Genomic DNA, 53,303 nt, shown 5'->3' on the forward strand with positions numbered 1-53,303 from the left:
GAGGACCATATCTGGCTGACCAGCTTCATGGACTATGATTTGGGATACTTCGATGATGAGACATGCAGGCTCGAACCACTCCAAAACCCCTTCGGGCCAAAAGTGTTACCCATGTCTCCGGTATAAACCGTAACCCATGTGTCCGGAACGGACCCAAGATAATTTGGCGCACCCGACAGGATTCGAACCTGTGACCTCTGCCTTCGGAGGGCAGCGCTCTATCCAGCTGAGCTACGGGTGCTTCCCGGGGAACCGGAAAACGAACCAGCCGGTAAGCCGGCCAGCCACGGGCTTCTTAGCGGAAGCCGCACCTAGCTTCAACGGCCAATTGGCGATTGTGCGGCGGCCTGTGATGGGTCGATTGTCCGACTGATAAGCCATCGGAGATGGCGCCCCCTCTCCGTCTCGGTTTCGTCGAGCCTCCGTTCCGGGGCGAACCGCGGGCCTCGCCCTTCCCACGGACCACTTTTTGGGGCGAGCAACCCTAGCTCCTCATCCCTCCGCCGGCACCTTCGCCGTCTTCCTCCGCACCGCCCTTGTCGCCCGCTTCTGCTTCTTCGCGCCGGCCAGCTCGTGCATGGCGTCGAGCTGCATCTGCTGCATTTCGGCCAGGCGCTGCCATTGGCGCGAGATCAGGTAGTCGAGCTTTTCGTGCAGGTGCCGCACTTCGAGCTCGGCCTTGAGGTTCACCCGGTAGTCGTTGAAGGAGCGCAGCCGGTCCTTGGCCTCCTGCCGCTTCTGGCTCATCATGATCACCGGCGCCTGGATGGCGGCGATACAGGAGAGCATCAGGTTGAGCAAGATGAACGGGTAGGGGTCGAAGGCGTGGGCCAGGCCGGCGATCAGGTTGATGCCGATCCAGATCAGCAGCACGCCGCCGAACGAGATCAGGAACCACCAGCTGCCGCCGAACTCGGCCATGGTGTCGGAGACGCGGTCGGCGAAGGAGCGGTGCTCCTCGAACTCCTCTTCCGAGTTTTCCGAGATCGTGTCTTGCCTGGCGATCGATTCCACCACTTGGCGGTCGAGCTCGGAGAATTCGCCGTGCTCCTGCTGCAGCAATTCCTCCATGTAGCGCATGCGGTAGCGGCCGAGCTCCTCGCGGCTGATGCGGGCGCCGCGCGGCAGGTCTGGATGGTCGGAGCGGATGCGGTCGGCGAGGCTGGGCCTCAGATCATCGACGCGCACCAGGTCGCGCTTGCGGAACTTTCTGCCGCTGATCGCCGAGGGTTTTTTCTTCGGCTTGATCCGGCCGGGCACATGCGGCTCGGAATCCGGCACCTCCGGCGCTTCGAGGATCTCGTCGGCGGCGGCTTGCGCATCCTCCGGCACGGTCTCCGCCTCGAGATATTCGCCGGCGATGTCGTTCTCGTTGTCGGCCTGGACTTGCGCGGACGCCTTCGGGTCGCCTGCCATGGTCGGTGCTCCTGTTCGCGGGCTTTGCGGCTACGATACGCCAAGCCGGCGCAGCATATCCATTGCCAGTGTGAATCCCGTGTGACCGAACAAGTTCTTGTGATTGGGTGGGAAGGTGAGAGGCGTCGCCAGCCGCCACGCGCAATTGCATAGGTCGGCGCCGCCCCCACTCCGCCTCGGCTCGGCGAAGTCGAGATGAGAGGGAGGGCGCCGTTCGCGATTATCCAATCTCCCCTGGAGCAATCGTCTCCGCCGGCTGGCCATGATCCAGATCAAGCTGGCCCCTGTGGCTGGCCTGATAGGCTGACTATATCCAAATCAGGCCTGATCGTTCAGGCTCCCGCCAATTGGGGCGCGCATCGCCCCGCAAATGAGGGGTAGCCACCATGTACAAGAAAATCCTGATCGCCACCGACGGCTCGGAACTGGCCCAGAAGGGCGTCGCACACGGGCTGGAGCTGGCCAAGGGCCTCGGCGCCACCGTGGCTTTCGTCACCGTCTCCGAGCAGTTCCCCGCGCTGGCCTGGGGCGGCGCCATGGCCGGCTACGTCGCCGCCGACGAACTGGTCAATTACGAGGAAAGCGCGCGCAAATATGCAAGCGAGCTGCTCGACAAATGCAAGGCCGAGGCCGATGCGAAGGGCGTGGCCTCCAAGGGCATCCATATCGAGAACCGCACGCCCGCCGAAGCGATCCTCGAGGTTGCGGCCAGTGAAGGCAGCGACCTCATCGTCATGGCCTCGCACGGCCGCCGCGGCATCGGCCGCCTGGTTCTGGGCAGCCAGACGGCGGAAGTGGTGTCGCTGACGGAGATCCCCGTGCTGGTGGTTCGGTAGGGTCTACGGGCGGCGAGCCACTTTCGGTTCGTCATTCTAGGGCGGAGCGACGCGAAGCGTCGCGCAGACCCTAGAATCCATGCCGTTACGCCTGCCGAGGAATGCAGCGGTGCGGAAAGAGGCTGCCTAGGCTGGCGCTCCGGTGCCATTGTCTGCGCCGCCGTGACGTTCACAGGTCACGGCATGGATTCTAGGGTCTGCGCGCGTCGCTTCGCTCCTTGCTCCGCCCTAGAATGACGAGCCGACAAGTGCCCCGCCCTTCTGTGCCGGCGTCGGCAGCAGCGGCGCACTGGGCGAGGCCAGATCCGCCGACGGCAGATCGGATGCCGGCGAACCCGGCAGCGTCGACGCAGGCGTCGCCGAACCCGGCAGCGGCAGCCCTGGCAAAGCCGAGTCCGGCGGCGGCAATTGGGGAAGTGGCGAAGCCGGCTGCCGCCCGGAATACATCAGCCGGGGCTGGGTTGCATCGGCGGTCGTCGGCCCCAGGCTGCGCTGGATCAGCGCCTCGACATGATCGTTGCGCTGGCGCGCGGTATCGGCACCCATCACCACCACGATCAGATGCCGCCCGTCGGCATTGTAGGAGGTGACGATGTTGTAGCCGGAAGCTCTTATGTAACCGGTCTTGATGCCGTCGACGCCGCGCACCCGTCCCAGCATGTCGTTGTGGCCGCGCACCAGCCGGCCGCGGAACATGAAGTCGCTTTCGGAGAAATAGTGGAAATGCTGCGGGAAGCGGCGCTCCAGCGCCATGCCCAGCACCGCCATGTCGCGCGCCGTGGTCACCTGGCCGTCGTCGGGCAGGCCGCATGCATTGCGGAAACTGGTGCCGGTCATGCCGAGCGAGCGCGCCTTGGTGGTCATCATGGCGGCGAACTGGTCCTCTGAGCCGCCGCCCAGATATTCGCCCACGGCCACCGCCACGTCGTTGGCAGACTTCACCACCATGGCGCGGATGGCGGAATCGACGTCGATCGTTTCGCCGCGCCGGAAACGCAGTTTCGTCGGCGGCTGCGAGGCGGCGTGATCGGAAACCGGGATCCGCGTTTCCTTGGTGACGCGGCCGGACTCCAGCGCCTCGAACAGCATGTAGAGCGTCATCATCTTGGTCAGCGACGCGGGATAGCGCTGCGACCTCGAATTGACCTCGAACAGGGTCTTGCCGGACGAAGCGTCGACCACGATCGCCGCATATTTCTGCGGTTGCGCCGGCACGGCCAGCACGCTTTCCGGCGGCGTGGTGGTGCAGCCGGCAAGCGACGCGAGCAATGCCAATATGGCGATGAGTTTCTGGAGGAAGGGACGGGGCAAGACTTGTTCTAAAGCTGTTGCTGAGACGCGGCGAAGCTAGCGTAACCCATCCGCCGCGTCCAACTGGTTAACGCGCACAGCAAAGCATTTGCCCAGGTTTTGCAGTCTTTCAGACACACCGGCGCGTCCCCGCTTTGCCATCCCCGCCCCCCCTTGCCGCTATGGGATTTCATAGGGCGCAAACGCGCTGATGCAAAATGCTGGTCGCTCCGCTTGCGCGCGCTCCATCGAACAGGCTTTTCTTGCGCAAAGATTCGCGGGAGACATTCATGGACACGCTCACCATCGGCGCAAACGGCATCTCGGTCTCGCTCGATCTCGCGGTCGGCCATATCGCCGCCATGGACATCGAAGCCGACGGCCGCGTTCTGAAACCCCTGCATCGCGCGCCCTGGGTCGGTTCGCCGCGCGAGAGCCTGCCGGAAACCCTGCCGGAAGGCACGGTGCGCCTGTCCGGCGATTTCCTTTGCGCGCCATTCTCGACCAGCGATGTCGAGGCCGCACCCCTGCATGGCTGGCCGGCCAACAGTCAGTGGGACATCGTCGAGAACGGCGCCATTGCCGGCGGCTGGCGCGCCGTGTTCCGGCTGCGCCGCAAGGTGATGGGCGCCACCATCGACAAGGTCTTCACGCTGCGCGACGGTCATCCCTTCCTCTACCAGGAGCACATCTTTTCCGGCGGCTCCGGCGCGATCTCCGTCGCCCACCATCCGATGACGGTGATGAAGGGCGGCGGCCGGTTGGCCTTCTCGCCGAAGCGCATGGCCGTCACGCCCCCGACGCCGCCGGAGCCCGATCCGGCGCGCGGGCGTTTTCGGCTGGCCTATCCGGCCCGCGCCCGCGACCTCACAAAGGTCCCTCTGGCCGCCGGCGGCACAACCGACCTCACCGACTATCGCATGGAAGACAGGCGCGAGGATTTCATAACCCTGGTCGAGGCGGATCACGGCGGCCCGGGCTGGACGGCGATAGCCCGCCACGCCGAGCAGGACCTGGTGCTGGTGCTGAAGAACCCGGCCGAACTGCCGGTGACCATGCTGTGGTTCAGCAATGGCGGCCGCGACTACGCGCCCTGGAGCGGCCGTCACGTCGGCGTGCTCGGCGTCGAGGACGGCCGCACGGCCGTCGGCCACGCCGCCTCGCTCGGCGACAACTGGTTGAAGCATGAAGGCGTGGCAACGGCCTTCGCGCTCGCCGAGGGACGGTCGATCTCCTTCCGCCATGTCATCGGCGCGGTTCCGCTCGCGGGTGCGGAGCCGCCGGGCGGCCTGGAATCGGCGCCTGACCGCTTGCGCGTCGTCACCGCCGGCGGCGCGGCGCGGGAGCTGCCGTTCGACGGCGGGTTCCTGCGCATCGGCCGCTCGGTTCCTGCGTGAGAGGTCCGGGGACAGCGCGTCTAGAAATTCGTCATTCCAGGGCGGAACAAGGAGCGAAGCTCTGTCGCGGAGCCCCTGGAATCCTTGCCGTTACCTCGATAGAAAGGCGTGAGCCGAGCAGAATTCTGCGCCGTTGCAACCCTCAAGGGCACGGAATGGATCCGCAGGTCTGCGCCGCGTCGCAACGCTCCTTGCTCCGCCCGTGGATGACGATGGGATGGACGTCTCGGCTAATCTCGAAGGCGTGCAGGCCGCCGAAACTTCGGAACGAGGTTTGAAATTTCCATCCACACCCGCCAAGATGCCGGCCGAACCGCAGCCGGAAAGCCGCCGATGTCCGAGATCGCCCATATCACAGCCGCCATCTTCAAGCGCGCCGGCAAGGCCAAGCGCTTCGTCGTCGCCATCGCTGGTCCGCCCGGCTCCGGCAAGTCGACATTGTCCGCTTCGCTGCATGAGCTGCTGCCGGAAGGCAGCTCGGAAGTCGTGCCGATGGACGGCTTCCATTATGACGACATCATTCTCGACCGTCGCGGCCTTCGCCCCCGCAAGGGCGCGCCGGAAACCTTCGATTTCGCCGGCTTCGAGACGCTGCTGAAGCGCATCCGCTCCGGCGAACCCGACATCGCCATCCCGGTGTTCGACCGCAGCATCGAACTGTCACGCGCGGCGGCCGAGATCGTCGGCGCCGACACCAAGTTCATCCTGGTAGAGGGCAATTACCTGCTGCTCGACGAGGAGCCGTGGTCGCGGCTCGCGCCTTTGTTCGATTTCACCATCTTCGTCGACGTGCCGCGCAATGAACTCGAGCGCCGCCTGATGGAGCGCTGGCGCGAGCACGGCAAGTCCGACGAGGACGCCCGCGCCTGGATCGCCTCCAACGACATGCCAAACATCGAGCGGGTGCTGGCGCGGCGCCGGCCGGCCGATATGGTCGTTGGTTCCTTGGTTATTGGTTAACCTGCTCAATTTTCAATATTTTCCGGCGGGAACTTTAAGGTTTTCACGCCGTTATGATCCTGTCCCGAATTGTCCGGCGCCGGAACAGTTCCAGGAAGGCGCAGTGCTTTGCCTCCGGAATTGCAAAAAAGAAAATGACAGGAGCCGTCAGATGGCAACCAACAGCAGAAAACCCGCGCCCAAGAAAAGCAGGGCCAACCAGTCCAGGGCGACGCAGGCCAAGGCTGGCGCCGGCCCCACAATCGCTGAGCGGCCGAAAGACGCCAAGCCGGCTTTCGGCAAGGCGGCGCCAAAGAAAGTGACGCCTGGCGCGGCCCACAAGATCGCGGCCAAGAGCGCGAAACATGCCAAGTCGCCGGCTGGCAAATCGGGGCCGATCCGCACCGTGGCCAGCGTCGCGACAGGAGCGGTCGTCGCCACCGCGCGGCTCGCGGCCTCCGTGTTCGGCCGCGGCGGCGCGAAGGCCAAGGCGAAATAGCTCTTAGCCTTTCGCCGGGATGGTAAGGCCCCGCTTCACCGCCGGCCGTGCCAGGCCGCGCTCCAGCCATTCGGCAACGGTCGGGAAATCATCGAAACCGACCAGGTCGCGCGCCTCGTAGAAGCCGATCAGGTTGCGCACCCAGCCCAGCATCGACACGTCCGCAATGGTGTAGTCGTCGTCCATGATCCACTTGCGGCCCTTCAGCCGCGTTTCGAGCACGCCGATCAGCCGCCGCGACTCGTCGCGGTAACGCTCCAGCGGCCGCTTGTCGGCGATCTCGCGTCCGGCGAATTTGTGGAAGAAGCCGACCTGCCCGAAGATCGGGCCGATCGCCGCCATCTGGAAGAACACCCATTGGATCGTCTCGTAGCGCCGCGCCGGATCGGCGGGAATGAGCTTGCCGGTCTTGTCGGCCAGATAGAGCAGGATAGCGCCGGACTCGAACAGCCCGATCGGCTTGCCGCCCGGACCGTCCGGATCGATGATCGCCGGTATCTTGCCGTTCGGATTGAGCGACAGGAATTCCGGCGTCCAGCTCTCGTTCTTGCCGATGTCGACGTAGTGCGGTTCGTAGGGCAGGCCGATCTCCTCCAGCGCGATCGACGCCTTCACGCCATTGGGCGTCGTGGCGGAATAAAGCTGCAAGCGATCGGGGTGCTCGGCCGGCCAGCGCTTGGCGATCGGAAAGGCGGACAGGTCGGTCATCGGAAACTCCGGATGCGGATTGGCGCCGGGGCGGCGCTCATGGCGGGTGAACAAAGAATTAGGACCCTGGCCGGCCGGATCAATACACCGGCAAGCGGCTTGCCGTGCACAGTCAACGGAATCGCTAGATCAGACCGCCTTGAAGGCCAGCACCGCATTGGTCCCGCCGAAGGCGAAACTGTTGCTGAGCGCGGCGCGCACCTTGCGCTCGCGCGCCGTGTTCGGCGTCACGTCGAGGTCGCATTCCGGGTCCGGCTCGCGGTAATTGGCGGTCGGCGGCACGATGCCGTCGCGGATCGCCATCACGCAGGCGATCATCTCCAGCCCGCCGGAAGCGCCGAGGCAATGCGCATGCATCGACTTGGTCGACGATACCGAAAGCGAACGCGCGTGCTCGCCGAAGACGCGCTTGATCGCCGCGGTTTCGATCTGGTCGTTGGCCTTGGTGCCGGTCCCGTGCGCGTTGAGGTAGTCGACATCTTCCGGATTGAGCCCGGCATCCGCCAGGCAGAAACGCATGGCCGCTTCCGGCCCTTCCACGGTCGGCGCGACGATGTCGGAGGCGTCGGCCGAAAGCCCGACGCCGGCGATCTCGGCCAAAATGGTGGCGCCGCGCGCCATCGCGTGATCGTAGCTTTCCAGCACCGCCATGCCGGCGCCTTCGCCGAGCACCAGGCCTGCTCGATCGGCCGAGAACGGCCGGCACGTGTCGGGCGAAAGCACCCTGAGCGCCTCCCAGCCCTTCAGCACGCCCCACACCAGCGGCGCTTCGGTGCCGCCGGCGACCATCACGTCGGCGCGGCCGAGCCTGATCTGGTCGACGGCCGAGGAAATCGCGTGGTTGGCGGACGAGCAGGCCGAAGTGGCGCCGAAGACAGGGCCGCGCAGCCCGAGATTCATGCTGACCTGGCCGGCGGCCGCGCCCGGCATCACTTTCGGCACGGTGAAGATCGCGGCGCGGTTGCGCCCCTCGAGCAGAATGGCGCGGTAATTCTCTTCGATGGTCTCGAAGCCAGCGACGCCGATGCCGACGATTGCCCCCATCCGGTAGGTGTTGTCGGCGTGCGCCGTCAATCCGGACTGCCTCATGGCCTCGCGCGCGGCGATCACCGCCAGCAGGCTGAAGCGGTCCATCGACACGACCTGCTTGCGGTCGATGCCATGGTCCGGCAATTCCTTGATCTCGCAGCCGGTCTTGACCTTGAGATCATGCAGCGACGGGTTGTCGATAGGGCCGATGGCCGAGCGGCCGGCGCGCATGGCCTCCCACATCGCCGGCGCATCGTTGCCAAGCCCGCAAATCCCGCCAATGCCGGTGATGACGACGCGTTTTTGCATGAAGTCAGGCTTTTTTCGCGATCAGTTCGCGAACCGCCTCGACCATGTCGCCGACGTTCTTGAGATTGCTCCAGGCGTCGACCGTATTCATCTCGATCTCGATGCCGTATTTTTCCTCGAGATCGAAGATGATCTCGGTCAGCTCCAGCGAATGGATGCCGAGCGTGCCGAGATCGGTGCTGGCGGTGATTTCCTCGCCGCCGGTATCGGCATGGGCCTTGATCTTTTCGATGATCTCGGTCGTCAGTTGGTCAGCCATTCGGTTCCTTCCCTGTCGTTGCCCGACGCCAACTGATCAGCGCCCCTTTTTGATCCCCGGACCCAACAAACGCCGTCGCCCTTACCTCGCCAGGCACCGCGCGACCGCTCCAAGGTGGCTTCCCTCTATAGAAACCGAAACGATGTCAAGCAACAAGCGATATCGACAAAGCCGGCGGAGTGCTTAACCTGGGATCGTGGACATGATCGACGACACCTTGACATCCCAACCTGCCTCGCCCCTGGCGGCCCCTTCCTTGCCTGCCGCGCAACGTGTTGCCGGCCTAGGCAGGCTTTTCTGCGGCAAAAGCGGCGGCCGGACGCGTCTGCGGCGGCTTTACCAGGACGGATCGGCCAAGATCCGTCTGCCGGCGGTGCAAGGCGATCCGCTCGAGGCGGTGCTGATCAACACCGCCGGCGGCCTGACCGGCGGCGACCGCCTCGGCTGGACGGTCGAGGTCGGCGCCGACGCCTTCGCCGCCATCACCACCCAGGCCTGCGAGAAGGTCTATCGCGCCGCCGCCGACAGGGCCGAGACAAGCGTCCGCCTGCGGGTCGATCCGGGCGGCCGCGTGGCCTGGCTGCCGCAGGAAACCATCGTTTTCGACCGCGCCGCCTTCGCTCGCACGCTGGATGTCGAGCTTGGCGACGATGCCGAGGCATTGGTGCTCGAAGCCACGCTGTTCGGCCGGCTGGCGATGGGCGAGCGCGCAACCAACGGCAGTTTCCATGACCGCTGGCGGGTCCGCCAGGGCGGCGCGCTGATCCATGCGGAGGATTTTCGCGTTGGGCCGGATATCGCGGCAACGTTGCGGCGGCCGGCGGCGGCCGGCGGCGCGCTTGCCGTCGCCACATTGCTGCTCGTTTCGCCGCAGGCCGAAAGCCTGCTGGAACCGGCCCGCGCCATCATCGGCGATTCCCTTATGGGAGGCGGCGCCAGTTTCTGGCGCGTCGGCCGATCTGGCAAGCTTCTTGCGAGGCTTTGTGCCGGCGACGGCTACCAGCTCCGCAAGCGGCTGGTTCCGCTGGTCGAATTGCTCAATGGGCGGGCGGGCCTGCCCAAATTGTGGTCACTCTGATTTCGATTGCCGGGACATTGCATGAACCTGACGCCGCGTGAAAAAGACAAGCTGCTCATCGCCATGGCGGCGATGGTGGCGCGCAAGCGGCTGGAGCGAGGCGTCAAGCTGAACCATCCCGAAGCCATCGCCCTGATCACCGACTTCGTCGTCGAAGGCGCGCGCGACGGCCGCACGGTCGCGGAACTGATGGAGGCGGGCGCCCATGTCGTCACCCGCGCCCAAGTCATGGACGGCATCGCCGAGATGATCCACGACGTCCAGGTCGAGGCGACGTTTCCCGACGGCACCAAGCTGGTGACCGTGCACGAACCCATAAGGTGAGACCGATGCTGGAGCTCAGGCCGAATTGCGAATGCTGCGACAAGGATCTGCCGCCGGACGCGACCGATGCGCTGATCTGCACCTTCGAATGCACCTTCTGCGCCGACTGCGTGGATAATGTGCTGGGTGGCGTCTGCCCCAATTGCGGCGGCAATTTCTCGCCGCGGCCGATCCGGCCGGCGGCCAAGCTGACGAAATATCCGCCATCGACCAAACGCGTGCTCAAGGCCGAAGGCTGCGGTCCGCGCAAGGCCGCTTGACCAGGTCAATTGGAAAGGCAGAAAGATGATCCCCGCTTCGACGAAACGTACCACGCTTGCCGCGATCCTGTTCCTGGCAGCCGCCATGCCGGCCTACGCCCATGTCGGCGTCGGCGCGACCTCGTCCTTTTCCGCCGGCTTCGCGCACCCTCTGTCCGGCCTCGACCATATGACCGTGATGATCGCGGTCGGCCTGTGGGCGGCGCTGAAGGGCGGCAAGGCTATCTGGGCCTGGCCGCTCGCCTTTGTCGGCGTGATGCTGGTCGGCGGCGCGCTCGGCATGCTGTATGTGCCGGTGCCTTTCGTCGAGCCGGGCATCCTCGCTTCCGTCGTGGCGCTCGGTCTGCTGGTGGCGCTGGCGATCGACCTGCCGGTCTCGGCCGGGGTCGCCATCATCGGCCTGTTCGCGCTGTTCCACGGGCACGCGCATGGCACGGAAGTGCCGGAAAACGCCACTGGCCTCGAATATATGGCGGGCTTTGCCGCCGCCACGGCGCTGCTCCACGGCGTCGGCATTGCGGCCGGTCTTGGGCTAGGCTCGCGTTTCCGCCGCCTGGCGCGCGCCGCCGGCGCTGCCTGTGCGGCGGTTGGCGTCGGCCTTGCCTTCGGCGTGCTGTGAGGCCGCAATGATCCCCGGCGAAGTCATCACGGCCAAAGGCGACATCGAGCTGAACAAAGGCCTGCCCATGGTGACGCTCAAGGTCGCCAACAGCGGCGACCGGCCGATCCAGGTCGGCAGCCATTATCATTTCTTCGAGACCAATGAGGGCCTGAAATTCGACCGCGAACGCGCGCGCGGCATGCGGCTCGACATCGCCGCCGGCACCGCCATGCGCTTCGAACCGGGACAGGAGCGCGATGTCACGCTGGTGCCGCTGGGCGGCAAGCGCGAAGTCTATGGCTTCCAGCAGAAGGTGATGGGCAAGTTGTGAGGTCCGCCGCCGCGCTGATATCACTTCGGAGGCTTGGCTGCGGCGTAGATGACAATCCTGCCGGGATTGTCGAACTCCACCGCAAGCACGTCCTCGGCCAGAACGCGGCGCGAATCGATCGCGTTGAAGAGCAGGGCGTTCGCCTCGATCTCCTGGCGAAGTTCGGCGACATCGTCCTTATGCTGCTTCACCTTGTTCTCGATGACGGGCGGCGGCCCGCCTTCGCTGCGCGCCGCGTCGGTCAGGAAGACGATGTCGACCGTGTCGAGCTTGGTGGTCTTGCGCACCGCGCCGATGTTGTCGCGGGTGCGGTCGATGGCCGTGATGACCTTTCCGGCTTCCGTCCTGGAGAGCGCTTCCTCCTGGCGGATGTTGGAATCGACGATTGCCGCGGCAGGCCTGTCGCTGTCCAGCGGCTGCGCCGCGAGTGCAACATGTGGCGCGGCCACGAAAGCGGCCGCCAAAAGCGTGGCAACCACGGAACTCCATTTTGCAAGGTGCGGGGCGTTCGCCATCGCTCGCTCCTGACTGAACTCGTGGCGGGGCGAAAACAGCGAAACGGTCCTGCCTGGCCGCAGGTTCCCTTCAAAAGCTGGCCGGCGGACCGCGAAGCGGCCCGCCTGGTCGTGCAATCAGCTTGCCTTCTTGGTGATCAGCGTCAGCGCGCCATTGGGCTGCAAGCTGGCGGCGATCACTTGCGCCGAACTCACCCCCTTGGCTTCGAGGGCGGATTTCACCTTCGGCGTCGCGTCGATCGATTTGCGCAATGTCTGCAGGCCGGCATCGCCGCGTTGCGCCACGATCTGATTGACCTGCGTCTGCGTGTCCTTGGGCAATTCGGTGATGTCGACCACGTTGACGCTTTGGATCGACGGCGCCGCGGGCTGAGCCTTCGGCGCGGCGGGCGCGGCGGGCGCGGCGGGCGCGGGGCTGGGCTGCGGCGTCGGCTGCTGCTGGGCATTCGCGGCGCCCGCCATCAACGTGGCGGCGGTTGCGGCGAGAACAATCGCTTTGAGCATGGATATTCCTTCCATCGATTTGGCAAACGGCCGTTTTGGGCTGACCGGGCCACCTCAACCGCCAAATGGGAGCGCAAGGTGTCGCCGAGCGGGTCATTGCGTGACCATTGGATGGCGACAATGTGCAGTCCGCGCCCAAACAACCTTACTTTTGGCAACCTGAATTTCGGGAGCAATCGCTGATGGCCAGGATAACCCGCGCCGCCTATGCGCAGATGTATGGGCCGACCATCGGTGACAAGGTGAGGCTCGCCGATACCGAACTGTTCATCGAGGTCGAGAAAGACCTCACCGTTTACGGCGAGGAAGTGAAATTCGGCGGCGGCAAGGTCATCCGCGACGGCATGGGCCAAAGCCAGGTGACGCGGGCCGGCGGCGCGGTCGATACCGTTATCACCAATGCGCTGGTCGTCGACGCGCTCATCGGCATCGTCAAGGCCGATATCGGCCTCAAGGACGGCCGCATCGCCGCGATCGGCAAGGCCGGCAATCCGGACACGCAAGCCGGCGTCACCATCATCATCGGGCCGGGCACGGAAATCATCGCCGGCGAGGGCAGGATCCTGACGGCCGGCGGCTTCGACGCGCATATCCACTTCATCTGCCCGCAGCAGATCGAGGAAGCGCTGATGAGCGGCGTCACCACCATGCTTGGCGGCGGCACCGGCCCGGCGCACGGCACGCTGGCCACCACCTGCACGCCGGGACCGTGGCACATGGCGCGCATGATCCAGTCCTTCGACGCCTTCCCGATGAATATCGGCCTGTCGGGCAAGGGCAATGCCTCAAAGCCGGCGGCGCTCGAGGAAATGGTCTTGGCCGGCGCCTGTTCGCTGAAGCTGCACGAGGACTGGGGCACGACACCCGCCGCCATCGACTGCTGCCTGTCGGTCGCCGACGACTATGACGTGCAGGTGATGATCCATACCGACACGCTGAACGAATCGGGCTTCGTCGAAAACACCGTGGCGGCCATCAAGGGCCGCACCATCCATGCCTTCCACACCGAGGGCGCCGGCGGCGGCCACGCGCCCGACATCATCAAGGTCTGCGGCCTGCCCAACGTCATCCCGTCCTCGACCAATCCGACCAGGCCCTACACGGTCAACACGCTGGCCGAGCATCTCGATATGCTGATGGTCTGCCACCATCTGTCGCCCTCGATCCCCGAGGACATCGCCTTCGCCGAGAGCCGCATCCGCAAGGAGACGATCGCCGCCGAGGACATTCTGCACGACATCGGCGCCTTCTCGATCATCTCCTCCGACAGCCAGGCCATGGGCCGTGTCGGCGAGGTGGCGATCCGCTGCTGGCAGACCGCCGACAAGATGAAGCGCCAGCGCGGCGCGCTGCCGCAGGAAACCGGCGGCAACGACAATTTCCGCGTCCGCCGCTACATCGCCAAATACACCATCAACCCGGCCATCGCGCACGGCCTGTCGAAGGAGATCGGCTCGATCACCGTCGGCAAGCGGGCTGATCTGGTGCTGTGGAATCCGGCCTTCTTCGGCGTCAAGCCGGAGATGGTGCTGGTCGGCGGCTCGATCGCGGCCGCTCCGATGGGCGACCCGAACGCCTCGATCCCGACGCCGCAGCCGATGCATTACCGGCCGATGTTCGGCGCCTATGGCAAGGCGCTGACCAACTCCTCGGTGACTTTCGTTTCGAAGGCGGCGCTCGACGCCGGCCTGCAGGGCAGGCTGGGCGTCGACAAGGCGATGATCGCGGTCGAGAACACGCGCGGCGGCATCGGCAAGCATTCGATGGTGCTCAACGACGCCACGCCGCATGTCGAGGTCGATCCGGAAACCTACGAAGTGCGGGCCGACGGCGAGCTGTTGACTTGCGAGCCCGCGACCGTGCTGCCGATGGCTCAGAGATATTTCCTGTTTTGAGACCGATTGCGTCTGCCGCAGTTCATGAACTCGATCAAGTACAAGCCCAATTTGTAAAATGAGCCTTCGTTGAAAGCGCATGGCCTTTGTCAAATGTGGCCGTGAAGATATTGGGAGGCCGAACGGGCCCTGCCTTTTCTCGCTGGGCTTGGAAATTGCTCGCTTTGAGAGCAGTATCACCCAAATGAACAAGATTTTTCGAAAACAGCAATTGACGCCCTATGAGGCCGATTATGCTCAATGGTGCGCCGAACAGGGCGCGCTGTTGCGCGAAGGTCGTCTCTCCCACCTCGATCGCGAGAACCTTGCCGAGGAGATCGAGAGTTTGGGGCGGAGCGACAGACGGGAAATTACGAAGCGATTGGGTACCTTGCTTCTGCACTTGCTCAAATGGCATTTTCAGGTGGAAATGCGGAAAGTTGGCTGGTTGCTTACGATCCGCGAGCAGCGGCATCAGATTAAAAGCCTGATTGATGAAAGCCCAAGCTTGAAGGCTCATCCTCGAAAGCAGCTAGCTGCCGAATACGAGTTTGCGCGGCTGAGAGCAGCCGACGAGACGGGCTTGCCGAAGAAGAGTTTCCCGGCCGACTGCCCCTACCAGATCGCGGATATACTCGATCAAGATTTTCTCCCGGGGGAGCCGTGGCTGCCGGAGCAGCTTGCTCGCGACTGAGAGGTTCGGACTGCCTCCCTGCCTGCATTGCTGTGATCTAACGGAGGGCCGGTTGCGGCTCGCGCGTGCAGACCGCAATATGCGGCCTCATTCGAACAGCCGCATTGTGATCAGGCATGGCCACCGAAATCGCCTCTCCGCACGATATCTTCCCGCATATTCGTATAGTCATGGGCATGGTGATCGGCCTCGGCGTCACGCGGTTGCTTTCGGGAACGGCCCGCATCGTCCAGCATCCCGGTCAGTACCGGCTCTACGCGGTGCATCTCGCCTGGGTAGGCTCGGTGCTGTTGATGCTGGTGCATTTCTGGTGGTGGGAGTTCGGCCTCTACGCCATCGAGAACTGGACCTTCGGCAAATATCTTTTCATCATCTTCTACGCCATCACGCTGTTCCTGCTCTGCGCGCTGCTGTTTCCGGATTCGATGCTCGATTACACCAGCTACGAGGACTATTTCTACTCGCGCCGCGGCTGGTTCTTCGGGCTGCTGGCGGCGACCTATCTGCTCGACGTGGTCGACACGCTGCTCAAAGGTCCGGAGCATTTCGCCCGCTTCGGCAACGAATATTTGATCCGAACGCCGGTCTTCGTCGCGCTCTGCATCGTCGCGATCCTGGTGCGCGACCGCCGCTTCCACATCGCCTTCGTCGCGGCCGCGCTGATCTATCAGGTCTCATTCATCCTGCGGCTCTTCGACACCATCGTGTAAGTGGCGTTGGGCCGATGCCTGCGTTGGTCTAGGATTTGGGGAAAGGCAGGATTCAACCATGTACAAGGCCGTCGGATCGCGTGGCTCCCGTGTCAGCCGGGTGCTCTGGATGCTGGAGGAGCTCGGCCAGCCCTACGAGTTCGTCGAGGTGAAGCTGCGCTCGCCGGAGGCCTATGCGCTCAACCCTTCCGGCAAGGTGCCGATCCTGATCGATGGCGACCTCAAGGTCACGGATTCGGCGGCGATCTGCGTCTACCTGGCCGACAAGCATGCGGATCAGGGCATGGGCGCCAATCCCGGTCTCGCCGGCCGCGCCGAGATGGATTCCTGGATGCATTTCGCCCAGAGCGAATTGGAAGCGCCGCTATGGAACAAGCTGCGCCACCGCTTCCTTTTGCCCAAGGACGTGCGGGTCGATGTCGGCCCGGCCGCGGCCTATGATTTCGCATCCGAAATAAAGGCGCTGGAACGGCGGCTTGGCGGCAGATCCTTTGCATTGGGCGAACGGTTTTCCGCCGTCGATGTCCTGCTCGGCGACATGGGCGGCTGGGCCCGCGCCGGCCGCTTCCCGATCGACTCCGAACGGGTGAATGCCTATTTCGACCGTGTGCTGTCGCGACCCGCTCGTGCCCGTGCCCAAGCTAATGGCGGAGCCATGAAATGAAGCTCAACATCAATACCGATTTCACCAAATTCCCGCGCGCCGTCTCGGTGTTGCCAGCCGGCGAGGCTGGCTCGGCGCCGCCCTATGACAAGGCCGTGCTGCCACATGACGAGCGGCATCTGCGCCGCCGCGCCATCGAGACCGCGGCCGGCGACAAGGTGCTGGTCGACCTGCCTGAACCGGTGGCGCTGAACAATGGCGACCGGCTGGAGCTGGAGGACGGCCGCCAGCTCGAGATCGTCGCAGCGCCCGAGGAGGTCTACGACATCCGCGCCCGCGACGCGGTTCATCTCGCCGAGCTCGCCTGGCACATCGGCAATCGTCACCTCGCGGCAGCGATCGAGGCGGAGCGCATCCTCATCCTGCGCGACCATGTCATCAAGGCGATGCTGGAAGGTCTCGGCGCTACGGTGAATGAGGTTCTGCTGCCGTTCAGGCCGGTGCGCGGCGCTTATTCCGGACATGGGCACGACCACGGCCATTCGCATGATCATGATCACCATGATCATGATCATCACGATCACGATCACCACGGCCACCACCATCATCATGACTGAGCGGCTTTCCAGCGTCGCACTGCTGCGGCTGATGGCCTGGCTGTCGCCGTCCTTTCCGGTCGGCGGCTTCTCTTACAGCCACGGGCTCGAGCGCGCCGTGCATGATGGGCTGATCGCCGATCGGAAAGATCTCGCCGGCTGGCTGGAGACGCTGGTCGAGTTGGGCTCCGGTTGGAACGACGCCGTGCTGTTCGCCGAAAGCTGGCGCCGTGCGCGCGACGGTGGCGATCTCAATGAGGTAGCCGCGCTGGCCGAAGCGCTTGCCGGGTCGCAGGAACGGCACATGGAAACCATGCTTCAGGGCGCGGCCTTTCTCCATGCGGCGGCCGCCTGGTCGCCTCCGGTGTTGAGACGTCTGCCGGCCGACTGCCCCTATTGCGTTGCGGTCGGCGCTGTTGCCGGCAGCGGCGGTATCGACCTTGCGCAGGCGCTGTCTGCCTTCCTGCAGGCTTTTTTCTCCAATCTCGTGCAGGCTGCAATCAGGCTGGGTGTCGTCGGTCAGATCGACGCCGTCACGTTGTTAGCCGGCTTTGGAACCTCGGCCATAGACACGGCTGCCCACGCGGCTGCCTCGACGCTTGACGATCTGGGCGGCGCGGCCTTCATGTCCGACATCATGGCGATGCAGCATGAGACGCAATACTCCAGGCTGTTCCGCTCATGATCGTGCTTGCCGTCATCCTCTCCTTCGTCCTGCTCCTGATCACCACGCTGCATGTCTATTGGGGCATAGGCGGCATCTGGCCGGGCACGGACCAGGCCTCCTGCGCGCGCGCCGTCGTCGGCTTCCGTGGCGTCGACGAGATGCCCTCGACCTTCGCAAGCCTCGCGGTCGCCGCCTGCCTGGCGCTCGCGACGCTATGGCCGCTGGCGCTCGCTGGTGTGTTCGCCACGCCCTTTCCACGGGAAGGCCTGGCGGCCACGGCGTTGATGATCGGCCTTGTCTTCCTCGGTCGCGGCATTGCCGGCTTCACGCCCTGGTGGCGCCGGCTTGCGCCCGAACAGCCTTTCGCGCGGCTCGACCAGCGCCTTTATTCGCCGCTCTGCCTGCTGATCGGGCTGGGCTTCGCAATCCTTGCCATCACGGAGTTTCCGGCATGACGTCGAAAAACGGTCCTCTTCGCATAGGCATCGGCGGGCCGGTCGGCTCCGGCAAGACGACGCTCACCGAAAAGCTCTGCAAGGCGCTGCGCGACGACTTCTCCATCGCCGTCGTCACCAACGACATCTACACCAAGGAGGATGCCATGATGCTGGCGCGCCTGCAGGCGCTGCCGGAAGAGCGCATCGTCGGCGTCGAGACCGGCGGCTGCCCGCACACCGCCATCCGCGAGGACGCCTCGATCAATCTGCGCGCCATTGCCGAGTTGAACAAGAAATTCCCGGACCTCGACATCATCTTCATCGAATCCGGCGGCGACAACCTCGCCGCCACCTTCTCGCCCGACCTTGCCGATCTGACGCTTTATGTCATCTCGGTCTGTCAGGGCGAGGAGATCCCGCGCAAGGGCGGTCCGGCCATCACCCGCTCGGATTTCCTCATCATCAACAAGAGCGATCTGGCGCCCTATGTGAACGTCAACCTCGATATCATGGAGAGCGATGCCGGCCGCATGCGCGGCAAGCGGCCTTTCGGCTTCACCGATCTGTCGCGCGGCAAGGGCTTGCAAGAAGTGGTCGATTTCATCGTCGCGCAGGGCGGGCTGCAGTCGGAGCGGCATGCCGCGTAAGCCACTGACCTACCAGTTTGCGGTTGCTGGCAGCGGCTTCGCACGGCATTCTGACCCAAACAGGAGGATTTTCGATGAGCCTTGCCCGCCTGCACAAGGAACCGCTGAGCAACCTGCCCTATTACGAGGAGCGGGTCGATCTCGCCGCCGCCTTCCGCTGGACCGCCAGGCTCAACATGCACGAGGCGGTGGCCAACCACTTCTCGCTGTCCGTCAACGACGACGGCACCAAATTCCTGATGAACCCGAACCAGGTGCATTTCTCGCGCATCAAGGCGAGCGACCTGCTGCTGATCGACGCCAACGATCCCGAAATGCTGTCCGGCCCCAACGCGCCGGACCCGACCGCCTGGGGCCTGCATGGCGCCATCCATCGCAACGTCCCGCATGCGCGCTGCGCCATGCATGTCCATTCGATCCATGCCACGGTGCTTGCCTCGCTTGCCGATTCGACGCTGCCGCCGGTCGACCAGAACTCGGCCATGTTCTTCAACCGCCATGTCGTCGACGCCAATTATGGCGGGCTGGCCTTCGAGGAGGAGGGTGAGCGCTGCTCGCAGCTTCTCACCGATCCCAAGGTCAAGGTGATGGTCATGGGCAATCACGGCGTCATGGTCATCGGCGACACCGTCGCCGATGCCTTCAACCGCATGTTCTATTTCGAGCGCGCCGCCGAGACCTACATCAAGGCGCTGTGGACCGGCCGCCCGCTGCGCACGCTCTCCGACGAGATCGCCGAGAAGACCGCGCGCGAGATGGACGATTATCCCGGCCAGGCCGAGCGCCACCTGGCCGAGCTGAAGGCGATCCTCGACGAGGAAGAGCCGGTTTACCGGAATTGATGCTCCCCCGGCTACGCTATGCACACATCTCCTGTGACTGGCGCGACTGATCAGGCCGAGGCTTGATTGCCATGTGGTTCCCCAATCCGTCGCTGCTTCGCAGCGCCACCTTCCGCCTCCGGAGGGAAAGGAAGGGAGCGTTGCTGGACGGGCGTTGACGGCAAAAGGCTTGGCGCCCTTCCTCTACCCCGTCGATCGGGGGAGAGGTGTCTCGGCGAAGCCGAGACGGAGTGGGGGTCGACCAGCGCTACATAAGACAATGCATGCGCCAAGCTGCCATGCACGCTATCGCCAGAGACCAGCTGCTCGGAAATGTGTGCCGTAGCCCGTTTCACGGGGAGAAGGTGCCGGCAGGCGGATGAGGGGCGGCGCCGACGTCTGAAGCTGCTCAGAGCCCCAGTTGCGTGCGCAGCTCCTCGGCGCTGTTGATGACGATGGCCCCGGCCGGACCCTCCATCGGCGCTTCTGGCCAGAAGATCGTCTTCATGCCCGCCGCCAGTCCGGCCATGGCGCCGGTCAGGCTGTCGTCGACGGCAAAAGCATCCGCCGGATCGACGCCGGCGAGATAGGCCGCGCGCAGGAATGGTTCGGGCAGCGGCTTGCCGTCGATCACGTCGTTGCGGCTGACCGTCATCATGCCCGGATAGGTGAGGCCGACGGCGCGCAGATTGGCGTCGACGATCAGCCGGTCGGAATTGGACACCACCGCCTGCTCGACGCCGAGCGCCCGCAATTCGTTGAACACCTCGATCGCACCGGGCCGCGGCTTCAGCGTTTCGGCCATCGGCAGATAATGGTCGTATTTGCGCCCGATCCAGTCGTCGAAGGGCAGAGCGAGGCCGAACTCGTCGCGCAGCATCTCGTAGACCGGCCACGCCGCGATCCCCAGCACGCGCTCATGCAGGTTGGCCGGCGGCGCAATCCCGACGCTGCGCAGCGCGGCCGCAAGGGCAGCCGCATGCAGCGGCTCGCTGTCGACCAGCGTTCCGTCCATGTCCCAGAAAACCGCTTTCGGCATCATGCGAGGCTCCTTTTTCCGATCCCTTAAAGCGTTTCCCGGTAGAGATAAACCGTCCCGACGGCAAACGGCCCGGACAGGGGCGAAACGGCCGCCTTCCAGGGTCAAAATTACCAAGCAATTGCTCTTTCGATAGACAATTGCGCGCCGCTGCATTCGCTGTAAGCTATGGCGCCCGCTTGAACGTTGCACGGGCTGGGAGGCAGGACGTGAATTCGCGACAGGACACCGGCAGCACAAGGTTGGACGACGCCGCGCGCGCCGGCTGGCTCTACTATGTTGCCGGCAACACACAGGACCAGATCGCCGCCAAATTGGGCATTTCCAGGCAGACGGCGCAGCGGCTGGTATCGCTCGCCATGTCGGAAGGCCTGATCAAGGTGCGGGTCGATCACCCGATCGCCAACTGCCTCGACCTCGCCGCGCGGCTGAAGTCGCGCTTCGCGCTCGACCTCGTCGAAGTGGTGCCGAGCGATCCGGCTTCGAATTCGACGACGATCGGCATCGCCGAGGCGGCGGCGGCCGAGATCGAACGCCGGCTGCGCTCGGAGGCCCCCATCGTCATGGCGATCGGCACTGGGCGAACGCTGAAGGCGGCGATCGAGCAACTGCCGCCGATGGAATGCCCGCAGCACAAGGTCGTGTCCTTGACAGGCAACATCTCGCCCGACGGCTCGGCGGCCTTCTACAACGTCATCTTCACCATGGCCGACCGCGTCAAGGCGCGGTCCTTCCCGATGCCGCTGCCGGTCATTGCGTCCTCGCCGGAAGAGCGCGAGATGCTGCTCAACCAGCCGATGATCCAGCCTACATTGGCGCTGGCGGCCGAGGCCGATGTCACCTTCGTCGGCATCGGCGACCTCGGGCCTAAGGCACCCCTCTACGAGGACGGCTTCATTTCGGAAAGCGAGTTGAAGGCGCTGCAGAAGGCCGGCGGCATCGCCGAAATCGTTGGATGGGTGTACGACCGGGAGGGTCGCATGATCGAGGGCATCACCAACGACCGGGTGTCCTCCGCCGCGCTGCCGTCGCGGGAAAGGTCGCTGGTCATTGCTCTGGCCATGGGCGAACGCAAGCTGCCGGGCATCCTGGCCGCCGTCAACCGCCGGCTGGTCAACGGCCTCGTCACCGACGAACGGACGGCCGAAGCCCTGCTTGACGGCTGATTGCCCATAAAAAGAGCCGGCTATTGCGAGGGGCCGCGCGGATCGTTGCCGTCGAGAAAACCCATGTCGCGCTGCAGATGCTCGGATAGTTCCCTGACATCGATATAGCCGCGCCTACGGCCCGAAAACCTTGCAAATTCCCGCACGAGCGTGAAAAACCAACCGCGTGCCGGGGTGGAGACGAGTTTTTCCTGTACCGTGGTCATGATCGTCAGCCTTCGCTTGAGCAATTCCAGGAAAAGTGTGAGCGGTTTTCCGTCCGGAATTGCGTAAAATCAGGGAGTTAGAGCGATTTGCCGTTTCCGGGAAACGGCGAAGCGCTCTGGCGCTTGAACTGGATTGATCGTCGACCCCAAATATCGGTCTGGCCGGTTCGTGCTTCCAATTAAACCTCGATCATGACCCATAAGGAGGCCTTATGCCCGATCTCAGCTCTCCGCAGCTTGCGCCGCTGCCGCCGCTGCAGGCGATCCGGGTGTTCGAGGCGGTGGCCAGGCACCTGTCCTTCACCAAGGCGGCGCAGGAACTGGGCATGACCCAGGCGGCTGCGAGCTATCAGATCAAGCTGCTCGAGGAGCGCATCGGCGCGCCGCTGTTTCTGCGCCGTCCGCGGCAGATCGAGTTGACCGAGCCCGGCCAGCGCCTGGCGCCCGCCGTCAGCGAGGCCTTCGCCATCCTGGGCCAGGCCTATGCCGCGGCGCGCGGCGGCGCCGACGGCCTGCTCTGCGTCACCACCGTGCTGACCTTCGCCTCGAACTGGCTGGCGCAGCATCTGGGCTCGTTCCAGCTCGCGCATCCGGCACTTGCCGTGCGGCTCGACACGTCGAGCCGCCTGACCGATTTCGCGCGCGAGGATGTCGATCTCGCCATCCGTTCAGGCGGCGGCAAATGGCCGGGCTTGGAGGCGCACAAACTGCTCGATGCCGATTTCACCCCGATGCTCAGCCCTAAGCTAGCGGCGAGCATCGGCGGCGTCAACGAGCCGGCGGATCTGCTGCGCCTGCCGATCCTCGATCCCGGCGACGTCTGGTGGGCGCAATGGTTCGAGGCCGCCGGCGTGACCGGGCACGACCTCGCAAAACGGCCCGGCTCCAGCATGGGCGCGCAGGCCTATGAGGCGAATGCGGCCATGGCCGGTCACGGCGTGGCGATCCTGACCAGGGCCCTGTTCAAGAACGAGATCGCCGACGGCCGCCTGGTCCAGCCCTTCGACCTGGTCGGCGACGACGGCCATGCCTATTGGCTGGTCTATCCGACGGCGCGTCGCAACGTGCCGAAGATCCGCGCCTTCCGCGACTGGATCCTGGCCGAGATCGCCTGCCCGTAATCCGGCACCCCCCTTAGCTTCCTCCTCCAAAGATGCCGGCCGCATCGCTGGATCGGGGTCACGTAACGTCATTTCTGCTGCGTTGCAGCATAGATTCAGGGTTGACATAATTCACGCCAAGTGAGTAATTGCCCAAAGCCAAGGCAAATGCTCAACTTGGTTTATGGGAGGAATTTGATGAAACTTCGCACGCTCACCCTGGGCCTGTTGTCGGCCAGCGCCCTCGCTTTCGCCGCGCAAGCCGAATCCATCACCATCGCCACCGTCAACAATGGCGACATGGTCCGTATGCAGAAGCTGACGGACGACTTCACCAAGGCCAACCCCGACATCCAGCTCAACTGGGTCACGCTCGAAGAGAACGTGCTGCGCGAGCGCGTCACCACGGATATCGCCACCAAGGGCGGCCAGTACGACGTCATGACCATCGGCACCTATGAGGTTCCGATCTGGGCCAAGCAGAGCTGGCTCCTGCCGCTCGACAAGCTTGGCGACGACTATGACGTCAAGGACATCATCCCGGCCATCGCCGGCGGCCTTTCGGTCGACGGCAAGCTCTATGCCGCGCCCTTCTACGGCGAAAGCTCCTTCGTCATGTACCGCAAGGACCTGATGGAGAAGGCGGGCTTGAAGATGCCCGATGCCCCGACCTGGGACTTCATCAAGCAGGCCGCCGACAAGATGACCGACCGCGCCAACGGCGTGAACGGCGTGTGCCTGCGCGGCAAGGCCGGCTGGGGCGAGAACATGGCCTTCCTCACGGCCATGTCGAACTCCTTCGGCGCGCGCTGGTTCGACGAGAACTGGAAGCCGCAGTTCGACCAGCCCGAGTGGAAGAACACGCTGCAGTTCTATGTCGACCTGATGAAGGCCGACGGTCCGGAAGGCGCTTCGTCCAACGGCTTCAACGAGAACCTGGCGCTGTTCCAGCAGGGCAAGTGCGGCATGTGGATCGACGCCACCGTCGCCGCCTCCTTCGTCTCCGATCCGAAGGCCTCGCAGGTCGCCGACAAGGTCGGCTACGCGCTGGCGCCCGACAACGGCCTCGGCAAGCGCGGCAACTGGCTGTGGGCATGGTCGCTGGCGATCCCCGCCGGCACCCAGAAGGCCGATGCCGCCGAGAAGTTCGTCTCCTGGGCAACCAGCAAGCACTATGCCGAGCTGGTCGCCTCGAAGGAAGGCTGGGCCAACGTTCCTCCGGGCACGCGCTCCTCGCTCTACGCCAATGCGGAATACCAGAAGGCGGCGCCCTTCGCGAAGATGACGCTGGACTCCATCAACGCCGCCGACCCGACGCATCCGACCGTCAAGCCGGTGCCCTATGTCGGCGTGCAGTTCGTCGCCATTCCTGAATTCCAGGGCCTCGGCACCACCGTCGGCCAACTCTTCTCGGCCGCCCTTGCCGGCCAGTCGAGCGTCGACGATGCGCTGAAGCAGGCCCAGGACGCGGCCACCGCGGCGATGACCGAAGGCGGCTACATCAAGTAAGGCTCCTCCCGGTGCCGAATGCCGGTCGCGCATCATGACCGGCAGGTGGCCGCCCGAAACCCAGTTCGGGCGGCCACCCTTCAAAATCGGGAAAATTCTGGCACAACTCTGAAAATCCGGCTGACCTTGGGAGGGTGACCGTCATGGCTACTCAGCAAACCCGTTCGCTTGCGCGTTTCATGATGGCGCCATCGGTGATCCTGCTGTTCATCTGGATGATCGTGCCGCTGGCGTTCACGTTGTGGTTCTCGTTCCTGCAATACAATCCGCTGAACCCGATCCGCGACGGCTTTGTCGGTTTCTCCAACTACAGGCTGTTCTACGACAATCCGGCGTTCTTCGCCGCCATTCTCAACACGCTGACCATCGTCGTGGCGGTCCTCCTGATCACCATCATCGGCGGCATTCTCCTTGCGCTGCTGCTCGATCAGCCGATCTGGGGTCAGGGGATCGTGCGCATCCTGGTCATCTCGCCGTTCTTCGTCATGCCGCCGGTGGCCGCACTGGTCTGGAAGAACATGATCATGCACCCGCAATACGGCGTCTTCGCCGACATTGCGCGCTTCTTCGGCGCCCAGCCGATCGACTGGTTCGGCCAGCACCCGCTGACGGCGGTCATCATCATCGTCGCCTGGCAATGGCTGCCTTTCGCAACGCTGATCCTGCTCACCTCGCTGCAGTCGCTCGACGGCGAGCAGAAAGAGGCGGCCGAGATGGACGGCGCCGGCTTTCTCAGCCGCTTCTGGTATCTGACGCTGCCGCACATGTCGCGCGCCATCACCGTCGTCATCCTGATCCAGACCATCTTCCTGCTCTCGATCTATGCCGAGATCCTGGTCACCACCAATGGCGGCCCGGGCTACGCCTCCACCAACCTGCCCTTCCTCGTTTACCAGAAGGCGCTGCTGGAGTTCAAAATCGGCCAGGCGTCCGCCGGTGGCGTGATCGCCGTCATTCTCGCCAACATCGTTGCCTTCTTCGCCATGCGCGCCGTCGGCAAGAACCTCGACAAGTAAGGGAGGACAAGATGGCACGCGCAGTCACCACCCAGCACAAGACCATTGCCACGGCCGCCGCCTGGATCGTCGCCCTGCTGATCTTCTTTCCGATCCTCTATACGATCATCACCTCGTTCAAATCGGAACAGGAGGCGATCCAGGGCTTCGCCCTGATCCCATCCGGGACCTTCGAGAGCTATTCGGAGGTCCAGCAGCAGAGCGGCTACTTCAAGTTCTTCTTCAATTCGGTGCTGCTGTCGGTCGGCTCGACCATCCTGGCGCTGCTGATCGCGGTCCCCGCGGCATGGTCGATGGCCTTCTCGCCGACCAAGCGCACCAAGGACATCCTGATGTGGATGCTGTCCACCAAGATGATGCCGGCCGTCGCGGTGCTGTTCCCGATCTACCTGATCTTCCGCGACACCGGCCTGCTCGACAGCCGCATCGGCCTGATGGTCATGCTGATGCTGATCAACCTGCCGATCGTGGTGTGGATGCTCTACACCTATTTCCGCGAGATCCCGGGCGAGATCCTGGAAGCGGCGCGCATGGACGGCGCCTCGCTGTGGAACGAGATCATCTATGTGCTGACGCCGATGGCCGTTCCGGGCATCGCCTCGACCATGCTCTTGAACATCATCCTCGCCTGGAACGAAGCGTTCTGGACCATCCGGCTCACCACCACCAATGCCGCGCCGCTGACGGCCTTCATCAGCTCCTTCTCCAGTCCGCAAGGCCTGTTCTGGGCAAAGCTTTCTGCGGCCTCGACACTGGCGATCGCGCCGATCCTGATCATGGGCTGGTTCAGCCAGAAGCAGCTTGTGCGCGGCCTCACCTTTGGCGCCGTGAAGTAACGACGCCCGAGCGGCGGACGACGAAGACCATCCCCGGGAGGAAACCATGGGAAACATCACGCTCAAGAACGTCTCCAAGTCCTTCGGGTCGACGGTGATCATTCCGGACATCGACCTCAACATCGATGACGGCGAGTTCGTCGTGTTCGTCGGCCCATCGGGTTGCGGCAAGTCCACGCTGCTCAGGCTGATCGCCGGGCTCGAGGACACCAGCGGCGGCACCATCAGCATCGATGGCCGCGACGTCACCGGCGAGGCGCCGGCCAAACGCAAGCTTGCCATGGTGTTCCAGTCCTACGCGCTCTATCCGCATATGACGGTCGCCAAGAACATCGCCTTCCCGTTGAAGATGGCCGGCGAGGACCAGGCGACCATCGACAAGAAGGTGAAGGACGCAGCCCGCGTGCTGAACCTCACCAACTATCTCGAGCGCCGCCCCGGCCAGCTGTCCGGCGGCCAGCGCCAGCGCGTCGCCATCGGCCGCGCCATCGTGCGCCAGCCTTCGGCCTTCCTGTTCGACGAGCCGCTGTCCAACCTCGATGCCGCACTGCGCGGCACCATGCGCCTGGAGATCAGCGAGCTGCACCATCAGCTCAAGACGACGATGATCTACGTCACCCACGACCAGGTCGAAGCCATGACCATGGCCGACAAGATCGTCGTGCTCAACGCCGGCAACATCGAGCAGGTCGGCTCGCCGATGGAGCTCTACAAGACGCCGAAGAACCTCTTCGTCGCCGGCTTCATCGGTTCGCCGAAGATGAACCTCATCGAAGGCGCGCCGGCTGACAAATACGGCGCCAAGACCATCGGCATCCGGCCCGAGCATCTCAACATCTCGACCACGTCGGGCGACTGGAAGGCGACGGTCGGCGTCGCCGAGCATCTTGGCTCCGACACTTTCCTGCACGTCCAGGCGGACGGTATCGGCACCGTCAATGTCCGCGCCGACGGCGAGGTCGGCGTGAAACACGGCGATACCGTCTACCTGACCCCCGACAAGGCCAAGCTCCATCGCTTCGGCGCCGACGGCAAGGCGCTGGCCCAGTGAGGACGGGAAAGTGAGGCTGAAAGGCAAATCGGCGCTGATCACCGGATCGGCGCGCGGCATCGGCAGGGCCTTCGCCGAAGCCTATGCGCGCGAAGGCGCGACGGTGGCGATTGCCGACATCGACCTCGACGCGGCGCAAGCGACGGCGAAGGCGATCGGCCCGGCCGCTTACGCGGTCCGGCTCGACGTCACCGATCAGTCTTCGATCGAAGCGGCGGTGAAGGCGGTCGAGGCGAAGACCGGTGGGCTCGACGTGCTGGTCAACAACGCGGCGGTCTTCGACTTGGCGCCGATCGTCGAGATCACCAAGGCGAGCTACGAAAAACTGTTCTCCGTCAACGTCGCCGGCACGCTGTTCATGCTGCAGGCGGCTGCCCGCTCGATGATCGCGCGCGGCAAGGGCGGCAGGATCATCAACATGGCGAGCCAGGCCGGCCGTCGCGGCGAGCCGCTGGTCGCCGTCTATTGCGCCACCAAGGCTGCCGTCATCTCGCTCACTCAATCGGCGGGCCTCGATCTCATCAAGCATCGCATCAACGTCAACGGCATCGCGCCGGGCGTCGTCGACAGCGACATGTGGGACCAGGTCGACGCGCTGTTCGCCAAATACGAGAACCGGCCCAAGGGCGAGAAGAAGCGTCTGGTCGGCGAAGGCGTTCCTTACGGTCGCATGGGCAAGCCCGAGGACCTCGCCGGCATGGCGGTTTTCCTCGCCAGCGACGAGGCCGAATACATTGTCGCCCAGACCTACAATGTCGATGGCGGCCAATGGATGAGTTGACCGGGATGGGCTGAGGGGGAAGGCGCTTCTCTTCTTTCCTCCGGAGAAGACGCCATGGGGCGGGTGAGGGGCGGCATGCTGGAACACCAGGTGTTGCCCCTCATCCTCGCTCTCCCCAAGGAGGCGTAAACAGTCGGGCTGCAGATCGGCCAAAGGGTAAAATGAGATGACCGTGAAACTCTCTTCTTCGAACCTCGCCAGGCTGCCGGCCAAGGTCGCCGGCCCGAAATACGACCGCTCCGCCCTGAAGGCGGGCATCGTCCATTTTGGCGTCGGCAATTTCCACCGCTCGCACCAGGCGGTCTATCTCGACGACCTGTTCGGCACCGGCGAGGGCCATGACTGGGCGTTGATCGGCGCCGGCGTGTTCGAGGGCGAAAAGATCGGCCGTTCCAAGCTCCAGGAACAGGACTGGCTGACCACGGTCGTCGAGCAGGACCAGGGTCATATGAGCGCCCGCGTCACCGGCGCCATGATCGATTTCCTGACGCCCGGCGACGCTGCCGCGATCATTGACCAACTCGCCGATCCGGCGATCAAGATCGTCTCGCTGACCATCACCGAGGGCGGCTATTTCATCGACCCGGCCTCCGGCAAGTTCAACCCGGCCCATCCCGACATCGTCGCCGACGCCCAGCCGGGTGCTGCGCCGAAGACCGTCTTCGGCATCATCCTTGCCGGCCTGCTGCGCCGGCGCGCCGACGGCATCGTGCCGTTCACCGTCATGTCCTGCGACAACATCCCCCATAACGGCCACGTCACCTCCGACGGCGTGATCGGCCTTGCCAGGCTGATCGACGAGGATCTGGCGAAATGGGTGGAGGACAAGGTCGCCTTCCCGAACGGCATGGTCGACCGCATCACCCCGGCCACCAGCGACCGAGAGCGCAAGATCCTCGCCGACGATTTCGGGCTGGAGGACAATTGGCCGGTGTTCTGCGAGCCGTTCAAGCAATGGGTGCTGGAGGACCGTTTCACCGCCGGCCGCCCGGCGCTGGAAAAGGTCGGCGTGCAGTTCGTCAAGGACGTCTCGCCTTACGAGCTGATGAAGATCCGCATCCTCAATGGCGGCCACGCCACGATCGCTTATCCGGCCGGGCTGATGGACATCCATTTCGTCCATGAAGGCATGCAGGAGCCGCTGGTGCGCGGCTTCCTGTCGAAGCTCGAGCATGACGAGATCATCCCGACCGTGCCGCCCGTGCCCGACACCGATCTGGAGGACTATTACCAGCTCATCGAGCGCCGCTTCTCCAACCCGAAGATCGGCGACACCATCCGCCGGCTTTGCCTCGACGGCTCCAACCGTCAGCCGAAATTCATCATCCCGACGATCGCCGACCGGCTGAAGGCGGGCGAGGGCGTCGCCGGTCTCGCGCTGGAATCGGCCTTGTGGTGCCGCTACTGCTTCGGCACCACCGACAGCGGCGCCGTCATCGAGCCGAACGACCCGAGCTGGGACCGCATGCAAGCGACCGCGAAAGCGGCGAAGGACGATCCGAAGGCCTGGCTGGCTATGGAGGATATCTATGGCGATGTCGGTCGCTCGCCTGTCTTCGGCGAAGCCTTCGCCCACGCCTTGAAGGTGCTGTGGGCGCAGGGCGCGCATGAAACCCTGACGCGCTATCTCGCCGGCAAGCTCTGAAAGCCTCGATCTCTTTCGACGCAATTCCGGGCGGAAAACCGCTCGCACTTTTCCTGGAATTGCTTAGCTGGAAGCAACAGCCATGACGCCGGAACTGGTCATCTTCGACTGTGACGGCGTGCTGGTCGACAGCGAGGCGCTCTCGGTCTCGGCGCTGCTTGGCATGATCGAGATTGCCGGCGGCACGGTCAGTGAGGACGCCGCCTACGAGCATTTCCTCGGCAAGAGCATGAAAAGCGTGCGCGAGATCCTCGGCCGCGATTTCGGGTTGGAGATCAGCGACGAGCATCTGACCGCCATGCGCGTCGACCTGATGCGCAAATTTCGCGAGGAATTGAAGCCGATCCCGGGCGTCAAGGAGCTGCTGCCGAAGCTTGGCCTGCCATGCTGCGTCGCCTCCTCCGGCACGCTGGAGCGCATCCGCTACGCGCTCGACGTCACCGGCTTGCTTCCCTTGCTGGAGCCGCATCTGTTCAGCGCCAGCATGGTCAAGCGCGGCAAGCCGGCGCCCGACCTTTTCCTGCATGCCGCCGCCAGCATGCGGGCGCATCCGCGCCGTTGCCTGGTGATCGAGGACAGCCCCGCCGGCGTTGCCGCGGCCCGCGCGGCGGGCATGCGCGTTTTTGCCTTCACCGGTGGCTCGCACGCGTCCAACCCCGCCCTCAAGGCGCGGCTTGCGTCGACGGAACCGGACTTTATATTCGCTGACATGCTGCAATTGCCCGATCTGATTGCAGGCCTGGGAGCGAGAGAAAAAGCATCTTGACGAAGAGTTTCGTTTGCGCGGTCGATGTCGGCACCGGGAGCGCCCGCGCGGGCATTCTCGACGCGCGCGGCAACCTGCTCGGCCGCGCCGATCATCCGATCGCCATGCATCAGCCCAAGCCCGATCACGCCGAGCATGATTCGGAAGATATTTGGTCGGCGGTATGCAAATCCGTGCGGTCCGCTCTGCAGAAATCCAGCGTCGCCGCTGGGGATATCGCCGGCATCTCTTTCGACGCCACCTGCTCGCTGGTCGCGCGCGACAGGCAAGGCAGCCAGATCAGCGTCTCGGTCACCGGCGAGAAGCGCTGGGACACGATGGTCTGGCTCGATCATCGCGCCATCGCCGAGGCCGATGAATGCACCACGAGCGGCCACGCCGTGCTCGATTATATCGGCGGTGTGATGTCGCCGGAGATGGAAACGCCGAAGCTGATGTGGCTGAAGCGCCATCTGCCGAAGACATGGAACGAAGCCGGCTATCTATTCGATCTCGCCGATTTCCTGACCTGGAAGGCATCAGGCTCGCTCGCCCGCTCGCAATGCACGCTGACGGCGAAATGGACCTATCTCGCGCATGAGGAAAAAAGCTGGCGGCGCGACTTCTTCGAACTTGTCGGTCTCGGCGACCTGTTCGAGCATGGCAACCTGCCGGAAAAGGCCAGCCCCGTCGGCGCCGATATCGGCCCACTGACGGCCAAGGCGGCCGCCGAGCTCGGCCTCACTGAAAAATGCCGGGTGGGCGCCGGCGTGATCGACGCCTATGCCGGCGCGCTCGGCGTTCTGGGCGGCTTTGCCGGCGACGAGAAGGACATTGGCCGGCATCTGGCGCTGATTGCCGGCACATCGTCCTGCGTCATGGCGATGTCGCCCGACCCGCAGCCTTTTGCCGGCGTCTGGGGCCCTTATTTCGGCGCGGCATTGCCGACGCTGTGGCTGTCGGAAGGCGGCCAGTCGGCCACCGGCGCGCTGCTCGACCACATCATCCGCTGGCATGGCGCCGGCGGCGAGCCGGACGCGGCCATGCATATGAAGATCGCCGGGCGCGTCGCCGAACTGCGCGCCGAGGACGGCGATGCGCTGGCTGCAAGGCTGCATGTGCTGCCGGATTTTCACGGCAACCGCTCGCCGCTCGCCGACCCGCATGCGGTCGGCGTCATCAGCGGCCTGACGCTCGATTCCTCTTTCGACAGCCTGTGCAAGCTCTACTGGCGCACCGCCGTCGGCATCGCGCTCGGCGTGCGCCATGTGCTCGAGGCGCTGAACGAGAACGGCTATCTGATCGACACGCTGCATGTCACCGGCGGCCATACCAAGAACCCGCTTTTGATGGAGCTCTACGCCGACGCCACCGGTTGCACGGTTGTCGAGCCGCTGGCCGACGAGGCGGTGTTGCTCGGCACCGGCATGGTGGCGGCGACCGCCGCCGGGATCTATCCCGATCTCAACGCCGCCTGCGTCGCCATGCAACAGGGCGGCAAGATCCGCGCGCCCAACAAGGCCGCCGGAGCTCGCTTCGACCGCGACTACCGGATATTCCTCGAAATGCATCGCCAGCGGCAGATGCTCGACGCGATCGGATAGGGCGATTCCAGGAACGCTCTCGCCGTTCTACTGCCTGCGCAGCGACTTGCCTGTCTCGGCGTCGAACAGATGGATGCTTTCCTCGTCGAACGTGTAGCGCACCGGCGCGCTCTGCTGCGGGCATTCGCGGGCCGGCACCAGCGCGCTGATCTCCTTGCCGCCAAAGCCGAACGTCACCAGCGCGTCATTGCCATGGAACTCGATGAGATCGGCGGTGCCTTGCAGCAGGTTTCCCGCGCCGGCTTCCGCCGTCTTCAGATCCGGAGGCCGGATGCCGAGCACCACGCGATCGCCATGCTGCAGGTAGAAGTCGCTGCCCTCGACCGATAGCACTGTCCCCGTGCCGGTCAACGTCCAGCCATCGCCTGTGCGGCCGACCATGGCCTCGATGAAATTCATGTTCGGCGTGCCGATGAAGCCGGCCACGAACAGATTGCCGGGACGGCGATAGATTTCCGCCGGCGAGCCGATCTGCTCGATCACGCCGTCCTTCAACAAGACGATGCGGTCGGCCAGCGTCATCGCCTCGAGCTGGTCATGCGTGACATAGACGGTCGTGGTCTTCAGCGACTGGTGCAGCCTCGCGATCTCGACGCGCATATGGTTGCGCAGCTTGGCGTCGAGATTGGACAGCGGTTCGTCGAACAGGAACACTTTCGGCGTCTTGATCATGGCGCGCGCGATCGCCACGCGCTGCTGCTGGCCGCCGGAAAGCTCGGTCGGCTTGCGGCCGAGATAGGGTTCGAGGCCAAGCGTTCTAGCGACGGCCTCGACGCGCCTCTTGATCTCGGCCGCCGGCACCTTCTGCCGCTTCAGTCCGAAGGCGATGTTGTCGAAGATCGTCATATGCGGATAGAGCGCATAATTCTGGAACACCATGGCGATGCCGCGGTCGCCTGGGTCGAGATCGTTCACCACCTTGCCGCCGATCGACACCTTGCCGCCGCTGATGTCCTCCAGCCCCGCCAGCATCCTGAGAAGCGTGGACTTGCCGCAGCCGGACGGGCCGAGGAACACGACGAACTCATGCTCTTCGATCGAGAGATTGAGATCGCGGATGACGGTCGTGGCGCCATAGGCCTTGTCGACATGGGAGCAAACGATGGCGGACATTCCTTATCCCTTCTCGCCGGTCAGCAGGATCTGCAGCTTGACGTCCTGCGGCTTGCCTTGCGCGGCGCGCTCGAACGCCTTGATGCTCTCGGAGAAATCATAAGTGCCGGTGATCAGCGGCTTGAGGTCGACCTTGCCGGAGGCGATGAGCTGCAGGGCACGGTCGAAGATGTTGGCATAGCGGAACACGGTTTCGATGCGCACTTCCTTGGAGATCGCCGCCGGCACGTTGAGCTCGACCGTCTCTACTGGCAGGCCGACCAGCACCACCGCGCCGCCCGGCCGCACCACGTCGAACAGGTTGGCGAAGGCCTTCGGGCTGCCGCTCGCCTCGAACACGATATCGGCGCCCCAATTGTCGGTCGCGGCCGCAACGGTGTCGACCAGCGACTGCTTGCCGATATTGACCGGTACGATGCCGGGGTACTGGGCGGCGATCTCCAGCTTCGGCGCGGAGAAGTCCGAGATCAGCACCTTGGAACAGCCGCCGGCTAAAGCGGCCAGCGCGATCATGATGCCGATCGGTCCGCAGCCGACGACGACGGCGACGTCGCCCGGAACGATCCTGGCGCGCGCCGCCGCCTGCATGCCGATGGCGAAGGGCTCGACCAGCGCGCCCTCGGCGAAGGAGACATTGTCCGGCAGCTTGTAGGTGAAGGCCGCCGGATGGACTGCATAGGGCGCGAGCACGCCATGCACCGGCGGCGTCGCCCAGAAGCGGACGTCGGGGTCGACATTGTAGATGCCGAGCTTCGTCGCGCGCGACGCAAGATTCGGCACGCCTGGCTCCATGCACACCCGGTCGCCGACCTTCAGGCTTGTGACATTGGCGCCGGCCTCGACGACGGTTCCCGACGCCTCGTGGCCGAGCACCATCGGCTGGCGCACGATATAGCTGCCGATGGCGCCATGCGTGTAGTAATGCACGTCGCTGCCGCAGACGCCGACGGTGTGGATCGCGATCCTGACGTCGTCCGGTCCGACGTCTTGCGGCAGCGCGATCTCGCGCAGCGACAGTTCGCCTTTTTTCTCAAGCACCAGTGCCCGCATCGGGATAAGCCTCACTTCAATTTTTCTTTTGCCGGAAAACGGAATTCAGGAAGCCGCTCAAAACACCGAGGAACAGCAGCGGCGGCAGCGACAAGAGCACGACCGAGGCATTGAGGATTCCCCATGGCACGTTCATGCCTTGCTGGGACAGCTCGGAAGCCACGATCGGCAGCGTCTTGGCGTTGGAGCTCGACAGCATCAGCGCGATCAGGAACTCGTTCCAGACCAGAACGAAGCTGAAGGCGACGGCGCCGATCAGCGAGCGCGCCGCGACGGGAAGCGCGATCCGCCAGAACACCGAATAGGCGCCGTAGCCATCGACGAAAGCCGCTTCCTCGATCTCCTTCGGCACGCCCTGGAAGGCTGGGATGGCGAGCCACATGATCACCGAGATGGTGAGCAGCGAATAGGTGACGATCAGCGCCGGCAAAGTGTCGTAGAGGCCGACCTGCAGCCAGATCACCATCAGCGGGATGGCCACCGCCACCGGCGGCAGGAAGCGCAGCGACAAGACGAAGAACTGGATGTCGCCGGCAAAGCGGTTTGGGTAGCGCGCCACCGCATAGGCCGCCGGCAGGCCGAGCACGATGCCGATCAGCACCGCCGCGCCGCAGGCGACGACCGAGTTGTAGAGCCCGGTCAGCACGCTGTCGCGGCCGAGGATATAGGTGATGTTGGCGAGCGTCGGCGTGAAGATCACTTTCGGCACGCGCGTGATGATGTCGACATTGTTCTTGAGCGCGTTGAGCGCCGTCCAGACCAACGGGAACACGGCCAGGAATCCGGCCAGCGCCAGGATGGCCTTGGCGACCAGGCGGCCCACTCTTATCGGATATGGCTTCATGCCTGCACCCGCTTCCACAGCATGGTGAAGGTGATGACGGTCGCGATCATCATCAGCACCGCCATGGCCGACGCGTAGGAAACCTTGCCGGATTCGATGAAGCCTTGCGAGAAGGCGTACATGTCGAGCGTCTCGGTCGCGACGCCGGGCCCGCCGCGCGTCATCACATAGATGAGGTCGAAGGATCGCAGCGACTCGATCATCTTGACGAACATCAGGCTGATCAGCGGCGCCTTCAGCATCGGCAAGGTGACGTAGGCGTGGATCTGCCAGCGCTTGGCGTGGTCGAGCCTGGCCGCCTCGATCGGCTGCGGCGGCAAGATTTCGAGCAGCTTCAGCACGATGACGGCGAAGAACAGCCCCCATTGCCAGACATCGACCGAAGCGACGGCAAACAGAGCGGTCGCGGGCTTGGACAGCGGATCGAAGATCAGCCCACCAGTAATCAGCCGGTAGGGATAGGTGGCGATGCCATAGAGCGGGTGATAGGCGAACTTCCAGACGAAGGCGGCCGAGACGCGCGGCAAAAGCACCGGGATGATGAACAGCAGGCAATAGAAATTGCGAAGGCGTGGGCCGGCGACCTCGAACATCAGCACACCCAGTCCGATCGCCACCACCATTGTCGCCACCACGGTGACGATCTCCCATTTCACCGAAACCCAGACGGCGTTGAGGAAACGGCGGTCGGTAAAGAGATCGGCGAAGTTCGAGAACCAGACCCAGGAATAGCCCGTCGTGCTCAGCTCGCGGTTCTGCAGCGCGATCACGATGGCGTAGAGCGTCGGCACCATCGACAGCACGAGCAGGATGGCGAGCGTCGGAACGAGAAATGTGACCGGCAGGGAAGAGCGTCGGCGCATTGCCTATCCTCGGATTTGGACTGCTGTCTGGCGAAGGTCCCGCGGCGGGGATCCCGGCATTCCGACGAATGCCGTGGATCGCGCGCCGCGGGCGGGAGGATTACTTCTTCTTCACCAGATCGTTGGCATAGGCCTCGAGCTCGTTGAGGCCGCCCTTGATGTCGGTGCGCGTGCCGGTGACAAGCTCTTCCAGGATGATGCCCCAGCGGTCGCCGAGATCGGGCCAGCGCGGATCCTGCCAGAAGTTCACCGCCGTGACCTTGCCGGTATCAGCCAGCGCCTGGCCGAGATCGGCGCCGTAGATATCGGCGAATTCCTTGCTGGTGAGGATGCTGGTGCGGTTCAGCTCGCCGAATTGATGCGCGTCGAGCCGGCGCTTCTCGTTCTCTTTCGACGTCGCCCAGGCGATGAACAGGCCGGCGCATTTCTTCGCGGCGTCATCCGCATTGGCCTTTGTGCCGATGGCAAGCCCATGGCCGTAACCGCCGCCGGGCAGCGGCGAGGGCGGCGGCAGGAAGCCGATCTTGCCGACCACCTGAGAGGTCTTCGGGTCCACCGCCATGCCCGACAGCGGCGTCGATTCGACGAGGATGGCGACCTGGCCGGACAGGAAAGCACCGGTCGATTCATCCCAGCTGCCGGTCTGCGTGCCGGGCGCCGAGTCCTTGAACAGCTTCAGATAGGTCTCGGTCGCCTTGACGGCGGCGTCCGAATTGAAAGCCGGCTTGTCGCCGTCGAACCACTTGCCGCCATAGGCTTTGAAGAACGGCATCCAGCGCCAGACATTGGCGCCCGAGCCGCGCGCGCCGCGCAGCGCAATGCCGTACATGCCCTTGTCGGCATTGGTCAGCTTCGGCACGTCGGCGATCAGCTCGTCCAGCGTCTTCGGCGGCTGGATGCCGGCGGCCTCCAGCACGTCCTTGCGGTAGACCATCAGGTCGCCGCCGCCGGTCAGCGGCGCGAACCACACCTTGCCGTCATAAGTGGCGACCTTCTGGCGGCCCGGATCAAAATCGGCGTAGTCATAGTCAGCCGGGTAATAATCGGTCAGAGGCACGATCCAGCCCGACGACGCGAACAGCGCCACATTGGCCTCGTCGACATAGTAGACGTTGTAGTTGCCGACGGTGGAAGCATCGGCCCGCGACTTGGCGCGGCGGTCGTTCTCGTTGAGGTAATCGATCTGGAACGAAGCGCCGGAGAGTTTCTTGAACTCGTCCTTGGAGTCCTCCAGCAGCGTCAGGCCGTCGCGCGGCTGCGCCAGCACCTTGACCGGCGCCGAGCAGACCGGCGCCTGCGCCAGGGCTGCGGTTGAAACGGAAGCGGTAAGCACGAAAGCTGCACCGAGGCTGGCAGCGAGCCGGTTTGATTTCATTGATGTTTCTCCTCCAGGAACATGCGCGGGAAGTAGCAAGTCCGCGGGCTAAGCGACCCTCACGTCGCCCGCATGACTGCGACCGGCGCCAAAATGAGGAGTTGGAAGGGGCGAGACTAGAAGCCCCGTTGCAGCAGACCTGTACTTTTATGCATTGTGCGGCGCAAAAAATGGCACGAGCAGAGTCTGCCCGTCACACGAGTATCAGTGCTATCAAGCGTAGCCGCTCCCGGCTCGATCAGGCCCGCAGCGTCAGCCGCTGCCGCGACAGCTTGCGATAGGAGGAGGGCGTCATCTTGTGCTTGCGCAGGAAGGCGCGGTTGAAGTTGGAGATGTTCATGTAGCCGACCTGGAAGCAGATGTCGGTGATCGGGATCTCGGTATCGGCGAGCAGCTTGCAGGCCTGCCAGAGTCTGAGCTTGGCGACATGGTCGCTGAACGAGTTGCCGGTGTTCTTCTGGAAGAAGCGGGAAAAAGTGCTTTCGCTCATCCCGGCCAACGCCGCCACCTCCGGCAGCTTCAGGTCCTCGGCAAAATGCTGGAACAGATAAGTCAGCGAGCGCTGGATGATGGTGAGCGACTCGGCGTCGAGCAGCGGGGAGAAATCCGGGGACGACAACAGCTTATATTCGTCGGTGGCGGCCAGGAGGTCCAGCAATTCGAGGAACAGGCGGAACCTCGTCAGCCCATGCACCTCTCCCATCCTTTCCATCAGGTCGGCGCCGTCGAGCGCGGTCTGGCCATGGAAGACCATGCCGCGCAGCGAGCGTTCCAGGAACGGCTCCAGCTCGCGCAGTTCCGGCAGCAGCCCGGACGAGCCGCGCAGCCGCTCGGGATCGAATTGGAGAACGATGTCGCGGCCCTGGATCAGCTCGCCGGGCTGCACCGCGGTCACCCAGTCATGCGGCAGGCCGCCGCCGACGATGGTCAGGTAGCCCGGTCCGAACTCGCCGATATGGTCGCCGACCAGCACCACGCCGGACGATTTCCTCAGAAGATGGATTTCGTATTCGGGGTGAAAATTCCAGACATTGCGCTCCCACGGATAGTCGTCCAGCCGCCACAGGAAACTGTCGCTCGCCTCGGTCACGATATGCTCGAAGGCGGGCACCGTGCGTGGTATCGCGGCGGTGTTCTTTCTGCGCTTGAAGGGCATCCAATCCTCCCGGCGCGGTGCGCCGGCTATCCGTATCGGCGCTATCCGTAGCAGCCCAGCCCCGGCAAGTGAACGTGCCGTCGGCGCCGGATCCCAGGCTGGCCGGCGAATGCCCTACGCTTTCACCACCCGGTCGCAGACGATGCCGTTGCGCTGCATGGCGTTGCGCGTGTCGATGATCAGGCGCGAATGATTTGCCAGGAGCCCATAGTCGACCCCGTCATGGTCGGTGACGATGACGACCGCGTCATAGGCAGCGATCGAGTCGCGGTTGAGGCGGATGCAATCCTTGCCGGCCAGCATCGGGTGCTTGCGCGTCTTCGGGATGCGCGCGACGTGAGGGTCATGATAGGCAATGTCGGCGGTGCGTGTCTCGAGCAGCTCGATCAGCTTGAGCGCCGGGCTTTCGCGCACGTCCGACACGTTCTTCTTGTAGGCGACGCCGACGATCAGGATGGCTGCCTGGCTCAGCGGCAGGCCAAGCTGTGTGTCGAGGGCTTCCGAGAGCTTCGCCATGACGTAGTGCGGCATGGAGACGTTGATCTCGCCGGCCAGCTCGATGAACTTCGTCGACACTTCGAACTCGCGCGACTTCCAGGTCAGGTAGAACGGATCGATCGGGATACAGTGTCCGCCGAGCCCTGGACCGGGATAGAACGGCATATAGCCGAAAGGCTTCGTCTTGGCCGCCTCGATGACTTCCCAGATGTCTATCCCCATGGCGGAATAGATGACCTTGAGCTCATTGACCAAGGCGATGTTGACGGCGCGGAAGATGTTTTCCGTCAGCTTCACCACTTCGGCCACCTTGATGCTCGAGACAGGCACGACCCTCTCCACGATCGCGCCGTAGAAGAGCGCCACCAGTTTCGCGGCGACCGGCCCGTCGCCGGCGACAACTTTCGGAATGGTGGCGGTTTCGAAGCCGATGCTGCCCGGGTCCTCGCGCTCGGGCGAATAGCCGAGGAAGAAATCCCTGCCGGATTTGTAGCCCGTCGCTTCCAGTATGGGCTTCATCACCTCGTCGGTGGTGCCGGGATAGGTGGTCGATTCCAGCACGACAAGCTGGTGCTTGCGCAGATGAGCCGCGATGGCGCGCGTCGTTCCTTCCACGAAGGAGAGGTCCGGCTCCCGCTGCTTTGTCAGCGGCGTCGGGACGCAAATGGATATCACATCGCATTCTTCGAGGGCCGCGAAGTCCGATGTCGCCTGGAAACGCCCGCCTGCGCTGATGTCCTGCAGCGCCTCGTCGGCAACGGCGCCGATATAGGACCGGCCCGCCCTCAGCCTCTCAACCTTGCTGTTGTCGATGTCGAAGCCGATCACCCGGAAGCCGGCCCGCGCCGCCACCGCGGCAAGCGGTAGGCCGACATAGCCAAGCCCGATGACGCCGATCGTGGCCGTTCGTGATTCAAGTTTCGAATGAAGTGTCGCGCCGCGAGCCTGCTCGACCAAAGTCATTGTTGCCCTCCACCAGGGCGGCTGACCGGAACCGGTGCCGCATTGCAATGCCGTGAATTCTGACGGACAGGACTTCTGTAGCCGGCGTCATAACCCCACGTTGTCATGGGCCGCGATGCAACTCCTGTGCCACGAGTTTTCTTCTGCGGCTGAACCTTGCGCAGGGCCGGCAAACAAGGCGACTGCGGCTCGCGGCGGATCAAGATTCTGCGGATTGTCAAGCGCGCTGCTTGTGCCGATTTCGCACGCAGTCGTTCCACTTTAGGTCATCTTAAAAAAGGAACGCCAAAAAAAGCAACGATTACAAAAAGGTAATTAACCACTGTTGTTTATCATATTATTAACTATCAGTTGCTTTGCCTGGGGAAATCCTCGTTTCATGGAGCAAGGCGCACAATGAGGGGGTGCGGCTTTCTTCTTTTGCAAACGAGGATTGTCGCTCGATGAGCATGAACAGCAACGAAGTCAGATGCCTTATCGCCGGAGGCGCGGGGTGTCTGGGGACCAACCTTGCCCGTCGCCTTCTCGATCAGGGCGCGCAGGTCGATGTCGTCGACAATCTCTCCACCGGTCGCCAGGCGAATGTCGACCAGTTGTCGCGCCATCCAAATTTCGGCTTCATCAAGATGGATATCGCCGATCCGGCAATCTGCCGGCGGTTGCAGCGCCGTCGTTACAGCCATGTCTACAACCTGGCCTGTCCAACGGGCGTTCCCAACATCAAGCGGCTGGGCGAGCAGATGCTGATGGCCTCGTCCGCCGGAACGCTGAACCTGTTGAAGATCACGCGCAGGTGCAAGGCGAAATATCTGTTCGCCAGCACCGCCGAGGCTTACGGCGATCCGGACGTCTTCCCGCAGCCTGAGACCTATGTCGGGCGGGTCGATCCGGTCGGGCCGCGCAGCCCCTACGAGGAAGGCAAGCGCTTCGGCGAGGCGCTGACCCGCTTCTGGGGCGGCAAATATGGAATCGAGGTGCGCATCGTGCGTATTTTCAACACCTATGGTCCGGCCATGTCGCCCAAGGATCAGCGTGTCATCCCACAGATGTTGACCCGCCTCATCGCCGGCCAGCCCGTGCCGATCTATGGCGACGGAACGCAGACGCGAACCTTTCTCCATGTGGACGATCTGGTGAACGGACTTCTCACCGTCGTCGAAAAGGGAGTAAGCGGCGAGGTCTACAATGTCGGCGGCGACGAACAGATCACCGTGCGCGACCTCTTCGCAACGGTGAAAAAGGCGACCGGCCTTGCGGGCGAAGCAGCCTTTCGCGAGCATTTCATCGAAGATCACCGCGGCCGCTGGCCGGACACGACCAAGCTTCGGGCCCTCGGCTGGCGGCCGAACATCTCGTTGGAAGCAGGCATCCGCCAGAGCTACCAGGACCTGCTTCGCGCGATGGGCATCAAGCCTGCCCGCTCGGCTCTCGGCCCCGCGCACAGGAGGGACGGCGGCGCGCCGGTCCCGGGCGATCGGTTGCAGCCCGCCGCGCCATGAGCCCGACGGCCGCCCTCAATATGACCTTGATGGTTCTCAGCGCGTCGCTGGGCATAAACATCGCATTCTGGTGCACGGTCGGGCTGCTGCGCTTCATCGCCGAACTCGGCAGCAGCAAGGCCGCCGCGATCCCTCGCGCCATCAGGGTCGCCGATGTCGCGGTCGTCATTCCCGCGCATAATGAAGAGATCGCGCTTCCCAAATGCATTGCCGCCCTCAAGGCGATCATCCCGGCCCGGCAGATCTATGTCGCCAGCGACGGATCGAAAGACGCCACGGTTTCCATCGCCCGGAGCCTGGGCTGCAGGGCTCTTGATATCCGGCCCAACGGTGGCAAGGCCAAGGCCATAGACCGGGCGATCAAGCACTATCGCCTTTGCGAGCGGTTCAAGGCGGTGCTGATCCAGGACGCAGACTCCGAAATCGACCGACACTATTTCGACCACGCCCTTCCGCTGTTCGACGATCCGGGTGTCAGCGTCGTCGCGGGCCATGTCCTGTCGCGCTGGCGCGATCAGCGTCTGCCGACGCTGGATATGCTCTTCGCCGCCTATCGCACACGTCTCTACAGGATCCTGCAGACGGCGTTCCAATATGGCCAGTCCTGGAAATGGGCCAGCGTGAGCTATATCGCGCCCGGCTTTGCAAGCATGTACCGCACCCAGGCCCTGATCCAGATCGACATCACGGCCCCTGGCCTTGTGATCGAAGACTTCAACATGACCTTCGAGGTGCAGCACAAAGGGCTGGGCCGCGTCGCCTATACGCCGAGAGCGCGATGCTCGTCGGAAGATCCGTTCAACCTCTCCGACTACCGCAAGCAGGTGCAACGCTGGTATCTGGGTTTCTGGCAGACGGTGCGCCGGCATGGCGTCTGGCCAAGCCGCTTCTGGCTTTCGCTCGGCGGCTTGCTGGCCGAATTGCTCGTCATATCGGTTTTCGCGCTCGCTCTGCCGCTGGCCGTCCTGGCGTATCTGGCGACGGGCCTTGAAGTGCCCGCATTCTCGATCGGCCAATTGGCGATACGGCCGGTCTCGCCCGTCATTCTCCTCGCTCTGTTCCTCGCCGTCGATTATGCGCTCACACTGGTCGTCGCGGTCATCGAGCGGCGGCCGAGCCTGATGCTCTACGGCATCGCCTTTCCCGCCATCCGGCTTCTCGACGCCGCTCTTTTCCTGCGCGCCCTCGTCAAATCCTTCTCCGCGAACTCCGATGGCCGCTGGGTGAGCCCGGCGCGGTACGCAATTCCAGCCGCCGACAGGAGGCACCCATGAACATAACCCGGCGTTCGGTCCTTCTCGGCGGCATCGGCATCCCGCTCCTGGCCGTTGCCGGACGAGGTGTCGCCACGGCCGCGGCGCGCCTGCCCAATCCGCTGATCGTGACCGTCAGCGGCGTCGGCGCCCGCGCCGACACAGGCAAGCTCGAAGCTGTCGCAAATGCCTTCTCGTCCGCCGGTCTGCCGATCGCCATGACCATCAAGATGGCAGGCGATCCCGGCGACATCCCAGGCTACAGCTCCGGCCTGGCCAAGTGGATCAGGCAGTCCGTGGAACTGGCTCCAAACGCCATCGAATTCGGAATCCATGCCACGAAGATCGCGCCGGCCGATCCTTATCTGCAGGCCCGGCAGGCCGGCGAGATGCAGGCCGCCTTCTCGCTCATGATCAACGCGTTCGACCGTTACAAGTCCAAGGCCGTCATCACCGCGCTGACGCTGACCACCAATCAGCCGCTGCAATCGCCTCAGGACGCCGCCTCGATGAGGTCGGCCGGCATTCGCACCGTCATTCGTCTTGCGGGCGAGCCAGACGACAAGGTTGGCCAGCAGCCTCCGGGTGGAGGCTATTGGATGACCAACACCGGCCTTGTGAACACCGTCGCCTCGGTGCGAACATCCGCCACATCGGGCAATGCGACAGCCGCGCTGACGGCCCCGGCCGCGCTTGCGCGGAATATCACGGCTCTTGCCGCCAACATCGACCCAATCATCGTTGAAATTCCCTTTGACGCGCTCGCCGGCCTGTCCAATGCCGATGCGGCCGACTACGCGGCCGGCGTCGCCATGGCAGTACTTGCGGCGGTTTCATCCGGCGCCGTGCGTGTCCTGACGCCGCAGAGGCTGTATACGCAGAGCCGCGCTGCCGGCAGGCGCTACATCGTGGTCAGGGTGGATGACCTGCGTCTCGACAGCGACACCGATCCGAGCCACATGGCCTTCGTCAAGGGCCTCATCGAAGCCGGCTATTCAGTCACCAACGCCATCATCCCGGCCCCCAAGGCGGGCCTGCTGTCGGCGGACGAAAACAGCAAGGCCTTTCTGCGATCGATGCTGGCGGACCAGCGATACGATATCGCGGGGCATGGCTGGCATCATACGCCTTCCGAGCTGCTCGGAAACTCGCTCGCGAAGGACGTCGACCTCATCAGGGACTGCATGAGCGAAATCTACCGCTCCACCGGCAGGCTGCCGCTGACCTATATTCCTCCGAACGACGATTTCGACGACAACACGCTCGATGCCGTGGCCGGCACAGGGACGCCGATGTTCGCCGCCGAGAAGGGCGACATGCGCTGGTTCAACGGTCTCGACAGGCGTGGAATCCTGCATGTGTCCAATACCGTCAAGTTCGAAGCCGCCTGGACCGGCGACCTTCCCTACTTCTCGCAAGAACAGGTCTTCGATTATCTTGGAGAGGACAATGATGCGGTCTTCTGCATCCACCCGGACACCGCCAAAACGCCCGAAAAGAAGCAGGTGATACTCGACTCCATCACCCGGATGGCAGGCCTGCCGGGGACGACGCTGGTCAATTTCGCGCAATACTACAAAGCCGTCTGCCCAGCCATGCCGAAGGTGGATCGCATCCGGCAAGCCCGTGCCGAGGTATCGGTGAAGGACTGGAGAAAACCCGATCCGTATTGGCTGGAGGAGGAAGCGCTGAGGGCCGATGCCGAACTGGCCTGGACCTATTTCGACTGGGGCGCAAGGCATTACAACGGCATGGCGCCGGCCACGTCCTGGATCGAATCCGGCAAGCAGGCCGGATATCCGTTTGTCACCATGTGGGATATCGGATCGCACATCCTGGCGGCGGTTTCCGCCCAACGCCTGCGCATCATCGACCAGACCGAATTCGAGACGATGATCAATCGGATCCTGGCATTCCTGGGCCAGGGCGATTTCAGCTTCGCCGGGGTGAAGATTCCAAATACCGAGCGGCGGCTGAGTTCAAGGGGCGGCGAGCGCGATGGTTTCGACAGCGCCGATACTGGGCGCCTGCTCGTCGCGCTGAAGATCCTGGACAGCTACACGGCGGGTGCCTTCCCGGTGTTCAAGCTGGTGCAGCATTGGTCATTCGGACCCGTCCTCAAGGATGGCGAGATGCATGTGGTGAGCGACACCGGCAAGATTTCGTCGGGACAGTACAACAGCTATGCCGGCTATGCCGGCCGCGGATACAGCCTCTGGGGCGAGGCGATATCGCCGGTCTTCGGCACCGCGGATCCGAGCAACGACATGGACGCCGCCCTCGCGGCCATGGTGGAAATCCAGCGGCGCGGCCGCATCGCGACCGAGCCTCATGTCACCGAGGAAATCGAGCTGGGCGCATCACCGCATGGGCGGCTGATCGCGGACATCCTCTACGCCGCCCAGATGAAGCGCTTCCAGGACACCGGCATCCTGACCTGCGTTTCAGAGACCGCCATGGCCGGGCCGCCCTATTTCACCTACCAGGGCTACCAGTTGACCCACGATGGCGGCACCTTCCCGGTCGACACGTTGAAGACCTCGGCGCCCGAGAAGGCGGCGAAGCTTTCCGACTCGCTGCGGCTGGTCAACTCCAAGGGCGCCTATCTGTGGCTCGCGGCGCGGCCGGGCGACTACGCGCAAAAGCTCGTAGCCCATGTCAGGGAGCGCGCCAGGATGAAGGGAATAGGTTTTTCCGCCGGAATATCCGAGCGGACCGGCAAGCGGATCGAGGTCACCGATATCAACACCAACGGCGTCATCCTCGAGTCTGTCGCCTATATACTCGGTGGCCGCAAACCCCTGATTTCGCGCGCAGAGGCCTGAACTGCGCCGCTCCTTGCGGCGGTGGAATCGCGCTGCCCGACGTTTCTGTCACCTGGCACGGAAGCGGCAGCCGTCGCGCCGGGTTGCGTCGGCTGGATCAATCGCTAGCCGGGCTCCTCCCTTGCCAACATGTCGCATTTCGTTCACAAGGCGACGCAAATGGCGCCATTTCGCGCCGTTGTTGTGCGGCTTCCGGCCCTTTGGCCGACGCGCCGTGTTCTGAAAGAGCAGAACAATGTCTGCGATCGAAGCCGGCGCTCGCGCGCCGGAAAACCTTTGGCGTCAGGAAATCAGGGCGACGATGACGCTCGCCTGGCCGATGGTGCTGACCAATCTCGGCCAGACCGCCATGACCGCGACCGACGTCATGATGATGGGCCGTCTGGGGTCCGATACGCTCGCCGCCGGCGCGCTCGGCGCCAACCTCTACTTCATGCCGCTGATCTTCGGCCTCGGCCTGATGCTGGCGACCTCGCCGATGATGGCGACCGAACTCGGCCGCCGCCGCCATTCTGTGCGCGACCTGCGCCGCACCGTGCGCCAGGGCCTGTGGCTGGCGATCCTGATCTCGATCCCGATCTGGATTTTTCTCTCGCATGGCGAAGAGGTGCTTTTGGCCATGGGCCAGAAGCCGGAGCTCGCGCATCAGGCCGGCATCTACCTGCACTGGCTGCAATGGGCGGTGCTGCCCTTTTATGGCTATATCGTGCTGCGCTCCTTCATCTCGGCGCTGGAGCGGCCGGGCTGGGCGCTGATCATCGTTTTCGTAGCGGTCGCCTGCAACGCCTTCTTCAACTGGGTGTTCATGTTCGGCAATCTCGGCGTCAAGTCGATGGGCATCGCCGGTTCCGGCCTCGCCACCACTTTGTCCAGCACGCTGATGTTCGTCGGCCTGGCGGCGGTGGTGATGCTGGAGAAGAAGTTCCGCCGCTACCATCTGTTCGGCCGCTTCTGGCGCTCCGACTGGCCGCGTTTCCGCGGCCTGCTGAGACTCGGCATGCCGATCGCCGGCATCCTCGCCTTCGAGGTCACGATCTTCAACGCGGCGGCGCTGCTCATGGGGCTGATCGATGCGGATTCGCTGGCCGCCCACGCGATCGCCATCCAGATCGCCTCGATCTCCTTCATGGTGCCGCTCGGGCTCAACCAGGCGGTCACCGTGCGGGTCGGCCTGGCGCACGGCGCCGGCAACCCGGATGGCGTTTCGCGCGCCGGCTGGACTGCCTTCGTCATCGGCGTCTCGTTCATGGCTCTGATGGGCCTGGTGATGATTCTCTGGCCGCATGCGCTGATCAGCGCCTTCATCGATCTCGCCGATCCGGCCAATGCCAGGGTGATCACGCTTGCCGTGTCGTTCCTTATGTTCGCCGCGCTGTTCCAGATTTTCGACGGCGCCCAGGCGGTCGCGGCCGGCATGCTGCGCGGCTTGCACGACACCAAGGTGCCAATGATCTACGCCGCGATCGGCTATTGGGGCGTCGGCCTGCCGCTCGGCGTGCTGCTCGCCTTCCATTTCGGTCTGAACGGTATCGGCATCTGGATCGGCCTGGCCTCGGGGCTAGCCGTGGTGGCGGCGCTGCTCCTCGCGCGCTGGCTCAGGCGCGACCGCATCGCGCCGGCGTTGTCCTTCGGGCATTGACAGGAAAGGCTGCCGGCACGATCGGCAGCCTTTGCGCCGGCTCAGCGCGCTCCGACGCGTTGCTCCAGCCGGCGCGCATATTGCGTCAGCGGGAAGCACATGACGAAGAAGATCAGCGCCACCAGGCCGTAGACCTTGAACGGTTCGAAAGTAGCGTTGTTGATGGCGTTGGATGTCCTGACAAGTTCCTCGAAGCCGATGATCGAGGTCAGCGCCGTCGACTTGATGAGCTGCACCAGGAAGCCGACGGTCGGCGCGCGGGTGATCGCGAAGGCCTGCGGCAGGATGATCAGCCTGAGCTCCTGCAGATAGTGCAGCCCGAGGCTCGCGCCCGCGTCCCACTGACCGCGCGGCAGCGCGTCGACGCCGCCGCGCCAGATCTCGGCCAGATAGGCGCTGGCGAAGAAGGTCAGCCCGAGCGCCGCCGCCGTCCACGGTTCGATGCGCAGCCCCAGCATCGGCAGGCCGAAGAACATCAGGAAGAGCTGCATCAAAAGCGGCGTGCCCTGGAACAGCGCGATATAGCCCGCGGCTATCCGCTTGCCCCATTTGTTCTTGGCGATGCGGAAGAACAGCACGATCAGCCCGACCAGCGCGCCGCCGATGAAGGCGGCGAGCGACAACAGCACCGTCCAGCGCGCGGCGAGCAGCAGGTTGCGCAGGATGTCCCAGAAGGTGAACTCGATCATGAAACACCTGCTCCAAGCGCCTGGCGCCCCCCGGAAACGAGCAGCCGGCGCAGCCCAATCGACAGGCCGAGATAGACCAACGTCACCACGAAATAGGTCTCGAAGGCGCGGAAGGTGCGGGCCTGCAGCATGTCGGCCTCATAGGTCAGCTCGCGCACCGCGATCTGCGACACCACGGCCGATTCCAGCATCATGATGACGATCTGGCTGGTCAGCGCCGGGTAGATCACCTTCAGCGCCTGTGGCAGCACGATCTTGATGAACACCTGGCGAGGCCTGAGGCCGAGCGCCAGTGCGGCTTCAGCCTGGCCGCGCGGCACGGCGTCGAGCCCGGCGCCGACGATCTCGATCGTATAGGCCGCCATGTTGAGCGTCATCGCCAGCATCGCGGCCAGGATCGGATCGAGCCTGATGCCGAGGCTGGGCAGGCCGAAGAAGATGAAGAACAGCTGCACCAGGAACGGCGTGTTGCGCATCACCTCGACATACCAGCCTATGGCCCGACGCAGCAGCACGGGGCCGTTCCGCCGGCCCGCGGCGCCGAGAATGCTGAGCAGCGTTCCCGCCACCGTGGTCACGACGATCAACAGGATCGTCGTGGCCGCGCCGTGAGCGATATCGCCCACAGCGCCTGGAAGCCAGCCGAAGGCCACGGCAGCTCAATCCTTGAGATTGTCGGGATTGAGCGGCGTCTTCAGCCAGGCCTTCGAACTCTCGTCGAGCTTGCCGTCGGCGAGCATCTTGGCGACCGCGTCGTTGACCGCCTTCTTCAGCCGGTCCTCGTTCTTGTTGAGGCCGATATGCGAAGGCGAAGTGAGCAGCTGGAATTTCTGCTCCGGCTGCAGCGCGTCCTGCTTGGCCAGAACCTGGGCGCCGACATCGTTGCCCACCACCATCAGCTGCGTTTGGCCGGAGATGAAGGCCTGGATAACCGCATTGTAGTTGTCGAAGCGGCGGATGTCGGCGGAAGCCGGTGCCGCTTCCGTCAGCGAGGTGTCCTCCAGCGTGCCGCGATTGACGGCGATCGACTTGTCGGCAAGGTCTTCCTTGCCTTTGACCGTCATTGCCTTCGGGCCGATGACGGCGATGTAGTAGGGCGCATAGGCGGCGGCGAAGTCGATGACCTGCTCGCGTTCCTTGGAGTAGCCGACGCTCATCAGGATATCGACGCGCTTGTCGGTGAGATACGGGATGCGATTCTGGCCGGTGACGCTGACCAGGTTGAGCTTCACCTTCAAGGCATCGGCGATCGCCTGCGCGACGTCGACGTCATAGCCTTTGATGCTCATGTCGGCGCTGGCCGACGAGAAGGGCGGGAAGTCGGAGAAGATGCCGACATTGATGGCGCCGGCCTTGGTGATGTCGTCGACGGCATCGGCCTTCGCTTGCGTGGCCAGGCCGGCGCCGAGGATGACTGCCGCGGTGATGACGGATTTCAGTGCGTTGCGAAGAGTCATTGTTGTTCCCCTGCTGGAAGCTTGTTTGTTGCATCCGGCCGCCGGCTCCAGCGCGGCGGCCGTGTTGGTATGGCATTAGCCCTTCTTGATGGCCGGGCTGAACACCATCAGGCTCAGGATCTCGAACAGGACCTGGGCGCCGACATGGGCGGTGTTGGTGGTCGCGTCATATTGCGGCGCCACCTCGACGACGTCGCCGCCGACGATGTTGAGGCCCTTCAGGCCGCGCAGCAATTCGAGCACCTCGCGCGTCGTCAGCCCGCCGACTTCCGGCGTGCCGGTGCCGGGCGCGAAGGCCGGATCGATGCTGTCGACGTCGAAGGAGATATAGGTCGGGCCATCGCCGACGATCTTGCGCGCCTTCTCGATGATTGCCGGGATGCCGAGCCCGGTCACCTCTTCGGCATGCACGACGGTCATGCCGGATTCGTAGGTGAACTCCCACAGATACTCGGCCGAGCCGCGGATGCCGATCTGGATCGTGCGCGAGGGATCGAGCACGCCGTCCAGCACCGCGTTGCGGAACGGTCCGCCGTGGTGGAACTTGGTCATGTCGAACAGCCCGCTGGTGTCGCAGTGGGCATCGATATGGATCATGCCGACCGGCGCTTTTTTGCCGACCGCCTTCAGGATCGGATGGCTGATCGAGTGGTCGCCGCCGACCGAGAGCGGCAGCACGCCGGCGTCGACGATCTGGTTGGTGCGCTTTTCGATGTCCTCATGGCTGATCTCCAGCCGGTAGCGGCTGCGGAACGGCGTGTCGCCGATGTCGGCGACGCGAAGCTCATGCGTCGGCGCGCATTCCAGCACATGGTTGTAGGGTCCGATGCGCTCGATGGCGCGCAGCGCGCGCGGCCCGAAGCGCGAGCCGGGACGGTTGGTGACGCCGAGGTCCATCGGCACGCCGATCATCGCCACCTGCAAGTCGCCGAAATCCGGATTGTCGGCCGATATTTCGCGGTAGGGCGCGGCGAGGAAGGTCGGGATGCCGGAATAGGGCGCCAGCCTTGTGCCCGACTTGTTGAAGATCTTGTCGGCGACCTTGCGGAATTTCGGGTCGAACATCTCGCCGCCATGGCTCTCGCCATATTTGCGGCGCAACGCTTCGAGCTTGCCGCGATCGTAACCCATGTCCGGTCTCCTCTCTTGCCTGCCCGCAGCACTGCCCGCATGGACGATTTGCCAAGCCAGCCTGTTGTCTGGCTGGATCGTTGCCCGCCGGCTGTGCTGCGGATTCCACGTCTCTTGAAGCTGTTCCGGGCAAAAGTGTCGGGCAGCCGCTTTGAAAAATCAATTGATATTGTTAGGGTCTTGGATGTGAGAAAATCTCACAAAGTAGGAGCCGACCCATGGCCAAGCGCCTGCCGCCCCTGAACCCGCTGCGCGCCTTCGAAGCCGCGGCGCGGCACGCCTCGCTGACCAAGGCCGCGGGTGAGCTGAATGTCACGCACGGCGCCGTCAGCCACCAGATCAAGGCGCTCGAGCAATCGCTTGGCGTGAAACTCTTCGAGCGCACCGGTCAGCGCGTGAAGCTGACGCCGCATGGCGCCGAATTCCTGCCGGCGGTCTCGTCCGCCTTCGACGGCATCGCCGCCGCAACCCAGCGCATGACCAGGCCGGCAAGCGCCGGCGCGCTCTCGGTGTCCTGCGTGCCGGCGCTGCTCTTGCTCTGGATGACGCCGCGGCTCGGTTCTTTCACGGCGCAATATCCGGACATCCAGCTGACGCTGATCCCATCCAACGACGCCCGTGATATTCGCGCCCCGCAGATCGACGTCTGCGTGCATTATGGCGACGGCAGTTGGAGCGATTGCTGGATACGCAAATGGTCGGGGCTGGAACTTTTTCCCGTGGTCAGCCCGACGCTGATCAACAACCGGCCGATCCGCGGCGTCCGCGACCTTGCCGATCACGTCTTCCTGCACGGCGACGACGGCCGCGAATGGCACACCTGGCTGGCCGCCGCCGATGCGCTTGATCTGGAGCGCGGCCGCCGCCATCATCTGGGCGATGCGCGCATGGCGACGGAGGCCGCCGTGCACGGCCATGGCGTGGCGCTCGGCGATTCCGTCACCGCGCGCGCCTTGCTGGCCAGGGGCATGCTCGTCGCGCCTTTTACCTTGTCGGTGCCGGCGGTCGATGATTTCTACGTCGTCTGCCGCAACGAAATGCGCTCGGCGCCGATCGTCCAGCTCTTCATCGACTGGCTGTTCGCCGAGAAGGAGCAGGACGAGGGCCGGGCCGACGCGCCGGTGGCCGGCCGCGTGCCCAGCCGCAGGAAACGCCCCGCCCTGAAGGTGATCGGGGCTAGAGCAATTCCAGGAAAAGTGTGAAGCGGTTAGGCTCGGCGACTTCGCCGTAGCCTCCGTCTGGAAATGCGCTGGCGCGGCGTCTTGATGGTTGGACTTGCATAGCTGCTTTTTGTCGGGCCAGCTTGCAAAGCAGCAAGCGCGTTCGAAAATACAGTGCTAAGAGGCATTCCCGCGGCCAGAGCATGATCCCGAAAAGTGGGAACCGGTTTTCGGAAAAGATCATGCTCAACAAAAAAGTTAGATCAGGATGGCGATTCAACGAAACGTCATCCTGATCTAGCGAGCAACGAAAGCGCATTGAGACATGGCAAAAACCGATATAGCGCGGCGCGTCTACAACCACACCTGGAAGCTCGACCCGATCGTCCGCAGCCTGCTGGACACCGACTTCTACAAGCTCCTGATGCTGCAGATGATCTGGGGCATGTATCCCAAGGTCGACGCCACCTTCTCCCTGATCAACCGCACCACCTCGGTGCGCCTGGCCGACGAGATCGACGAAGGCGAACTGCGCGCCCAGCTCGACCATGCCCGCACCTTGCGTTTTTCCAAGAAGGAGATGATCTGGCTGGGCGGCAACAATTTCTATGGCCGCAAGCAGATCTTCGAGCCGGAATTCCTGGCCTGGCTGGAGAATTTCCGCCTGCCCGACTACGAGCTTTCCAGGCGTGACGGCCAGTACGAGCTCTCCTTCCCCGGCCCCTGGATGTACACCACGCTCTGGGAAATCCCGGCCTTGGCCATCATCAACGAGTTGCGCTCCCGCGCGGCGATGCGCTCCTACGGGCCGTTCGCGCTCGATGTGCTTTACGCCCGCGCCAAGGCCAAGATGTGGGCCAAGACCGAGCGGCTGAAAGCGCTGCCCGGCATCCGCATTTCCGACTTCGGCACAAGACGCCGCCACTCCTTCCTGTGGCAGCGCTGGTGCGTCGAGGCGCTGAAGGAAGGCATCGGCGATGCCTTCACCGGCACCTCCAACGTGCTTCTGGCCATGGACAACGACCTCGAAGCCTTGGGCACCAACGCGCATGAGCTGCCGATGGTCTTCGCGGCGCTGGCCAATTCCGAGGAGGAATTGCGCGAGGCGCCCTACAAGGTGCTGCAGGACTGGCAGCGCTATTATGGCGGCAATCTCCTGATCGTGCTGCCCGACGCCTTCGGCACGGATTCCTTCCTGCGCGACGCGCCGGACTGGGTCGCCGACTGGACCGGCTTCCGCCCCGACAGCGCCCCGCCGATCGAGGGCGGCGAAAAAATCATCGACTGGTGGCGCAAGAAGGGCAAGGATCCCAAGCAGAAGCTGCTCATCTTCTCCGACGGTCTGGAGGTCGAGACCATCGAGGAGACTTACAGGCATTTCCGCGGCAAGGTGCGCATGTCCTTCGGCTGGGGCACCAACCTCACCAACGATTTCGAAGGCTGCGCCCCGACCGAAACCGACAGCCTCGACGCCATATCGCTGGTCTGCAAGGTCACCGAGGCCAATGGCCGGCCGGCGGTGAAGCTCTCCGACAACCCCGCCAAGGCGACGGGGGATGAAAAGGAGATCAAAAGGTATCTGAGGATTTTCGGCGAGAAGGGCCGGGTGGAGCAGTTGGTGAAGGTGTAGAGGCATCGGTGATGTCCATGCCTGGATCACCACCTGACGCCAATAATCCTGAAACGTTGAGTTCCCGCCCACCCCCCTCTGTCCTGCCGGACATCTCCCCCGCAAGGGGGGAGAT

Annotated in this window: 53 protein-coding genes, 1 tRNA gene and 1 pseudogene; 34 read left to right on the forward strand and 21 right to left on the reverse strand. The window is 64.1% G+C overall.

Features of this window, described 5'->3' with window-relative positions; genetic code table 11:
- Window positions 1–164: 164 nt before the first annotated feature.
- Window positions 165–241, reverse strand: a tRNA-Arg gene (locus FJ418_RS28920).
- A gap of 251 nt (window positions 242–492) precedes the next feature.
- On the reverse strand, window positions 493–1,416 hold the full coding sequence (locus FJ418_RS28925; RefSeq protein WP_140655965.1) for a DUF1003 domain-containing protein: 924 nt from the start codon (window positions 1,414–1,416) through the stop codon (window positions 493–495).
- 386 nt (window positions 1,417–1,802) lie between these two features.
- On the opposite strand from FJ418_RS28925, the gene FJ418_RS28930 reads away from it, so the two are divergent.
- Window positions 1,803–2,252 (forward strand): universal stress protein, encoded by a 450-nt coding sequence (locus tag FJ418_RS28930; RefSeq protein WP_140646832.1) that lies wholly within the window; start codon window positions 1,803–1,805, stop codon window positions 2,250–2,252.
- 483 nt (window positions 2,253–2,735) lie between these two features.
- On the opposite strand, the pseudogene FJ418_RS28935 reads toward FJ418_RS28930, so the two are convergent.
- Window positions 2,736–3,476 (reverse strand): annotated as a pseudogene (locus FJ418_RS28935) (D-alanyl-D-alanine carboxypeptidase family protein); the annotation flags it as partial.
- Between the two features lie 356 nt (window positions 3,477–3,832).
- Between FJ418_RS28935 and FJ418_RS28940 the strand changes: the two are divergent.
- The 3 genes from FJ418_RS28940 to FJ418_RS28950 all read left to right on the forward strand — a co-directional run bounded on the left by FJ418_RS28940 (window position 3,833) and on the right by FJ418_RS28950 (window position 6,377).
- A complete protein-coding gene (locus FJ418_RS28940) occupies window positions 3,833–4,939 on the forward strand; it encodes a hypothetical protein (RefSeq protein ID WP_140871576.1) in 1,107 nt (368 codons plus the stop codon).
- Between the two features lie 333 nt (window positions 4,940–5,272).
- Window positions 5,273–5,899: a nucleoside triphosphate hydrolase gene (locus FJ418_RS28945; RefSeq protein ID WP_140871579.1), complete on the forward strand. Its 627-nt coding sequence runs from the start codon at window positions 5,273–5,275 to the stop codon at window positions 5,897–5,899.
- A 151-nt stretch (window positions 5,900–6,050) separates the two neighbouring features.
- Window positions 6,051–6,377 carry a hypothetical protein gene (locus FJ418_RS28950; RefSeq protein WP_140871582.1) on the forward strand — a complete coding sequence of 109 codons (327 nt, stop codon included), beginning with the start codon at window positions 6,051–6,053 and terminating at the stop codon, window positions 6,375–6,377.
- A gap of 3 nt (window positions 6,378–6,380) precedes the next feature.
- Here the strand turns inward: FJ418_RS28950 and FJ418_RS28955 are convergent, their stop codons facing one another.
- The 3 genes from FJ418_RS28955 to FJ418_RS28965 all read right to left on the reverse strand — a co-directional run bounded on the left by FJ418_RS28955 (window position 6,381) and on the right by FJ418_RS28965 (window position 8,682).
- Complete coding sequence (locus FJ418_RS28955; protein ID WP_140646825.1) at window positions 6,381–7,085, reverse strand: glutathione S-transferase N-terminal domain-containing protein; 705 nt, start codon at window positions 7,083–7,085, stop codon at window positions 6,381–6,383.
- Window positions 7,086–7,214: 129 nt separating this feature from the next.
- Entirely contained in the window at window positions 7,215–8,423 is a 1,209-nt protein-coding gene (locus FJ418_RS28960; protein ID WP_140702031.1) for a beta-ketoacyl-[acyl-carrier-protein] synthase family protein, read from the reverse strand.
- A 4-nt stretch (window positions 8,424–8,427) separates the two neighbouring features.
- Window positions 8,428–8,682: an acyl carrier protein gene (locus tag FJ418_RS28965; RefSeq protein ID WP_041003067.1), complete on the reverse strand. Its 255-nt coding sequence runs from the start codon at window positions 8,680–8,682 to the stop codon at window positions 8,428–8,430.
- Window positions 8,683–8,884: 202 nt separating this feature from the next.
- Between FJ418_RS28965 and FJ418_RS28970 the strand changes: the two genes are divergently transcribed.
- Genes FJ418_RS28970 through FJ418_RS28990 form a run of 5 tightly spaced genes read left to right on the forward strand, consistent with a single transcriptional unit; the run spans window position 8,885 to window position 11,276 of the window.
- The gene (locus tag FJ418_RS28970; RefSeq protein ID WP_140871585.1) at window positions 8,885–9,760 is read left to right on the forward strand and encodes an urease accessory protein UreD; all 876 of its coding nucleotides are present in this window, start codon (window positions 8,885–8,887) and stop codon (window positions 9,758–9,760) included.
- Between the two features lie 21 nt (window positions 9,761–9,781).
- Window positions 9,782–10,084 (forward strand): urease subunit gamma, encoded by a 303-nt coding sequence (locus tag FJ418_RS28975; protein WP_140859579.1) that lies wholly within the window; start codon window positions 9,782–9,784, stop codon window positions 10,082–10,084.
- A 5-nt stretch (window positions 10,085–10,089) separates the two neighbouring features.
- The gene (locus tag FJ418_RS28980; RefSeq protein ID WP_140859578.1) at window positions 10,090–10,344 is read left to right on the forward strand and encodes a DUF1272 domain-containing protein; all 255 of its coding nucleotides are present in this window, start codon (window positions 10,090–10,092) and stop codon (window positions 10,342–10,344) included.
- A 25-nt stretch (window positions 10,345–10,369) separates the two neighbouring features.
- Window positions 10,370–10,963: a HupE/UreJ family protein gene (locus tag FJ418_RS28985; protein ID WP_140871588.1), complete on the forward strand. Its 594-nt coding sequence runs from the start codon at window positions 10,370–10,372 to the stop codon at window positions 10,961–10,963.
- 7 nt (window positions 10,964–10,970) lie between these two features.
- Window positions 10,971–11,276, forward strand: coding sequence for an urease subunit beta (locus FJ418_RS28990; RefSeq protein WP_140655997.1), 306 nt, complete (start codon window positions 10,971–10,973; stop codon window positions 11,274–11,276).
- A gap of 20 nt (window positions 11,277–11,296) precedes the next feature.
- Here FJ418_RS28990 and FJ418_RS28995 read toward each other — a convergent pair whose 3' ends face one another.
- Window positions 11,297–11,791: a hypothetical protein gene (locus FJ418_RS28995; RefSeq protein WP_140859576.1), complete on the reverse strand. Its 495-nt coding sequence runs from the start codon at window positions 11,789–11,791 to the stop codon at window positions 11,297–11,299.
- Window positions 11,792–11,908: 117 nt separating this feature from the next.
- On the reverse strand, window positions 11,909–12,295 hold the full coding sequence (locus FJ418_RS29000) for a hypothetical protein (RefSeq protein ID WP_140871591.1): 387 nt from the start codon (window positions 12,293–12,295) through the stop codon (window positions 11,909–11,911).
- A gap of 179 nt (window positions 12,296–12,474) precedes the next feature.
- Here FJ418_RS29000 and ureC point away from each other — a divergent pair, with 179 nt between their 5' ends.
- From ureC to FJ418_RS29045, 9 genes are all read left to right on the forward strand, one after another.
- On the forward strand, window positions 12,475–14,190 hold the full coding sequence (gene ureC, locus FJ418_RS29005; RefSeq protein ID WP_181167138.1) for an urease subunit alpha: 1,716 nt from the start codon (window positions 12,475–12,477) through the stop codon (window positions 14,188–14,190).
- 79 nt (window positions 14,191–14,269) lie between these two features.
- Window positions 14,270–14,863, forward strand: coding sequence for a DUF29 domain-containing protein (locus tag FJ418_RS29010; protein WP_246683266.1), 594 nt, complete (start codon window positions 14,270–14,272; stop codon window positions 14,861–14,863).
- Window positions 14,864–14,979: 116 nt separating this feature from the next.
- Entirely contained in the window at window positions 14,980–15,573 is a 594-nt protein-coding gene (locus tag FJ418_RS29015) for a hypothetical protein (protein ID WP_140871598.1), read from the forward strand.
- A 58-nt stretch (window positions 15,574–15,631) separates the two neighbouring features.
- Window positions 15,632–16,237, forward strand: a complete 606-nt coding sequence (locus tag FJ418_RS29020; RefSeq protein ID WP_140871601.1) for a glutathione S-transferase family protein — start codon at window positions 15,632–15,634, stop codon at window positions 16,235–16,237.
- A complete protein-coding gene (gene ureE / locus FJ418_RS29025; protein ID WP_140871603.1) occupies window positions 16,234–16,794 on the forward strand; it encodes an urease accessory protein UreE in 561 nt (186 codons plus the stop codon). Before FJ418_RS29020 ends, ureE begins: the two co-directional genes overlap by 4 nt.
- Entirely contained in the window at window positions 16,787–17,458 is a 672-nt protein-coding gene (locus tag FJ418_RS29030; RefSeq protein ID WP_140871640.1) for an urease accessory protein UreF, read from the forward strand. Before ureE ends, FJ418_RS29030 begins: the two co-directional genes overlap by 8 nt.
- Complete coding sequence (locus tag FJ418_RS29035; protein WP_140785167.1) at window positions 17,455–17,895, forward strand: DUF3995 domain-containing protein; 441 nt, start codon at window positions 17,455–17,457, stop codon at window positions 17,893–17,895. Before FJ418_RS29030 ends, FJ418_RS29035 begins: the two co-directional genes overlap by 4 nt.
- Window positions 17,892–18,524, forward strand: a complete 633-nt coding sequence (ureG, locus tag FJ418_RS29040; RefSeq protein WP_140871605.1) for an urease accessory protein UreG — start codon at window positions 17,892–17,894, stop codon at window positions 18,522–18,524. The genes FJ418_RS29035 and ureG overlap by 4 nt, the downstream gene beginning before the upstream one ends.
- 74 nt (window positions 18,525–18,598) lie before the next feature.
- Window positions 18,599–19,366, forward strand: a complete 768-nt coding sequence (locus FJ418_RS29045; RefSeq protein ID WP_140871608.1) for a class II aldolase and adducin N-terminal domain-containing protein — start codon at window positions 18,599–18,601, stop codon at window positions 19,364–19,366.
- 388 nt (window positions 19,367–19,754) lie between these two features.
- Here the strand turns inward: FJ418_RS29045 and FJ418_RS29050 are convergent, their stop codons facing one another.
- Complete coding sequence (locus FJ418_RS29050) at window positions 19,755–20,387, reverse strand: HAD family phosphatase (RefSeq protein ID WP_140859570.1); 633 nt, start codon at window positions 20,385–20,387, stop codon at window positions 19,755–19,757.
- Window positions 20,388–20,593: 206 nt separating this feature from the next.
- On the opposite strand from FJ418_RS29050, the gene FJ418_RS29055 reads away from it, so the two are divergent.
- Window positions 20,594–21,550 carry a sugar-binding transcriptional regulator gene (locus FJ418_RS29055; protein WP_140702060.1) on the forward strand — a complete coding sequence of 319 codons (957 nt, stop codon included), beginning with the start codon at window positions 20,594–20,596 and terminating at the stop codon, window positions 21,548–21,550.
- A 20-nt stretch (window positions 21,551–21,570) separates the two neighbouring features.
- Here FJ418_RS29055 and FJ418_RS29060 read toward each other — a convergent pair whose 3' ends face one another.
- Entirely contained in the window at window positions 21,571–21,756 is a 186-nt protein-coding gene (locus tag FJ418_RS29060; protein ID WP_140646807.1) for a hypothetical protein, read from the reverse strand.
- Window positions 21,757–21,968: 212 nt separating this feature from the next.
- Here FJ418_RS29060 and gcvA (FJ418_RS29065) point away from each other — a divergent pair, with 212 nt between their 5' ends.
- The 9 genes from gcvA (FJ418_RS29065) (at window position 21,969) to FJ418_RS29105 (ending at window position 32,043) form a co-directional block, all read left to right on the forward strand.
- Window positions 21,969–22,877 (forward strand): transcriptional regulator GcvA, encoded by a 909-nt coding sequence (gene gcvA, locus FJ418_RS29065; protein WP_140646806.1) that lies wholly within the window; start codon window positions 21,969–21,971, stop codon window positions 22,875–22,877.
- A 177-nt stretch (window positions 22,878–23,054) separates the two neighbouring features.
- On the forward strand, window positions 23,055–24,365 hold the full coding sequence (locus FJ418_RS29070) for a sugar ABC transporter substrate-binding protein (RefSeq protein ID WP_140646805.1): 1,311 nt from the start codon (window positions 23,055–23,057) through the stop codon (window positions 24,363–24,365).
- 143 nt (window positions 24,366–24,508) lie between these two features.
- Window positions 24,509–25,381 (forward strand): sugar ABC transporter permease, encoded by an 873-nt coding sequence (locus FJ418_RS29075; protein ID WP_140702066.1) that lies wholly within the window; start codon window positions 24,509–24,511, stop codon window positions 25,379–25,381.
- A gap of 11 nt (window positions 25,382–25,392) precedes the next feature.
- The gene (locus FJ418_RS29080) at window positions 25,393–26,217 is read left to right on the forward strand and encodes a carbohydrate ABC transporter permease (RefSeq protein WP_140646803.1); all 825 of its coding nucleotides are present in this window, start codon (window positions 25,393–25,395) and stop codon (window positions 26,215–26,217) included.
- A gap of 46 nt (window positions 26,218–26,263) precedes the next feature.
- Entirely contained in the window at window positions 26,264–27,268 is a 1,005-nt protein-coding gene (locus FJ418_RS29085; protein ID WP_140656029.1) for an ABC transporter ATP-binding protein, read from the forward strand.
- Window positions 27,269–27,278: 10 nt separating this feature from the next.
- On the forward strand, window positions 27,279–28,049 hold the full coding sequence (locus FJ418_RS29090; protein ID WP_140871610.1) for an L-iditol 2-dehydrogenase: 771 nt from the start codon (window positions 27,279–27,281) through the stop codon (window positions 28,047–28,049).
- 166 nt (window positions 28,050–28,215) lie between these two features.
- Window positions 28,216–29,694 carry a mannitol dehydrogenase family protein gene (locus FJ418_RS29095; RefSeq protein WP_140871613.1) on the forward strand — a complete coding sequence of 493 codons (1,479 nt, stop codon included), beginning with the start codon at window positions 28,216–28,218 and terminating at the stop codon, window positions 29,692–29,694.
- Window positions 29,695–29,776: 82 nt separating this feature from the next.
- A complete protein-coding gene (locus FJ418_RS29100) occupies window positions 29,777–30,460 on the forward strand; it encodes an HAD family hydrolase (protein WP_140871616.1) in 684 nt (227 codons plus the stop codon).
- Entirely contained in the window at window positions 30,457–32,043 is a 1,587-nt protein-coding gene (locus FJ418_RS29105) for an FGGY-family carbohydrate kinase (protein ID WP_140871618.1), read from the forward strand. Before FJ418_RS29100 ends, FJ418_RS29105 begins: the two co-directional genes overlap by 4 nt.
- A gap of 27 nt (window positions 32,044–32,070) precedes the next feature.
- On the opposite strand, the gene ugpC is transcribed toward FJ418_RS29105, so the two are convergent.
- The 7 genes from ugpC to FJ418_RS29140 all read right to left on the reverse strand — a co-directional run bounded on the left by ugpC (window position 32,071) and on the right by FJ418_RS29140 (window position 39,905).
- Window positions 32,071–33,156, reverse strand: coding sequence for a sn-glycerol-3-phosphate ABC transporter ATP-binding protein UgpC (gene ugpC / locus FJ418_RS29110; RefSeq protein WP_140871620.1), 1,086 nt, complete (start codon window positions 33,154–33,156; stop codon window positions 32,071–32,073).
- 3 nt (window positions 33,157–33,159) lie between these two features.
- Complete coding sequence (locus tag FJ418_RS29115; RefSeq protein WP_140871642.1) at window positions 33,160–34,206, reverse strand: NAD(P)-dependent alcohol dehydrogenase; 1,047 nt, start codon at window positions 34,204–34,206, stop codon at window positions 33,160–33,162.
- A 16-nt stretch (window positions 34,207–34,222) separates the two neighbouring features.
- Entirely contained in the window at window positions 34,223–35,050 is an 828-nt protein-coding gene (locus tag FJ418_RS29120) for a carbohydrate ABC transporter permease (RefSeq protein WP_181167137.1), read from the reverse strand.
- Window positions 35,047–35,913 (reverse strand): sugar ABC transporter permease, encoded by an 867-nt coding sequence (locus tag FJ418_RS29125; protein ID WP_140871622.1) that lies wholly within the window; start codon window positions 35,911–35,913, stop codon window positions 35,047–35,049. Before FJ418_RS29125 ends, FJ418_RS29120 begins: the two co-directional genes overlap by 4 nt.
- A gap of 100 nt (window positions 35,914–36,013) precedes the next feature.
- On the reverse strand, window positions 36,014–37,288 hold the full coding sequence (locus FJ418_RS29130) for an extracellular solute-binding protein (RefSeq protein ID WP_140871624.1): 1,275 nt from the start codon (window positions 37,286–37,288) through the stop codon (window positions 36,014–36,016).
- Between the two features lie 238 nt (window positions 37,289–37,526).
- The gene (locus tag FJ418_RS29135) at window positions 37,527–38,444 is read right to left on the reverse strand and encodes an AraC family transcriptional regulator (protein WP_140871626.1); all 918 of its coding nucleotides are present in this window, start codon (window positions 38,442–38,444) and stop codon (window positions 37,527–37,529) included.
- Window positions 38,445–38,558: 114 nt separating this feature from the next.
- Window positions 38,559–39,905: a nucleotide sugar dehydrogenase gene (locus FJ418_RS29140; RefSeq protein ID WP_140646792.1), complete on the reverse strand. Its 1,347-nt coding sequence runs from the start codon at window positions 39,903–39,905 to the stop codon at window positions 38,559–38,561.
- Window positions 39,906–40,348: 443 nt separating this feature from the next.
- On the opposite strand from FJ418_RS29140, the gene FJ418_RS29145 reads away from it, so the two are divergent.
- The 4 genes from FJ418_RS29145 to FJ418_RS29160 all read left to right on the forward strand — a co-directional run bounded on the left by FJ418_RS29145 (window position 40,349) and on the right by FJ418_RS29160 (window position 47,121).
- Entirely contained in the window at window positions 40,349–41,404 is a 1,056-nt protein-coding gene (locus FJ418_RS29145) for an NAD-dependent epimerase/dehydratase family protein (protein WP_140871628.1), read from the forward strand.
- Window positions 41,401–42,678 carry a glycosyltransferase family 2 protein gene (locus FJ418_RS29150; RefSeq protein ID WP_140871630.1) on the forward strand — a complete coding sequence of 426 codons (1,278 nt, stop codon included), beginning with the start codon at window positions 41,401–41,403 and terminating at the stop codon, window positions 42,676–42,678. The genes FJ418_RS29145 and FJ418_RS29150 overlap by 4 nt, the downstream gene beginning before the upstream one ends.
- The gene (locus FJ418_RS29155; protein ID WP_140871632.1) at window positions 42,675–45,482 is read left to right on the forward strand and encodes a DUF3131 domain-containing protein; all 2,808 of its coding nucleotides are present in this window, start codon (window positions 42,675–42,677) and stop codon (window positions 45,480–45,482) included. The genes FJ418_RS29150 and FJ418_RS29155 overlap by 4 nt, the downstream gene beginning before the upstream one ends.
- A 235-nt stretch (window positions 45,483–45,717) precedes the next feature.
- Complete coding sequence (locus FJ418_RS29160; protein ID WP_140871634.1) at window positions 45,718–47,121, forward strand: MATE family efflux transporter; 1,404 nt, start codon at window positions 45,718–45,720, stop codon at window positions 47,119–47,121.
- Window positions 47,122–47,162: 41 nt separating this feature from the next.
- On the opposite strand, the gene FJ418_RS29165 is transcribed toward FJ418_RS29160, so the two are convergent.
- From FJ418_RS29165 to speB, 4 genes are all read right to left on the reverse strand, one after another.
- Window positions 47,163–47,810, reverse strand: coding sequence for an amino acid ABC transporter permease (locus FJ418_RS29165; RefSeq protein ID WP_140859553.1), 648 nt, complete (start codon window positions 47,808–47,810; stop codon window positions 47,163–47,165).
- The gene (locus tag FJ418_RS29170) at window positions 47,807–48,463 is read right to left on the reverse strand and encodes an amino acid ABC transporter permease (RefSeq protein ID WP_140871636.1); all 657 of its coding nucleotides are present in this window, start codon (window positions 48,461–48,463) and stop codon (window positions 47,807–47,809) included. Before FJ418_RS29170 ends, FJ418_RS29165 begins: the two co-directional genes overlap by 4 nt.
- A gap of 6 nt (window positions 48,464–48,469) precedes the next feature.
- On the reverse strand, window positions 48,470–49,267 hold the full coding sequence (locus tag FJ418_RS29175) for a transporter substrate-binding domain-containing protein (protein ID WP_140646785.1): 798 nt from the start codon (window positions 49,265–49,267) through the stop codon (window positions 48,470–48,472).
- A 75-nt stretch (window positions 49,268–49,342) separates the two neighbouring features.
- Window positions 49,343–50,398, reverse strand: a complete 1,056-nt coding sequence (gene speB / locus FJ418_RS29180) for an agmatinase (RefSeq protein WP_140656076.1) — start codon at window positions 50,396–50,398, stop codon at window positions 49,343–49,345.
- A 218-nt stretch (window positions 50,399–50,616) separates the two neighbouring features.
- Between speB and gcvA (FJ418_RS29185) the strand changes: the two genes are divergently transcribed.
- Both gcvA (FJ418_RS29185) and pncB read left to right on the forward strand, forming a co-directional pair.
- Window positions 50,617–51,600, forward strand: a complete 984-nt coding sequence (gene gcvA, locus FJ418_RS29185; protein WP_140646783.1) for a transcriptional regulator GcvA — start codon at window positions 50,617–50,619, stop codon at window positions 51,598–51,600.
- A gap of 283 nt (window positions 51,601–51,883) precedes the next feature.
- Complete coding sequence (gene pncB / locus FJ418_RS29190) at window positions 51,884–53,188, forward strand: nicotinate phosphoribosyltransferase (protein WP_140646782.1); 1,305 nt, start codon at window positions 51,884–51,886, stop codon at window positions 53,186–53,188.
- Window positions 53,189–53,303: the final 115 nt, after the last annotated feature.

Origin of the sequence: Mesorhizobium sp. B2-8-3, assembly GCF_006440815.1 — a bacterium.
In the GTDB taxonomy this organism is placed as follows: domain Bacteria; phylum Pseudomonadota; class Alphaproteobacteria; order Rhizobiales; family Rhizobiaceae; genus Mesorhizobium.

Bases quoted from the DNA above. Each gene is read 5' to 3' on its own strand.
- FJ418_RS28925 (WP_140655965.1), bottom strand. From the start codon at position 1,416: ATGGCAGGCGACCCGAAGGCGTCCGCGCAAGTCCAGGCCGACAACGAG.
- FJ418_RS28930 (WP_140646832.1), top strand. From the start codon at position 1,803: ATGTACAAGAAAATCCTGATCGCCACCGACGGCTCGGAACTGGCCCAG.
- FJ418_RS28940 (WP_140871576.1), top strand. From the start codon at position 3,833: ATGGACACGCTCACCATCGGCGCAAACGGCATCTCGGTCTCGCTCGAT.
- FJ418_RS28945 (WP_140871579.1), top strand. From the start codon at position 5,273: ATGTCCGAGATCGCCCATATCACAGCCGCCATCTTCAAGCGCGCCGGC.
- FJ418_RS28950 (WP_140871582.1), top strand. From the start codon at position 6,051: ATGGCAACCAACAGCAGAAAACCCGCGCCCAAGAAAAGCAGGGCCAAC.
- FJ418_RS28955 (WP_140646825.1), bottom strand. From the start codon at position 7,085: ATGACCGACCTGTCCGCCTTTCCGATCGCCAAGCGCTGGCCGGCCGAG.
- FJ418_RS28960 (WP_140702031.1), bottom strand. From the start codon at position 8,423: ATGCAAAAACGCGTCGTCATCACCGGCATTGGCGGGATTTGCGGGCTT.
- FJ418_RS28965 (WP_041003067.1), bottom strand. From the start codon at position 8,682: ATGGCTGACCAACTGACGACCGAGATCATCGAAAAGATCAAGGCCCAT.
- FJ418_RS28970 (WP_140871585.1), top strand. From the start codon at position 8,885: ATGATCGACGACACCTTGACATCCCAACCTGCCTCGCCCCTGGCGGCC.
- FJ418_RS28975 (WP_140859579.1), top strand. From the start codon at position 9,782: ATGAACCTGACGCCGCGTGAAAAAGACAAGCTGCTCATCGCCATGGCG.
- FJ418_RS28980 (WP_140859578.1), top strand. From the start codon at position 10,090: ATGCTGGAGCTCAGGCCGAATTGCGAATGCTGCGACAAGGATCTGCCG.
- FJ418_RS28985 (WP_140871588.1), top strand. From the start codon at position 10,370: ATGATCCCCGCTTCGACGAAACGTACCACGCTTGCCGCGATCCTGTTC.
- FJ418_RS28990 (WP_140655997.1), top strand. From the start codon at position 10,971: ATGATCCCCGGCGAAGTCATCACGGCCAAAGGCGACATCGAGCTGAAC.
- FJ418_RS28995 (WP_140859576.1), bottom strand. From the start codon at position 11,791: ATGGCGAACGCCCCGCACCTTGCAAAATGGAGTTCCGTGGTTGCCACG.
- FJ418_RS29000 (WP_140871591.1), bottom strand. From the start codon at position 12,295: ATGCTCAAAGCGATTGTTCTCGCCGCAACCGCCGCCACGTTGATGGCG.
- FJ418_RS29010 (WP_246683266.1), top strand. From the start codon at position 14,270: ATGGCCTTTGTCAAATGTGGCCGTGAAGATATTGGGAGGCCGAACGGG.
- FJ418_RS29015 (WP_140871598.1), top strand. From the start codon at position 14,980: ATGGCCACCGAAATCGCCTCTCCGCACGATATCTTCCCGCATATTCGT.
- FJ418_RS29020 (WP_140871601.1), top strand. From the start codon at position 15,632: ATGTACAAGGCCGTCGGATCGCGTGGCTCCCGTGTCAGCCGGGTGCTC.
- ureE (WP_140871603.1), top strand. From the start codon at position 16,234: ATGAAGCTCAACATCAATACCGATTTCACCAAATTCCCGCGCGCCGTC.
- FJ418_RS29030 (WP_140871640.1), top strand. From the start codon at position 16,787: ATGACTGAGCGGCTTTCCAGCGTCGCACTGCTGCGGCTGATGGCCTGG.
- FJ418_RS29035 (WP_140785167.1), top strand. From the start codon at position 17,455: ATGATCGTGCTTGCCGTCATCCTCTCCTTCGTCCTGCTCCTGATCACC.
- ureG (WP_140871605.1), top strand. From the start codon at position 17,892: ATGACGTCGAAAAACGGTCCTCTTCGCATAGGCATCGGCGGGCCGGTC.
- FJ418_RS29045 (WP_140871608.1), top strand. From the start codon at position 18,599: ATGAGCCTTGCCCGCCTGCACAAGGAACCGCTGAGCAACCTGCCCTAT.
- FJ418_RS29050 (WP_140859570.1), bottom strand. From the start codon at position 20,387: ATGATGCCGAAAGCGGTTTTCTGGGACATGGACGGAACGCTGGTCGAC.
- FJ418_RS29060 (WP_140646807.1), bottom strand. From the start codon at position 21,756: ATGACCACGGTACAGGAAAAACTCGTCTCCACCCCGGCACGCGGTTGG.
- gcvA (WP_140646806.1), top strand. From the start codon at position 21,969: ATGCCCGATCTCAGCTCTCCGCAGCTTGCGCCGCTGCCGCCGCTGCAG.
- FJ418_RS29070 (WP_140646805.1), top strand. From the start codon at position 23,055: ATGAAACTTCGCACGCTCACCCTGGGCCTGTTGTCGGCCAGCGCCCTC.
- FJ418_RS29075 (WP_140702066.1), top strand. From the start codon at position 24,509: ATGGCTACTCAGCAAACCCGTTCGCTTGCGCGTTTCATGATGGCGCCA.
- FJ418_RS29080 (WP_140646803.1), top strand. From the start codon at position 25,393: ATGGCACGCGCAGTCACCACCCAGCACAAGACCATTGCCACGGCCGCC.
- FJ418_RS29085 (WP_140656029.1), top strand. From the start codon at position 26,264: ATGGGAAACATCACGCTCAAGAACGTCTCCAAGTCCTTCGGGTCGACG.
- FJ418_RS29095 (WP_140871613.1), top strand. From the start codon at position 28,216: ATGACCGTGAAACTCTCTTCTTCGAACCTCGCCAGGCTGCCGGCCAAG.
- FJ418_RS29100 (WP_140871616.1), top strand. From the start codon at position 29,777: ATGACGCCGGAACTGGTCATCTTCGACTGTGACGGCGTGCTGGTCGAC.
- ugpC (WP_140871620.1), bottom strand. From the start codon at position 33,156: ATGTCCGCCATCGTTTGCTCCCATGTCGACAAGGCCTATGGCGCCACG.
- FJ418_RS29115 (WP_140871642.1), bottom strand. From the start codon at position 34,206: ATGCGGGCACTGGTGCTTGAGAAAAAAGGCGAACTGTCGCTGCGCGAG.
- FJ418_RS29120 (WP_181167137.1), bottom strand. From the start codon at position 35,050: ATGAAGCCATATCCGATAAGAGTGGGCCGCCTGGTCGCCAAGGCCATC.
- FJ418_RS29125 (WP_140871622.1), bottom strand. From the start codon at position 35,913: ATGCGCCGACGCTCTTCCCTGCCGGTCACATTTCTCGTTCCGACGCTC.
- FJ418_RS29130 (WP_140871624.1), bottom strand. From the start codon at position 37,288: ATGAAATCAAACCGGCTCGCTGCCAGCCTCGGTGCAGCTTTCGTGCTT.
- FJ418_RS29135 (WP_140871626.1), bottom strand. From the start codon at position 38,444: ATGCCCTTCAAGCGCAGAAAGAACACCGCCGCGATACCACGCACGGTG.
- FJ418_RS29140 (WP_140646792.1), bottom strand. From the start codon at position 39,905: ATGACTTTGGTCGAGCAGGCTCGCGGCGCGACACTTCATTCGAAACTT.
- FJ418_RS29145 (WP_140871628.1), top strand. From the start codon at position 40,349: ATGAGCATGAACAGCAACGAAGTCAGATGCCTTATCGCCGGAGGCGCG.
- FJ418_RS29150 (WP_140871630.1), top strand. From the start codon at position 41,401: ATGAGCCCGACGGCCGCCCTCAATATGACCTTGATGGTTCTCAGCGCG.
- FJ418_RS29155 (WP_140871632.1), top strand. From the start codon at position 42,675: ATGAACATAACCCGGCGTTCGGTCCTTCTCGGCGGCATCGGCATCCCG.
- FJ418_RS29160 (WP_140871634.1), top strand. From the start codon at position 45,718: ATGTCTGCGATCGAAGCCGGCGCTCGCGCGCCGGAAAACCTTTGGCGT.
- FJ418_RS29165 (WP_140859553.1), bottom strand. From the start codon at position 47,810: ATGATCGAGTTCACCTTCTGGGACATCCTGCGCAACCTGCTGCTCGCC.
- FJ418_RS29175 (WP_140646785.1), bottom strand. From the start codon at position 49,267: ATGACTCTTCGCAACGCACTGAAATCCGTCATCACCGCGGCAGTCATC.
- speB (WP_140656076.1), bottom strand. From the start codon at position 50,398: ATGGGTTACGATCGCGGCAAGCTCGAAGCGTTGCGCCGCAAATATGGC.
- gcvA (WP_140646783.1), top strand. From the start codon at position 50,617: ATGGCCAAGCGCCTGCCGCCCCTGAACCCGCTGCGCGCCTTCGAAGCC.
- pncB (WP_140646782.1), top strand. From the start codon at position 51,884: ATGGCAAAAACCGATATAGCGCGGCGCGTCTACAACCACACCTGGAAG.